Source organism: Luteimonas sp. TWI596 (assembly GCF_039674105.1).
In the GTDB taxonomy this organism is placed as follows: domain Bacteria; phylum Pseudomonadota; class Gammaproteobacteria; order Xanthomonadales; family Xanthomonadaceae; genus Luteimonas.
On sequence record NZ_JBDJMU010000012.1, the window covers coordinates 57,286 to 114,956 of the forward strand.

48 protein-coding genes (1 of these 48 running past the window's edge) are annotated in these 57,671 nt (G+C 69.4%); 28 read left to right on the plus strand and 20 right to left on the minus strand.

From position 1 onward, the window contains the following. The 7 genes from ABE487_RS10865 to ABE487_RS10895 form a co-directional block, all read right to left on the minus strand. Nucleotides 1-727, minus strand: the 5' portion of a protein-coding gene (locus ABE487_RS10865) for an ABC transporter permease (protein WP_346452274.1). The gene continues 458 nt to the left of window position 1, outside the view; 727 of the gene's 1,185 nt are visible here — the first part of the coding sequence; its start codon is at nucleotides 725-727; its stop codon lies off the left edge, out of view. Further along, nucleotides 724-1,470, minus strand: coding sequence for an ATP-binding cassette domain-containing protein (locus tag ABE487_RS10870; RefSeq protein WP_346452275.1), 747 nt, complete (start codon nucleotides 1,468-1,470; stop codon nucleotides 724-726). Before ABE487_RS10870 ends, ABE487_RS10865 begins: the two co-directional genes overlap by 4 nt. Before the next feature lie 46 nt (nucleotides 1,471-1,516). Beyond that, nucleotides 1,517-3,043, minus strand: coding sequence for an alpha/beta fold hydrolase (locus ABE487_RS10875; RefSeq protein ID WP_346452276.1), 1,527 nt, complete (start codon nucleotides 3,041-3,043; stop codon nucleotides 1,517-1,519). After that, a complete protein-coding gene (locus ABE487_RS10880; protein WP_346442041.1) occupies nucleotides 3,040-3,240 on the minus strand; it encodes a helix-turn-helix transcriptional regulator in 201 nt (66 codons plus the stop codon). Before ABE487_RS10880 ends, ABE487_RS10875 begins: the two co-directional genes overlap by 4 nt. A gap of 10 nt (nucleotides 3,241-3,250) precedes the next feature. Next, on the minus strand, nucleotides 3,251-3,826 hold the full coding sequence (locus ABE487_RS10885; protein ID WP_346447645.1) for a hypothetical protein: 576 nt from the start codon (nucleotides 3,824-3,826) through the stop codon (nucleotides 3,251-3,253). Nucleotides 3,827-3,896: 70 nt separating this feature from the next. Beyond that, nucleotides 3,897-5,090 carry a site-2 protease family protein gene (locus tag ABE487_RS10890; RefSeq protein WP_346452277.1) on the minus strand — a complete coding sequence of 398 codons (1,194 nt, stop codon included), beginning with the start codon at nucleotides 5,088-5,090 and terminating at the stop codon, nucleotides 3,897-3,899. 13 nt (nucleotides 5,091-5,103) lie between these two features. Beyond that, nucleotides 5,104-5,865 (minus strand): ferredoxin--NADP reductase, encoded by a 762-nt coding sequence (locus tag ABE487_RS10895; protein ID WP_346452278.1) that lies wholly within the window; start codon nucleotides 5,863-5,865, stop codon nucleotides 5,104-5,106. Between the two features lie 137 nt (nucleotides 5,866-6,002). Here ABE487_RS10895 and ABE487_RS10900 point away from each other — a divergent pair, with 137 nt between their 5' ends. From ABE487_RS10900 to ABE487_RS10935, 8 genes are all read left to right on the plus strand, one after another. Next, nucleotides 6,003-6,971, plus strand: coding sequence for an ABC transporter ATP-binding protein (locus ABE487_RS10900; RefSeq protein WP_346447643.1), 969 nt, complete (start codon nucleotides 6,003-6,005; stop codon nucleotides 6,969-6,971). Nucleotides 6,972-7,027: 56 nt separating this feature from the next. Next, nucleotides 7,028-7,816, plus strand: coding sequence for an ABC transporter permease (locus ABE487_RS10905; RefSeq protein WP_346442036.1), 789 nt, complete (start codon nucleotides 7,028-7,030; stop codon nucleotides 7,814-7,816). A gap of 91 nt (nucleotides 7,817-7,907) precedes the next feature. Next, nucleotides 7,908-8,498 (plus strand): DUF3800 domain-containing protein, encoded by a 591-nt coding sequence (locus tag ABE487_RS10910; protein WP_346452279.1) that lies wholly within the window; start codon nucleotides 7,908-7,910, stop codon nucleotides 8,496-8,498. 722 nt (nucleotides 8,499-9,220) lie between these two features. Next, nucleotides 9,221-9,892: an OmpA family protein gene (locus ABE487_RS10915; protein ID WP_346452280.1), complete on the plus strand. Its 672-nt coding sequence runs from the start codon at nucleotides 9,221-9,223 to the stop codon at nucleotides 9,890-9,892. 189 nt (nucleotides 9,893-10,081) lie between these two features. After that, nucleotides 10,082-12,472, plus strand: a complete 2,391-nt coding sequence (locus ABE487_RS10920; protein ID WP_346452281.1) for a TonB-dependent receptor — start codon at nucleotides 10,082-10,084, stop codon at nucleotides 12,470-12,472. Nucleotide 12,473: 1 nt separating this feature from the next. After that, nucleotides 12,474-13,781, plus strand: a complete 1,308-nt coding sequence (locus tag ABE487_RS10925; protein WP_346452895.1) for an aminotransferase class V-fold PLP-dependent enzyme — start codon at nucleotides 12,474-12,476, stop codon at nucleotides 13,779-13,781. Nucleotides 13,782-13,848: 67 nt separating this feature from the next. Then, on the plus strand, nucleotides 13,849-14,805 hold the full coding sequence (gene panE, locus ABE487_RS10930; protein ID WP_346452396.1) for a 2-dehydropantoate 2-reductase: 957 nt from the start codon (nucleotides 13,849-13,851) through the stop codon (nucleotides 14,803-14,805). Between the two features lie 15 nt (nucleotides 14,806-14,820). Then, nucleotides 14,821-15,378: a hypothetical protein gene (locus ABE487_RS10935; protein ID WP_346442034.1), complete on the plus strand. Its 558-nt coding sequence runs from the start codon at nucleotides 14,821-14,823 to the stop codon at nucleotides 15,376-15,378. Nucleotides 15,379-15,396: 18 nt separating this feature from the next. On the opposite strand, the gene ABE487_RS10940 is transcribed toward ABE487_RS10935, so the two are convergent. Then, the gene (locus ABE487_RS10940; RefSeq protein ID WP_346452395.1) at nucleotides 15,397-18,129 is read right to left on the minus strand and encodes a pitrilysin family protein; all 2,733 of its coding nucleotides are present in this window, start codon (nucleotides 18,127-18,129) and stop codon (nucleotides 15,397-15,399) included. A gap of 87 nt (nucleotides 18,130-18,216) precedes the next feature. Between ABE487_RS10940 and ABE487_RS10945 the strand changes: the two genes are divergently transcribed. Genes ABE487_RS10945 through ABE487_RS10955 form a run of 3 tightly spaced genes read left to right on the plus strand, consistent with a single transcriptional unit; the run spans nucleotide 18,217 to nucleotide 20,018 of the window. Continuing rightward, entirely contained in the window at nucleotides 18,217-18,909 is a 693-nt protein-coding gene (locus ABE487_RS10945; protein ID WP_346452394.1) for a pseudouridine synthase, read from the plus strand. Between the two features lie 55 nt (nucleotides 18,910-18,964). Beyond that, entirely contained in the window at nucleotides 18,965-19,375 is a 411-nt protein-coding gene (gene arfB / locus ABE487_RS10950) for an alternative ribosome rescue aminoacyl-tRNA hydrolase ArfB (RefSeq protein WP_346442031.1), read from the plus strand. A gap of 34 nt (nucleotides 19,376-19,409) precedes the next feature. Further along, a complete protein-coding gene (locus ABE487_RS10955; protein WP_346442030.1) occupies nucleotides 19,410-20,018 on the plus strand; it encodes a lysophospholipid acyltransferase family protein in 609 nt (202 codons plus the stop codon). A 144-nt stretch (nucleotides 20,019-20,162) separates the two neighbouring features. On the opposite strand, the gene ABE487_RS10960 is transcribed toward ABE487_RS10955, so the two are convergent. Further along, nucleotides 20,163-22,901, minus strand: coding sequence for a winged helix-turn-helix domain-containing protein (locus ABE487_RS10960; RefSeq protein WP_346442029.1), 2,739 nt, complete (start codon nucleotides 22,899-22,901; stop codon nucleotides 20,163-20,165). A gap of 298 nt (nucleotides 22,902-23,199) precedes the next feature. Here ABE487_RS10960 and ABE487_RS10965 point away from each other — a divergent pair, with 298 nt between their 5' ends. Beyond that, entirely contained in the window at nucleotides 23,200-27,333 is a 4,134-nt protein-coding gene (locus ABE487_RS10965; RefSeq protein WP_346452896.1) for an autotransporter domain-containing protein, read from the plus strand. A 485-nt stretch (nucleotides 27,334-27,818) separates the two neighbouring features. Here ABE487_RS10965 and ABE487_RS10970 read toward each other — a convergent pair whose 3' ends face one another. Beyond that, nucleotides 27,819-28,130, minus strand: coding sequence for a hypothetical protein (locus ABE487_RS10970; RefSeq protein ID WP_346452392.1), 312 nt, complete (start codon nucleotides 28,128-28,130; stop codon nucleotides 27,819-27,821). A 179-nt stretch (nucleotides 28,131-28,309) separates the two neighbouring features. Here ABE487_RS10970 and dcp point away from each other — a divergent pair, with 179 nt between their 5' ends. The 6 genes from dcp to ABE487_RS11000 all read left to right on the plus strand — a co-directional run bounded on the left by dcp (nucleotide 28,310) and on the right by ABE487_RS11000 (nucleotide 33,879). Then, entirely contained in the window at nucleotides 28,310-30,463 is a 2,154-nt protein-coding gene (gene dcp / locus ABE487_RS10975) for a peptidyl-dipeptidase Dcp (protein WP_346452391.1), read from the plus strand. Between the two features lie 134 nt (nucleotides 30,464-30,597). Beyond that, complete coding sequence (locus ABE487_RS10980) at nucleotides 30,598-30,885, plus strand: putative quinol monooxygenase (RefSeq protein WP_346442024.1); 288 nt, start codon at nucleotides 30,598-30,600, stop codon at nucleotides 30,883-30,885. Between the two features lie 121 nt (nucleotides 30,886-31,006). Beyond that, nucleotides 31,007-31,357: a VOC family protein gene (locus ABE487_RS10985; RefSeq protein ID WP_346442023.1), complete on the plus strand. Its 351-nt coding sequence runs from the start codon at nucleotides 31,007-31,009 to the stop codon at nucleotides 31,355-31,357. Nucleotides 31,358-31,705: 348 nt separating this feature from the next. Beyond that, nucleotides 31,706-32,206 carry a hypothetical protein gene (locus tag ABE487_RS10990; RefSeq protein ID WP_346452390.1) on the plus strand — a complete coding sequence of 167 codons (501 nt, stop codon included), beginning with the start codon at nucleotides 31,706-31,708 and terminating at the stop codon, nucleotides 32,204-32,206. Between the two features lie 351 nt (nucleotides 32,207-32,557). Beyond that, a complete protein-coding gene (locus ABE487_RS10995; RefSeq protein ID WP_346442021.1) occupies nucleotides 32,558-33,322 on the plus strand; it encodes an SDR family oxidoreductase in 765 nt (254 codons plus the stop codon). Nucleotides 33,323-33,492: 170 nt separating this feature from the next. After that, nucleotides 33,493-33,879: an ester cyclase gene (locus tag ABE487_RS11000; RefSeq protein WP_346452389.1), complete on the plus strand. Its 387-nt coding sequence runs from the start codon at nucleotides 33,493-33,495 to the stop codon at nucleotides 33,877-33,879. 58 nt (nucleotides 33,880-33,937) lie between these two features. Here ABE487_RS11000 and ABE487_RS11005 read toward each other — a convergent pair whose 3' ends face one another. Continuing rightward, nucleotides 33,938-34,864 carry a LysR family transcriptional regulator gene (locus tag ABE487_RS11005; RefSeq protein WP_346452388.1) on the minus strand — a complete coding sequence of 309 codons (927 nt, stop codon included), beginning with the start codon at nucleotides 34,862-34,864 and terminating at the stop codon, nucleotides 33,938-33,940. Nucleotides 34,865-34,956: 92 nt separating this feature from the next. Between ABE487_RS11005 and ABE487_RS11010 the strand changes: the two genes are divergently transcribed. The 3 genes from ABE487_RS11010 (at nucleotide 34,957) to ABE487_RS11020 (ending at nucleotide 36,710) form a co-directional block, all read left to right on the plus strand. Then, the gene (locus tag ABE487_RS11010) at nucleotides 34,957-35,433 is read left to right on the plus strand and encodes a DMT family transporter (protein WP_346442018.1); all 477 of its coding nucleotides are present in this window, start codon (nucleotides 34,957-34,959) and stop codon (nucleotides 35,431-35,433) included. A 94-nt stretch (nucleotides 35,434-35,527) separates the two neighbouring features. Then, on the plus strand, nucleotides 35,528-36,262 hold the full coding sequence (locus tag ABE487_RS11015; RefSeq protein ID WP_346442017.1) for a helix-turn-helix domain-containing protein: 735 nt from the start codon (nucleotides 35,528-35,530) through the stop codon (nucleotides 36,260-36,262). A gap of 97 nt (nucleotides 36,263-36,359) precedes the next feature. After that, nucleotides 36,360-36,710 (plus strand): VOC family protein, encoded by a 351-nt coding sequence (locus ABE487_RS11020; protein ID WP_346442016.1) that lies wholly within the window; start codon nucleotides 36,360-36,362, stop codon nucleotides 36,708-36,710. 162 nt (nucleotides 36,711-36,872) lie between these two features. Here ABE487_RS11020 and ABE487_RS11025 read toward each other — a convergent pair whose 3' ends face one another. After that, nucleotides 36,873-37,547: a hypothetical protein gene (locus ABE487_RS11025; protein WP_346442015.1), complete on the minus strand. Its 675-nt coding sequence runs from the start codon at nucleotides 37,545-37,547 to the stop codon at nucleotides 36,873-36,875. 288 nt (nucleotides 37,548-37,835) lie between these two features. On the opposite strand from ABE487_RS11025, the gene ABE487_RS11030 reads away from it, so the two are divergent. Continuing rightward, nucleotides 37,836-38,231: a GFA family protein gene (locus tag ABE487_RS11030; RefSeq protein ID WP_346442014.1), complete on the plus strand. Its 396-nt coding sequence runs from the start codon at nucleotides 37,836-37,838 to the stop codon at nucleotides 38,229-38,231. Beyond that, nucleotides 38,231-39,052, plus strand: a complete 822-nt coding sequence (locus ABE487_RS11035) for a trypsin-like serine protease (protein WP_346452398.1) — start codon at nucleotides 38,231-38,233, stop codon at nucleotides 39,050-39,052. Before ABE487_RS11030 ends, ABE487_RS11035 begins: the two co-directional genes overlap by 1 nt. 33 nt (nucleotides 39,053-39,085) lie before the next feature. On the opposite strand, the gene ABE487_RS11040 is transcribed toward ABE487_RS11035, so the two are convergent. From ABE487_RS11040 to mgtE, 3 genes are all read right to left on the minus strand, one after another. Next, nucleotides 39,086-39,811 (minus strand): ankyrin repeat domain-containing protein, encoded by a 726-nt coding sequence (locus tag ABE487_RS11040; RefSeq protein ID WP_346442012.1) that lies wholly within the window; start codon nucleotides 39,809-39,811, stop codon nucleotides 39,086-39,088. 103 nt (nucleotides 39,812-39,914) lie between these two features. Continuing rightward, nucleotides 39,915-40,259, minus strand: coding sequence for a hypothetical protein (locus ABE487_RS11045; RefSeq protein WP_346442011.1), 345 nt, complete (start codon nucleotides 40,257-40,259; stop codon nucleotides 39,915-39,917). Nucleotides 40,260-40,391: 132 nt separating this feature from the next. Next, on the minus strand, nucleotides 40,392-41,738 hold the full coding sequence (gene mgtE / locus ABE487_RS11050) for a magnesium transporter (RefSeq protein ID WP_346452387.1): 1,347 nt from the start codon (nucleotides 41,736-41,738) through the stop codon (nucleotides 40,392-40,394). Nucleotides 41,739-42,028: 290 nt separating this feature from the next. Here mgtE and ABE487_RS11055 point away from each other — a divergent pair, with 290 nt between their 5' ends. From ABE487_RS11055 to ABE487_RS11070, 4 genes are all read left to right on the plus strand, one after another. Continuing rightward, nucleotides 42,029-43,132: a catalase family peroxidase gene (locus tag ABE487_RS11055; RefSeq protein ID WP_346452897.1), complete on the plus strand. Its 1,104-nt coding sequence runs from the start codon at nucleotides 42,029-42,031 to the stop codon at nucleotides 43,130-43,132. Then, nucleotides 43,129-43,683, plus strand: coding sequence for a cytochrome b/b6 domain-containing protein (locus ABE487_RS11060; RefSeq protein ID WP_346452385.1), 555 nt, complete (start codon nucleotides 43,129-43,131; stop codon nucleotides 43,681-43,683). The genes ABE487_RS11055 and ABE487_RS11060 overlap by 4 nt, the downstream gene beginning before the upstream one ends. An 82-nt stretch (nucleotides 43,684-43,765) precedes the next feature. Continuing rightward, entirely contained in the window at nucleotides 43,766-44,347 is a 582-nt protein-coding gene (locus ABE487_RS11065; protein ID WP_346452384.1) for a hypothetical protein, read from the plus strand. Between the two features lie 61 nt (nucleotides 44,348-44,408). After that, the gene (locus ABE487_RS11070) at nucleotides 44,409-46,316 is read left to right on the plus strand and encodes an SLC13 family permease (protein ID WP_346452383.1); all 1,908 of its coding nucleotides are present in this window, start codon (nucleotides 44,409-44,411) and stop codon (nucleotides 46,314-46,316) included. A 40-nt stretch (nucleotides 46,317-46,356) separates the two neighbouring features. Here the strand turns inward: ABE487_RS11070 and ABE487_RS11075 are convergent, their stop codons facing one another. Together ABE487_RS11075 and ABE487_RS11080 are read right to left on the minus strand one after the other, a co-directional pair. Next, complete coding sequence (locus ABE487_RS11075; protein WP_346452382.1) at nucleotides 46,357-46,515, minus strand: hypothetical protein; 159 nt, start codon at nucleotides 46,513-46,515, stop codon at nucleotides 46,357-46,359. Between the two features lie 212 nt (nucleotides 46,516-46,727). After that, a complete protein-coding gene (locus ABE487_RS11080) occupies nucleotides 46,728-49,505 on the minus strand; it encodes a TonB-dependent receptor (RefSeq protein ID WP_346452381.1) in 2,778 nt (925 codons plus the stop codon). 302 nt (nucleotides 49,506-49,807) lie between these two features. Here ABE487_RS11080 and htpG point away from each other — a divergent pair, with 302 nt between their 5' ends. Further along, nucleotides 49,808-51,715: a molecular chaperone HtpG gene (gene htpG, locus ABE487_RS11085; protein ID WP_346452380.1), complete on the plus strand. Its 1,908-nt coding sequence runs from the start codon at nucleotides 49,808-49,810 to the stop codon at nucleotides 51,713-51,715. A 396-nt stretch (nucleotides 51,716-52,111) separates the two neighbouring features. Here the strand turns inward: htpG and ABE487_RS11090 are convergent, their stop codons facing one another. The 3 genes from ABE487_RS11090 to ABE487_RS11100 are packed head-to-tail and all read right to left on the minus strand — an operon-like array spanning nucleotide 52,112 to nucleotide 57,514. Next, complete coding sequence (locus tag ABE487_RS11090) at nucleotides 52,112-53,578, minus strand: efflux transporter outer membrane subunit (protein WP_346452898.1); 1,467 nt, start codon at nucleotides 53,576-53,578, stop codon at nucleotides 52,112-52,114. Continuing rightward, nucleotides 53,572-54,324, minus strand: coding sequence for an SDR family oxidoreductase (locus ABE487_RS11095; protein WP_346452378.1), 753 nt, complete (start codon nucleotides 54,322-54,324; stop codon nucleotides 53,572-53,574). The genes ABE487_RS11090 and ABE487_RS11095 overlap by 7 nt, the downstream gene beginning before the upstream one ends. A 19-nt stretch (nucleotides 54,325-54,343) precedes the next feature. Continuing rightward, on the minus strand, nucleotides 54,344-57,514 hold the full coding sequence (locus tag ABE487_RS11100; protein ID WP_346452377.1) for a multidrug efflux RND transporter permease subunit: 3,171 nt from the start codon (nucleotides 57,512-57,514) through the stop codon (nucleotides 54,344-54,346). Nucleotides 57,515-57,671 lie beyond the last annotated feature (157 nt).

The window sequence follows — 57,671 nt, forward strand, 5'->3', positions numbered from 1 at the left end:
CGCAGGCGGCCAGCATCTTGCCGCTGACGATCGCACTGCGTGCGGCGGGCGTGGCCAACAGCGGCTCGATCGACTGGCGTTCGCGTTCGCCGGCGGTTGCGTCGATGATCAGATACGAGCCACCGATGAAGCTCGACAGGATCAACAGATACGGCAGCAGCGCCGCGAGCAGGACGCCGCGTTTGGCCTCTTCGCTGGCCATATCGCGCGTGCCAACCGCGATCGGCTGCACCACCGACGGGTCGATGCCGCGCGCGAGCAGGCGCAACGCGCCGACCTGCTGCCCGTAGCTCGCGATCGCCACGCGTACACGCGTGGCCGGCGTCTGCGCATTGCGCTGGGTGCTGTCGCTGATGACCTCGACCGTCGCCGGGCGCCCGGCCTGCCAATCCTCGGCGAACGAGGCCGGGATCTCGATCGCAACGTCGACGTCCTGCCGGGCGATGGCCGCATCGAGATCATCCGGCGCATCGACCGCGACGATGCCCATTGTCGCCAGATGCGCGACCAGGTTCGGCGCATGCGCCGCGCCGAGCACCGGGACCTCCAGGATGCGGTCCTGTTCGGTCTTGGCGCGCTTTTCCATCATCACGTTCATGCCGGTCATCAGCACCGGATACAGCAGAGGGCCGAGCAGCAGCGCCATGAACAGCGTGCGCCGGTCGCGCCCGATGTCGAGCAGCTCCTTGCGCATCACGCACCACACCCATCGCAGTGCGCCGCTCATGCCAGCAGCCCCTCTTCCGAGCCGATCGCACGCACGAACGCGTCCTCGAGGTTCTGCGTGCCGTAGCGCGCGCGCAGTTCATCGGAGGTACCGGCGGCGACCACCCGTCCCTTGGCGATGATGACGATGCGGTCGCACAGCGCGGCGACCTCTTGCATGATGTGGCTGGAGAAGATCACGCAGCGGCCCTCGTCGCGCAGTTTGAACAGGAATTCGCGCATCGCGCGGGTGGTCATCACATCCAGGCCGTTGGTCGGCTCGTCGAGGATGACGTTGCGCGGGTCGTGCACCAGCGCGCGCGCGATCGCGGTCTTGGTGCGCTGGCCCTGGCTGAAGCCGTCGGTCTGGCGGTCGAGGATCTCGCCCATGTCCAGCTGGTCGCTCAGCGCCTGCGTGCGCGCGGCGATCTGGTCGGGCGTCATGCCGTGCAACTGGCCGAAGTAGTGGATGTTCTCGCGTGCGGTCAGCCGCTTGTACACACCGCGCGCGTCGGGCAGCACGCCAAGCACGCGTCGCACCGCCGCCGGGTCGCGGCTCGCATCGAGGCCGTCCACCAACACCTGGCCGCGGTCGGGCTTCATCAGCGTGTAGAGCATGCGCAGCGTCGTGGTCTTGCCGGCGCCGTTGGGCCCGAGCAGGCCGGTGATACGGCCGTCCTCGGCGACGAAGTCCACGCCGTCGACCGCCTGGACCGTGCCGGTCTTGGTCTTGAACGCCTTGTGCAGTTGCTGGGCGGTGATCATCGGCGGAGCTCCGGAAGAAAGAGGGACATCGCAAGGCGCGGCGCGGTCACGGCGACCACCCGTTGAAACTGGTGAATGGCGGCACCGGACGCATCGCGTCCAGGCACTTGGCGTCGAGCGCCTTCGCATCGGTGGATTCGATGAACTGCGCGAGCAGCTTGGGCGCGCAGCCGAGCGCGAACGTGCCGTGGCCCTGGCCCTTGAACACCAGATGGCGTCCGTTCGGCAGGCCGGCCAGCACGCGCTCGGCGTAGGCGGGCGGCGTCACCGGATCGAGTTCGCCCGACATCAGCAGGGCCGGCACATCGGATTGCAGCGCGGCGGTGTGGTTCGCCGGCGGCGCACCCGTCGGCCAGGTGCGGCACGCGCCGAAGAACATGCGCGCGACACCGGGGCCCAGGATCGTGTCGGCGACGCGACCGTCCTCGCGGTAACGGCCTGCGTCTTCGGCGCAGATCACCGACCACTGCATGCCGCGCGTCATCTGACCGTCGACGTTGCTGTACATCAGTTGCGACAGCGACATCAGCGGTCCGTAGCGGCCCTGCGCCGCTTCGTCGAGGATCAACGGCAGCAGCGACGCGGTCTGCGGCGCGTACGAGAACAGGAACGCAAGGTCGGTCACCGTGTCCGGCGTGACCACGCCATCGCGCTGCGCGCCGGTGGTCGGGTCGCGATAGGTCACCGGGGCCGGCGTCGTGCGCAGCGTCGACAGCACCCCACGCAGCTGCGCCTGCAGATCGGTGGGAAAGCGCGTGCGGCACTCGGCGTCCTGCGCGCATTGCTTGGACTGCAGCGCCAGCGCATCCTCGAAGGTATGCGCGAACTCGCCGCCGACGACCAGATCGTTCGGCGCCACGCCGTCGAGCACGATGCTGCGCGTGTGCTGCGGATAGGCCATCGCGTACTGCTGTGCGACGCGGGTCCCGTAGGAGCCGCCGATGAGGTTGACCTGTTCGGCACCGAGCGCGGCGCGCACGGTGTCCAGGTCGACGATCGCATTGGCCGTCGTGTAGAAGCGCGGATCGGCGCGGCCGTCGAGGCCGGCCAGGCATCGGCCGACATAGGCGTCGAGCGCGGCGTCGTCGGGTGCGGCCAGCGCATCGAGTTCCATCGCCTTGCCGTCGGCATCGGTGCAGGTCAGCGGGTTCGACTTGCCGGTACCGCGCTGGTCGACCAGCACGATGTCGCGCTGGCGGCGCACTTCGCGCAGGCCGGCGTTGATCTGCGCGGCGAGTTCGGTCGCGGCCTGGCCCGGGCCGCCGGCGAGGAAGAACACCGGATCGGCGGTGCCGCCGTCCTTCGCATCGGCCGGCAGCCAGGCGATGTTGAGCGCGATGCGCCGGCCGTCGGGCGCGCCGGGATTCTCGGGGACCTCGTAGGTCGCGCACTGCGCCTCGACCCGGGTCGCCGCGTTGCCCGCGTCCAGCGTGCAGGCGTGGAACGGGATCTGCCCGAACATCCGCGTCGGCCGGGCGGCCTCGCCGGTTGCCGGTGCCGGCGCACTCCCACTGCAGCCGGCGAGCCCGATGCCCGCGGCCAGCGCCAGCGCGGAAAGCGTTGATGTCCTCATGGAACGTCCTCGAACAGGAAAATGGATTCGATGGGCTCGGCGAACTCGCGTGCGATCCGGAACGCCAGCGGCAGGCTGGGGTCGTACTTTTCCGTCTCGATCGCGTTGATCGTCTGCCTCGACACCTGCAGACGTTCGCCCAGCTGTGCTTGTGACCAGCCCCTTGCCTCGCGCAGTGCCCGCACCCGGCTCTTCATGGCGGGCCCCTTACCGGTACCGCCGCGCGACGACCGATTTCGCGATGCCGTACAGGCCGCACACCAGGGGGAACACCCACAGCATCGCGGCGCTCGCTGGCACGTCGATGACCTGGGCCGCCTGCAGGAACCCGCCGGTCATGTAGCCGAAGGACACCAGCGCGGCGGCGATGCAGATCGCCTCGAGCTCGATGCGCTGCTGCAGCTCGTCGACGCCGCGGATGAAGCGCACCATCGCGCGCAACAACAACGCGATCGGTGCGGCTGGCAGCAGCGCGATCAGCGCCCGCAGCGCCGGCGCCTCCACGGTGCGCAGCAGCAGCAACGAGGCGAACAGCAACGCCATATAGCTGACCATCCCGATCGTCATGTCGCGGGTGTAGCGGCGCTGCAGGGCGGGCGGCGCGTTCACGCAGTCGCTCGCGCCGTGCCGCACGGCGACTGCACCGATCGCGATCGCCGACAGCAGGATCAGCGCGGGGGCCCAGGCCGGGACGGCGGGCAGCAGCAGGCGCAATGCGATCGCCGCGGTCATCAGCATCGCGGCGACGGTCAGCAGGAACTGGTGGCGGAAGCAACGGGTCATGGCGGCCTGCGTTGTCAAGTGTACTTGACAGTGAGCATGCGGCCGCACCGCGCCGGATGTCAAGCGCGCTTTACACCTCGGACCGAAGCGCCTGGGCGAGGGCCTCAAGCCGGTCGTCGAAAACCTTCCGGCTTGCCGCGTCCGGAATCCGCTCGGCCAGCGCGCGCGCATCTGCCAGGTGCGTCGTCAGCGCGCCCGCATCGCCGTCCAGTCGCGCGAGCTCCGCATCCAGCCAGGCCCGGTAGGGCGAAAGGTCCAGCAGCCCGCCGTCGCAGCGTAGGCGCCACGCCGCTAGCAAGGCCCGGTCGCCGACCAGCAGCGCGGCATGGCTGGCCAGGGTGACGGCGATGGGGCCTCGCGACACCGCGGGCGCAGAGGCGAATGCGGCCGTCAACGCGACGGCATCGGTCTGGGCGGCCCCGGCATCGCGTCGGTCGATCGCATGTGAGAGCCGCAGCATCCGTCCGCTCAGCGCCAGGCCGTCGCTGGCGAGCGACGCCGACAGCACAGGAATTGCGGCCTCGGGCCAGTCGCGCGGCCGCACGCCGGCCAGGCTCAGGGCCATCAGCTGGCTGATCTGCAGGTGCAGCGCGGCATCGGGTGTCCGGCGCAGCAGGTCCAGCAGCACCCGGCCATCCAGGCGCCAGCCCGAGAGCTGCAACGGCAGCAGGTTGCCCAGGCCCAGCAGCGCGGCGGCGATGGCGCTGCCGATGCAGGCGGCCGCCAGGTGCACCGGCAGCGGCAGCCACCGCGCACAGGCCAACAACAGCACAGCGGTGAGGAGATTGGCCATCGGACCGCCGAGCAGGAACACGGCCTGGTCGAGGCGCGACAGCCCGCGCGTGCCCTGGGGCAGGAGCGCCGCGAACCCGCCGATGCCGTGCAAACGTCCGCCCCGCCGCCAACGCCAGCGCGTGCCGCGCCGCTCGCACCGGAACGGCCCGACGCCGAACGCGATCGCGCGCATGCCGCGCGACAGCCCGGCGACGGCATGTCCGGCCTCGTGGAGCACGACGTGCGGCCAGATCGACAGCACGAAGCCCAGCAGCAGCGCGGTCAGTGCACCGGGCGGCAATGCGTCGAGCAGCGGAATGCCGATCATCGCCGCGCCCACGCCGACCACGGCGCCGCCGATCGCCCCGCCCAGCGTCGGCAGCAGGCGGCGCAGCCCGGTGCGCGACGATGCCGGCGCATCGGGCGGCGGCATCAGCGCCGCGACGTCCGCCTCATGCGGCATCGACGATCGGGCGTTGGTTGCAGACACGATGATGTCCGCCCTACTTGCTGCTGACGTACTTCTCGCGCCGGATCCGCGGCACCGGCAAGCCGAAGCCCTTCAGTGCCTCGAATGCCGCGTCGACCATGTCCGGGTTGCCGCACAGGTAGGCGATGTCGTCTGCGTCGGGCGCGAACTCGCCGACGAACTGCTGCACATAGCCATGGCGCACGTCGGCGTGCGCGTGCGCATCCCCGGGCGCCGGCAGCTCGCGCGAGAAACACGGCACGAAGCGGAACTGCGGGTGCGCCTGCGCGAAGGCGCGAAAATCGTCGCCGTACAGCAGCTCGGCCGGCGTGCGTGCGCCCAGCAACAGCACGACCTCCACGCCGCGTTCGGCGATCGCCCGTTCCAGCAGCGGCAGCATCGACCGATACGGGGTCACGCCGGTGCCGGTGCCGATCAACAGGTAGCGGCGGTTGCTGTCGTGCGGCAGCAGGCAGAACCGGCCGAACGGACCGCTGGCCTGGACGTGGTCGCCGAGCGCCAGGCCTTCGAACAGCGCCGTCGCGGCGCCGCCGGGCACGTAGCTGACCGCGATCTCCACCGCCTCGCCCGGTCCCATCGCATGGTCGTGGATCGTTGCCAGCGAGTACGAGCGCTTGGTCGGCGTGCCGTCGGCGTAGGTGAAGTGCACCTGGATGAACTGGCCGGGCACGAAATCCAGCGGCTGGCCGTCGTCGCGCATGAACGACAGATGGGCGACGGTCGGCGCGATCATGCGCCGGCCGGTGAGCTTGAGTGGGAAGTGCTGGATGGCCACGGGTCAACCGGATCGTAAGCGGAACGGACGCGCGTCCGCGCAACGCTGCATCGCGGGGCCGGCTGCGACCGGGCGCCTATACTAGCGTTTTCCGCCCAGGCCTCCCCCCGGCCGCCGGCATCGGACCCCTCGCACCCATGACTCCAAGCCGCCCCCTGCCGGCCGATGCGCCGGCGCTGTCCGTCCGTGAGCTGCGCAAGACCTACGCCGGTGGCGTGGAGGCGCTCAAGGGCATCTCGCTCGACGTCGCGCCCGGCGATTTCCATGCCCTGCTCGGCCCCAACGGCGCGGGCAAGAGCACGCTGATCGGCATCGTCTCCTCGCTGGTCAACATGAGTGCGGGCAGCGTCGAGGTGTTCGGCGTGGACATCGTCCGCCACCGCGACCAGGCCATGCGCCTGATCGGCCTGGTGCCGCAGGAAATCAACTTCAATCTGTTCGAAAAGCCCTTCGACATCCTGGTCAACTACGCCGGCTTCTACGGGGTCTCGCGCCGCGAGGCCGCCGAGCGGGCCGAGGCCGAGCTGCGCGCCGCGCAGTTGTGGGACAAGGCCCACGTCATGAGCCGCACGCTGTCGGGCGGCATGAAGCGGCGGCTGATGATCGCCCGCGCAATGATGACCCGACCCCGACTGCTGATCCTCGACGAACCGACGGCCGGTGTGGACATCGAGATCCGCCGCGGCATGTGGCGCAGCCTGCGCGACATCAACGCGGCAGGGACGACGATCATCCTGACCACGCACTACCTCGAGGAAGCCGAGTCGCTGTGCCGCAACCTGGCGATCATCGACCACGGCCGCATCGTCGAGCAGGGGCCGATCCGCGCCCTGCTCGCCCAGCTCGACGTCGAGGGCTTCATGTTCGATATCGACGGCGCGCTGCCCGACGCATTGCCGGCGATCGACGGCGTGACGATCACGGCGCCCGACGCGCACACGCTCGACATCGACATGCCGCGCGCGATGGATCTCAACCGGGTGTTCGCCGCGCTCGATGCGGCCGGGCTGCGCGTGCGCTCGATGCGGACCAAGTCCAACCGCCTGGAAGAACTGTTCGTGCGGCTGACCGCACGCGATTCCGGATCGGGGCATCAGGCGTCGTAGACGCCGGTCGCGCACAGCGAGCCTCCCGCCCGCCCCTCTTTCCACAGACGCCGAGCATGCACACAGAACCCACCACGACTGCCCGCAACCTGACCGCCCTGGGCACCATCGCCCGGCGCGAGATCGTGCGCATCCTGCGGATCTGGGCCCAGACCCTGGTGCCGCCGGCGATCACGATGACGTTGTACTTCCTGATCTTCGGCGGCCTGATCGGCGCGCGCATCGGCGACATGGGCGGCGTGTCCTACATGGACTTCATCGTGCCCGGCCTGGTGATGATGAGCGTCATCCAGAACAGCTACGGCAACATCTCCTCGAGCTTCTTCGGCGCGAAGTTCGGCCGTCATGTCGAGGAACTGCTGGTCAGCCCGATGCCCGGCTGGGTCGTGCTCGGCGGCTACGTCATGGGCGCGGTCGCGCGTGGGGTGGCGGTCGGCGTGATCGTGCTCGGCATCGCGATGCTGTTCACCACGGTGCGCATCCCGCATCCGCTGGTGACGCTGAGCACGGTGCTGCTGGGCGCCACGATCTTCTCGCTGGCCGGCTTCATCAACGCGGTCTACGCCAAGAAGTTCGACGATGTCGCGATCGTGCCGACCTTCATCCTGACCCCGCTGACGTACCTGGGCGGCGTGTTCTATTCGGTCAAGCTGCTGCCCGGCTGGGCCGAGGCCGCGACCCACGCCAACCCGATCTTCTACATGGTCAACGCGTTCCGCTATGGCCTGCTGGGCACCTCGGACATTCCACTGTCCATCGCCTATGCGCTGATGTTCGGCTTCGTGGTCGTACTGACCGTGATCGCGCTGACCCTGCTCAAGCGCGGGGTCGGCCTGCGCAGCTGATGTCGAGCTTCAGCGATTACCTCGTGTTCGTCGACGAAAGCGACCATGGCATGGCCAACATTGATCCGGCCTATCCGCTGTTCGTGCTCTCGTGTTGTCTGATCAGCAAACACGACGACATGACGAGCGCGAGATCCGGCGCGATATCGGTCCATTCGCGATCCTGCGCGATCCCGATCGAAAGCGCGCGTTTCTGGAGGCGCTGACAGACGCATTGGCGGCGACGCCAATGGCCGTTTTCGCAGCCGTCATCGACAAGCGGCGCCTGCAGAACCGCGAACGCGATGAGAATCCCTACGAAGTGTTCTTGCGGTTCTGCCTGGAGAGGATCTATTACCGACTCCGTCGGCAAGGGCAGACAGGGGATGCGCATCAATGGCTGACCGCGCATGTACTTTGCGAGTCGCGCGGAAACAATGAAGACAGGGATCTGGAGCTGTCCTTCAGGCGCATCTGTTCGGGCGACAACTACGGCGGGCAATCCATTCCGTTCGAACCCGTCATTTGCCACAAGCGAAGCAACTCGATTGGCCTGCAACTGGCTGACCTTGTGGCCAGGCCCATCGGTATGCACCAGCGCAAGCCAGAACAACCTAATCGAGCGTGGAATGTCATCCGTGAAAAGCTCGATCACGATTCGCAAGGACGCTACATGGGATATGGATTGAAATGCTTTCCTTGAAAAACAAAAGGCCCCGGCGTTTCCGCCAGAGCCCAATGCCGACCGAGAATCCCCGATCCGCCGAGAATACTATCTCTTCCGTTTGACCTCGTCCAGTTCCTGGGCTGAATCGGAGAAGACCGGAACGCGCACGCCCTTCCTGGGTACTCGCGGCACCCAAGCGACTTCGGCGGCCGGCTCGTCCGGGTCGTGTCGACATCCGACTTCCTCATAGACGTGGCGTGCGCGGGGCAGCGGACGAGCGAGGGTCTGCGCCTGTTCGGGGGGGGGCGCGTCGCCGATCGATGCTAGGGTTCCGCCCATCGACGGATGGCGGGAGATCAGGGAATGTCCAGACCAAATCGCGCGCTCGCGGCGTGCATCGCCGTATTAATCGCAGGATGTGCGCAGGAACCTGCAGCACCGACGAACGACCCGGGCAGCGCGGCGCCGGTGGATCAACTCGAACCGGCCGCCGTCGGTGTTCCAGCCAGCCGCGACGCCCACGCCGTCGCACCTGCGAACGAGGACGAAGTGCCCGGCGCTGCAGGGTTCGACATCGCGGCGTTGCCGTTGTCGACCCAGCCATTGGGGCAATTTCCGTTCTTCTCGATCCCCGAAGGCTACAGCGCGCCGCCCAGCCACACCCGCAGCGTGGATTTCGGCGAAGCCGCGTTCTGGAACGGTCATGATCTGACACGCGTCGAGGGCCGTGTCTACGCGGCCGGCATCCGGCTGCCGCGATGCGCGGACAGAAGGACTTCTCGGATCTCGAAGTGGTGCGCAACCTGCAGCAGGTGGTCACCGCGGCGGGCGGCGTGGAAATCTCGTCCGGCGAAACGCCCTCGGAACTCGGCGATGCGTTCGCCGCTGCGATGCGTGCCTACCCGCGCGAATCCAAGTGCTACCACAACTCGTCGCAGCAGGTGTTCGTGCTGCGCCGCGAGGACGGCAACGTCTGGGTGCGCACCTGCCGCGGCCATACGCACGCGGGCCTGATCGTCGTGCAGGAGAAAGGGCTGCAGTTGACCTCGACGCTGCTGCCAGCGAGCGAGCTGGAACAGGCGCTGGCCGACGAGGGGCGGGTCGCGTTACAGGTGCACTTCGCGACCGATCGCGCCGAAATCCTGCCCGATTCGGCGCCGCAGATCGACCAGATCATCGCGCTGCTGCAGGCCGACGCGAAGCTCGCTCTATCGGTCGAGGGCCATACGGACGACACCGGCGATCCTGCCCGCAACCGAGCGTTGTCCGAAGCGCGCGCCCGGTCGGTCGTCACGGCAATCGAAGCAGCCGGCATTGCCGCCGATCGTCTCGATGCCGTGGGCCATGGCGACGAACGTCCCGTCGCCGACAACACTACGGAGGACGGCCGCGCGGCCAACCGTCGGGTCGAGCTGGTCAGACGACCGTAGCCACGGGCGGGCGGCGCCGCTGCAGCCGGGCTTGTATGCGGGCGCGTGTCGTGCCCGTACCGCAGACCTGAGAGTCGATGACGGCGCGCGCGAGTGGTGGCTGTCATCGGCGCGTCAACCGCAGCGCCGATCATGCCGCGCTGCGGTGCAGGGATGCGGTCCGCGCTCCCTCTCCCAAGCCGCCGAGCCATGACACCAGCCAACCTTGCACGCGCGATCGCACTGTCGACCGCGTTCGTTTCCCTCTCCGCTTCCGCCGCGCCTGCGACTGACGCCGCATTGTCTGAGCCCATGACGTCGGCGCTCGACGCGGTCATCGTCACCGGCACGCGCGGCTCCGCCCGCACCCAGTTCGACACGATGGCGCCGATCGACGTGTTCAGCGCCGAGGACGTGCGCAGCGTCGAGTCGAGCGACGTCAACGACATCCTCGCCCAGCTGGTGCCCTCGTTCGTGGTCCAGCGCATGCCGATGGCCGACGGCCTGGTGTTCGTGCGCCCGGCCACGCTGCGCGCGCTCTCGCCCGACCACACCCTGGTGCTGGTCAACGGGCGTCGCTTCCACCGCTCCGCGCTGCTCGGCGCCCGCGGCGCGCAGGGTCCGGACCTGTCGCAGATCCCTGCCGCGGCGATCAAGCGCATCGAGGTGCTGCGCGACGGCGCTGCCGCCCAGTACGGCTCGGACGCGATCGCCGGCGTGATCAACATCATCCTCGATGACAGCGTCGGCGGCCATTTCGGGCTCGACGTCTCCGAGTACAGCGCAGGTGACGGCGCCGCGTGGGGCGGCGAGTTCGGCTACGGCTTCGAACTGGCCGACGGCGGCGCGTTCCGGGTGTTCCTCGCGCACAGCGAATCGAAGCCGACCTCGCGCTCGCGCCAGCGCCCCGACGCGATCGCGTTCCAGGACGCCCATCCCGACCTCGACGTGCCGGATCCGGTGCAGCGCTGGGGCCAGCCCGAGCTCGCCAGCACGCGCATGGGTTTCAACCTCGACCGCCCGCTCGGCGAGTACGGCGGCCTCTATGCGTTCGGCCTGTACGGCAATACCGACGGCGTGAGCGACTTCAACTGGCGCAACCCCGACACCAACGGCGAGCTCTACCGGCGTACCGACGTCTTCCCGGGCTTCGACCTGCGCGACCTCTACCCGGTGGGGTTCTCCCCGCAGTACGGCAACGCGTCGGAGGACATGCACCTGCTGGCCGGCGTGCGCGGCGTGCTCGGCGAGGCGCTGGACTGGGACGTCAGCGCCTCGCACGGCGTGAGCAGCATCGACTACACGCTCGACAATTCGTTCAACGGCTCGCTCGGGCCCGACAGCCCCACCCGGTTCTACCTCGGCAATCTCGAGCAGCAGGAGACCAACCTCAACCTCGACCTCGTCTATGCGTGGCAGACGGCCGCGCTGGATGCGCCGATCAACGTCGCGTTCGGCGCCGAGCACCGCAAGGAGACCTACGCGGTCGACCAGGGCGATCCGGCCTCGTGGGCGGTCGGTCCCGGCGCGGTCGCAGGGCTCGCGCCCAACGCCAGCGGCGCGCCCGGCTTCAGCCCGGCGCAGGCCGGCAGCTGGGACCAGACCAGCCAGGCGGCTTATCTCGACATCGAGGTGCCGCTGGGCGCGCGCGTCGCGCTCGGCGGCGCGCTGCGCTACGAGGACTTCTCCGAGTTCGGCGACACACTCGACGGCAAGCTGTCGGCGCGCTGGGAGATCGCGCCGGGCCTGGCGCTGCGCGGCGCCTGGTCGACCGGCTTCCGCGCGCCGACGCCCGGCCAGCTGTTCTCCACGTCCACGACCCAGGGCCTGGATACGACCACGCTGCTGGTGTTCAACACCGGCCGGCTCTCGCCCGACGATCCGGTCGCACGCGCGCTGGGCGCGCAGCCGCTGCGCCCCGAGGAGTCAGAATCGGCAACGCTCGGCCTGGCCTGGCAGGGTCCGGCGGGGTTCTCCGGCTCGCTCGACGTCTACCGCATCGCGGTCGACGACCGCTTCAGCATCTCGGCCAACCGCGCCGTGCCCGCGGACGTGCCCAACCCGATGCGCTACACCTCGATCAACTGGTTCGCCAACGATTTCGACACCGTCACCAAGGGCGTCGACCTGGTCGCGCACCATCGCAGCCAGGCCCGGTTCGGCGATCTGGGCCTCACGCTGGCCTGGAACCACAACCGCACCGAGGTCGCCGACGGCAGCACCGGCGTGGCGACCAACCCCGACCAGAAGCGGATCTTCGAAGAGCGCCTGCCGCGCAACAAGGGCAGCTTCACGGCGACGCTCGGCCAGCAGCGCTGGGACTGGATGGCGCGGGCGCGCTACTACGGCACCTGGACCGATTCGAGCGGCAATGCCGCCGGCGAGGTGTTCCAGACCTTCGGCGACATGCTGATGTTCGACCTGACCGCGACCTGGAAGGCGACCGACGCGCTGTCGCTGCGGATCGGCGCCGACAACCTGTTCGACCGCTACCCGGACGAGGCGACGTTCCAGGCCAGCCGCGGCCTGGTCTACTCGCGCAACGCGCCCTACGACACCGACGGGCGCAACGTCTACGCCCAGCTTCGGCTGCGGTTCTGACATGGCCGACTGCACCCGCCGCGGCCTGCTGCGCGCCGCCACGCTCGCGCCGCTGGCCGCGGCGCTGCCCGCCGTGGCCGCCGCCGCGGCCGCTCCGGACGTGCCGGTCGCGCCCGCGGGCGTGGATCCCGACGCGCTCGCGCGCGACGAGGCGTACTGGGCGCGCGTCGCCGCGCTCCACGACGTCGCCCGCGATCCGGTGCCGCTGGAGAACGGCTACTGGGGAGTGATGGCCGCGCCCGTGCAGGCCGCGTACCTGCGCCATCAGCAGCGCGTGAACCGCGAGGGCCCGGCGTTCGCGCGTCGCGCCTTCCCGGCACTGCACCGCGCCGCGCTCGACAGCGCCGCGGACGCGCTGGGCGTCGGCCGCGACGAGCTGGCGCTGACCCGCAATGCCACCGAGGCGCTGCAGGCGCTGATCGGCGGCTACCGGCGACTGCGCCCCGGGGACGCGGTGCTGTGCGCCGACGTCGACTACGACAGCATGCGCGACGCGATGCGCTGGCTGCGCCAGCGCCGGGGCGTCGACGTGATCGAGATCGCGCTGCCCGCACCGGCGACGCGGCAGGGCATCCTCGATGCCTACGCGCAGGCGATCGCCCGCCATCCGCGGCTGCGCATGATGCTGCTGACCCAGGTCAGCCATCGCCACGGCCTGCGCCTGCCGGTTGCCGAGCTGTGCGCCATGGCCCGCATGCGCGGCATCGACGTGATCCTCGACGCCGCGCACGGCGTCGGCCAGTTGGACGTGCGCATCGCCGACGAGGGCGCGGACTTCGTCGGCGTCAATTTCCACAAGTGGCTGGGCGCGCCGGTCGGCGTCGGCGGCCTGTACATCCGGCGCGGCCGCACCGACGACGTCGATCCGTACATGGGCCAGGCCGATCCGCACGGCGCGACCGCCGCGCGCGTGCATACCGGCACCGTGAACTTCGCCGCGGTGATGGCCCTGCCCGACGCGCTCGCCGTGCACGCGCGCATCGGCGCGGCGCGCAAGCAGGCGCGCCTGCGCCACCTGTCGGCGCGCTGGCTCGCGGTCGCGCGCGACACCGGCGCGTTCGAGGTGCTGGCGTCCGAGGACCCCGCGCTGTGCAGCGCGATCGCCTCGCTGCGCCTGCGCGGCCGTCCCGGTCTCGACGACAACCACGCGCTCGCCGGCCGCCTGCTCGACGACTTCGGCCTGCACACGGTGATGCGCGACGGCCTGGCCTCGGGCGCCTGCGTGCGCATCACGCCCGCGGTGTTCACGCGCCCGGACGAGATCGACCGGCTCGGCGAGGCGCTGCGCGCGATCGCCGCGACGGCCTGAGCGGTCGCGCCGGCACGCACGCGGGCACTAAGCTTGCGGCGGTGCCCGTTTCCTCCTGGAGCCTTCCATGCGCATTCTCGTCCTCGGTGCCGGTGGCACCGGCGGCTACTTCGGCGGCCGGCTGGCCCAGGCCGACGTCGACGTCACGTTCCTGGTGCGCCCTGCGCGCGCGGCGCAGCTCGCGCGCGAGGGCCTGCGCCTGCGCAGCCCGCTCGGCGATGCCGATCTCGCGGTCGCGCACGTCACCGCCGACGCGCTGGCGGCGCTCGCTGCGACGCAGCCGTTCGATCTGATCATCCTCAGCTGCAAGGCCTACGACCTCGATGCCGCGATCGACGCGATCGCACCGGCCGTCGGGGCCGACACGACGGTGATGCCGATCCTCAACGGGCTGCAGCACTACGCCGCGCTCGATGCGCGCTTCGGTGCGGACGCGGTGCTCGGCGGCTTGTGTTTCATCAGCGCGGTGAAGGGCGCCGATGGTGAGGTCGTGCATCTGCCCTCGCCACCGTCGCTGACGTTCGGCGAGCGCGACCCGGCCCGCAACGGCAGCGCGCGCACCCAGGCGTTTGCCGACACGTGCGCGCGCGCCGAAGGCTTCGAGGCCGTGCGCAGCGACGACTTCCTGCAGGCGGCGTGGAACAAGTTCAGCTTCCTCACCGCGATGGCGGCGGCAACGTGCCTGATGCGCGCCAGCATCGGCCGGATCGTGGCCAGCGACGAGGGCGCCGCCTTCATGGCCGCGCTGCACGATGAGTGCCTTGCGGTCGCCGCCGCGCAGGGCCAGGCGATTCCGGGGCAACCCGCCGAGCAGGCCCGGTCGCTGCTGACCCGCGCCGGCTCTGCGGCCACTGCGTCGATGCTGCGCGATCTCGAATCGGGCCAGGACGTCGAAGCGGCGCAGATCGTCGGCGACATGCTGGCGCGGGCGAAGGCGGCGGAGATCGCGGCACCGATGCTGCAGGCCGCCTGGGTGCACCTGCAGTGCTATCGCAGCCGCCGCCAGACCCCGGACACCCCGTGATGTGCGATCGCAGCCGTGCAGTCAGCCTGCCACACCCGCTCTGCTAGGCTCGAGCTCTACCCGATCATGGAGATCACCCGGATGCGGACACTGCGTGTACGACTTCCCCTTGGCCTAGCCATCGCTGGCGCGCTCGCACTCGCTGCCTGCGGCGACCGACAGGCCGACGGCGCGCCCGCGCAGACCGCGCCAGTCGAAGACACCCACACGGTGCCCTCGGAGGCCGCGGCCGCACAGCTCGAAGACGGCAGTGCCCCGGTCGAAGCGCCGCTGACCGGCGATGCCGCGACGACGATGCTGACTCAGCTCGCCGGTCTCGGCGGTGCGATGCACGCGGCGGTCGAACTGTGCGACCCGAGCATCCCGGCGGAGCAACTGGCGCAGGCCAGGGCGCGACAGCAGCAGGAGTTCGTGAAGATGGGCGGCGACGCGGCGATGTTCGACCGCGAGTTCGCATCCGCGCACGACAAGGTGCGCGCGCAGTACGACACGGCGACGCCGGCGCAGCAACAGCAGATGTGCGCCGAGCTCGAGTCGATGGCGTCCTCGGCGCCGGCGCCGGCGACCGAATAGCCGGGACGCTGCGCGGGCTCAAGGTCCCGCGGCAGGCGCGTCCAGATCGCCGGCGACGACGGTTGTGGTCGCGTCGGGATCCAGATGCCGCGCCATTGCCGCGCGTACGGCCTCGGCGTCGAGCGCGCGCAGCGCGTCCTCGAACGCGGCCGAGTAGGCCATGTCGCGTTCCAGGTAGAGATTGTCGTTGAGCGTGCCGGCCAGTTGCGCATCGCTGGCTCGTGCCGTGCGGCGCGACAGCAGCAGGCCGTCACGGGTCTGCGCAAGCTCGGTCTCGTCGATGCCCTCGGCGAGCAGCCGACGCAGTTCTTCGTCGAAAGCCTGCGCGACCTTGGCGATGTTCTCCGGCGCGGCAATCGCCTGCGCCGAGAACGTGCCGACCGTGTCGAACGCACTGGCGCCAAAGCTCGAACTGACCCCGTAGCTCAAGCCGTCGCGCTGGCGGATACGGTCGGCCAGCCGCGACTTCATGCCACCGCTGCCGAACAAGTGATTGCCCAGATACAACGCCGGATAGTCGGGGTGATCCTGGCCCAAGCGCAGCGCCTGCTGCGCCAGGAACACCGCGTTCGGCCGGTCGGGCGTGACCACGCGCAGTTGCGCGGCTGGCTGCGCCGCATACGGTGTGGGAATGCGCACGAACGGGGTGGCCGGGCGCCAGTCGCCGAACAGCGCTTCGAGTTGCGCACGCACCGCCTCGGCATCGACATCGCCGACGATCGCGATCGTCGTGCCCGGCCCCATGCCGTAGAACGCGCGGTGGAACGCGACCGCATCATCGCGCGTCGTCGCCTCGAGTCCGGCAATGCGCTGCTCGAAGGTACGTGCGTGAAACGGATGGCCGGGCGGAAAGATGTCGAAATGCCGCGCCATCGCCTGGTTCGCCACCGCACCCGGTTCGCTCATGCTGCCCTGGATGCCGGTGATCCGCTGGGTGCGCAGTTGCGCGAATTCGTCCTGCGGGAATGTCGGCTGCTTCAGCACGGTCGCGATCAGATCGAGCAGCCCCGCGATATGCGCGCGGTCGCTCGAGGCCGCGACGCTGACCGTGGTCGCGCCGCCGCTCGCACCCAGTGTCGAGCGCAGCGCGGTGAGCCGGCGCGAGATCGCCGCGCGGTCGAGATCGCCCGCGCCGCGCATCAGCATCGCGCCGGCCAGCATCGCTGCGTCGATGCGCCCGTCCAGCGTCTGTTCGCTGCCCAGGCGCAGTGTCATGCGCAACTGCACCGCCTGTCCACGGGTCGCCTTGTCGAGCACCGCCAGCCTGGCCCCGTTGGACAGCGTCCAGGTCCGCGTGCGCGCGTCGATGGTCTCGGGCGTCGGATCGAAGGCCTCTCCGGCCGCGAGCGCGGGCCGGCCGACGAAACCGGCCAACAGCGTCGCCGCGTCCGGGGCCTCGGGCATCTCGATGCGCTCGGGAGCGTCGGTCGGCACGAAGTGCGCCGTCGTGCGGTTGTCGCGGCGCAGGTAGGCGCGCGCGACCCGCTGCACGTCGGCCGCGGTCACCGCCTCCAGCTGATCGCGTGACTGCAGCAACAACCGCCAGTCGCCCTGCGCGATCGCGTCCGACAGCGCAATGCCGACCGCGTTGGGGTCGCGCAATGCGCGTTCAAAGCCGGCCAGCAGACGCGTTCGCGCCTCGTCGACCTCGTCGTCGGTGAACGCCGTCTTCTGTTCGAGCACCGCGAGCGGCCGCGCCTGCAGTGCATCGAGGTCGCTGCCCGCCGGCGCCTCGACGACCACGCTCAGATACCCCGGCTCGTCCAGGCGGTAGCCCGTGGCCGAGACCGAGGTCGCCAGGCCCGGTTCGACCAGGGCGCGGTGCAGCCGGCCGCTGGGCGCATGCCCGAGTATCTGCGCCAGGACCGTCAGTGCGCCGGCATCGGGATGGCGGCCGGCGGGAATGTGATAGCCCGCGGCCAGGTACGGGGTGCGACCGACGCGCCGCACGACGACGTGGCGTTCGCCATCCTGCGCCGGCTCGCGCGTGTAGGTGCGCGGCAGTGCGGTCGCCGGCCGCGGCAGCGCGCCGAAGTGCGCGGCCACCCGCGCCAGCGCGTGCGCCGGATCGAAATCGCCGGCGATCACCACCACCGCGTTGTCGGGCCGGTACCAGGTGCGATAGAACGCCTGCAGCCGTTCGATCGGCATGCCCTCGATGTCGCTGCGCGCGCCGATCGTCGGATTCCCGTAGTTGTGCCAGTCGTAGGCCGCCGACATCAGCCGCTGCACCAGCACCCGGACCGGGTTGTTCTCGCCGGCCTCCAGTTCGTTGCGGACCACGGTCATCTCGCTGTCGAGATCCGCGCGCGCAATGCGCGAGGTCACCATGCGGTCTGCCTCCATGCCCAGCAGCCAGTCGAGCGTGACCGGATCGCTGGAGAAGCTGGCGAAGTAGTTGGTGCGGTCGAACCAGGTCGTGCCGTTGAAGCGGATGCCGCGCTGCTTCATCTCGCCGGGGATGTCGGGATGTGTCGGCGTGCCCTTGAACAGCAGGTGCTCGAGCAGGTGCGCCATGCCCGTCTCGCCGTAGCCCTCGTGGCGCGAGCCCACGCGATAGGTCACGTTGACCGTGGTCACCGGCTTGCCGGGGTCGGGAAACAGCACCAGCCGCAGGCCGTTGTCGAAGCGGTACTCGGTGATGCCTTCGGCGCTGTGCACCGGCGCGTCGAGCTGCGGCGCCGCGATGGCCGGTGCGATGCCTGCGCACAGCAGCAGCGCGAACAGGCAGACACGAAGGCGGCGACGCATGCGGTTTCCCTTCGGACAAGTCGATCGCCGAAAATAGCAGATCGCATCCGCGCGCCTGGATGCCCCACGACGCCCGGAGCGCGAGGAATGACGATCGATGTGCGGTATGCGGACGACTGGCTGGCGGTGGTCGACAAGCCCGCCGGTCTGATGGTCCACGACAGCGCGCTCGCGCGCGGCGAGCACGATTTTCTCGCCGACCGACTGCGTCTGCAGTTTGGCCGGCCGTTGTTCCTGGTCCATCGACTCGACCGCGCCACCAGTGGCTGCCTGTTGCTGGCCTTCGATCGCGAGACCGCCTCGGCGCTGGGCACGCAATGGATGGCGCGCAGCGTCGACAAGCACTACCTGGCCGTGTGCCGCGGCTGGCCCGACGCCGCGCTGGAGGTCGACCACCCGCTCGATGGCGGCCCCGGCAAACCGTTGAAGAAGCCCGCGGTCACGCGCTTCACGCGGCTGGCGACCACCGAACTGGCGCTGCCGTCGGCGGGCTTTGCGACCTCGCGCTACGCCCTGCTGCGCGCCGAGCCGATGACCGGCCGCTTCCGGCAGATCCGCCGCCACCTCAAGCACCTCTCGCATCATCTGATCGGCGACACCAGCCACGGCGACGGGCGCCACAACCGCCATTTCCGCACACTCGGCATCCACCGCATGCTGCTGCACGCCGAGCGTCTGCGCTTCACCCATCCGCACACCGGACAGCGTATGGACATCGCCGCGCCGCCCGGCGATGCATTCGCCAAGGCCTTGCTGCTGTTTCCCGGTCCACCGGCATGACGGGCTGTTGTCCCGCGAGCCCGCGTCGACACCCACCCTCTTACAATCGCTGACGATGTCCACGCCGCCCGCCATTCCCGAGTCCGAACTCGTCGAACGCTTCGTGCGCGCGAGCGGGCCGGGCGGGCAGAACGTCAACAAGGTCGCCACCGCGGTCGAACTGCGCTTCGACATCGCCGGCTCGCCGTCGCTGCCCGACGCCGTGCGCGCCCGCCTGCTGGCGCGCCGCGACCGCCGCGTCACGGACGCCGGCGTGCTGGTCATCAGCGCCCAGCGCTTCCGCACCCAGGACCGCAACCGTGAAGACGCGCGCGCGCGGCTGGCCGCCTTCGTCGCCGCGGGTTACGAGGTGCCCAAGCCGCGCGTCGCCACCCGCCCCACGCGCGGTGCCAAGGAACGACGACTGGGCGCGAAACGCGAACGCAGTACCATCAAGCGCGGTCGCGCCGGGCGTGACTGGGATTGACGCCCGCCGGAGCGGGCCTTCGCGCCGAGGACGCATGAGCACATCGAAGTACCCGTTTCTGATCCCCGTCCCACCGCTCGCGCCGCGGGTCAAACCCAGCCGGCTCGCGCGCTGGATCGGGCGCAGCATCCTGCGCCTGGGCGGCTGGCGCATGGTCGGCGAGCTGCCCAACCTGCCGCGGCTGGTGCTCATCGGTGCCCCGCACTCGTCGAACTGGGACGGCGTCTGGGGCTTCGCGGCCAAGGCCGCGCTGGGCCTGGATATCCGCGTGCTCGGCAAGGACTCGCTGTTCCGTGTGCCTGTGCTGGGTTGGGCGATGCGCGGCCTGGGCGTGATCCCGGTCGATCGCAGCCGCGCCTCGCGCGTGGTCGAACAGGCCGCCGCGGCGATCCACGGCGGCGCCCCGTTCTGGTATGGCTTGGCGCCCGAAGGCACGCGCAAGCGCGTGGAGCGCTGGAAGACCGGCTTCTGGAAGATCGCCAAGGCCGCCAATGTGCCGATCCAGACCCTGTACTTCCACTATCCCGACAAGGTCATCGGCTTCGGCCCGCTGATCGAGCCCGGCGACGACCTCGACGCCGACATGGCCAGGATCCGTGCCTGGTACGCCCCGTGGATGGGCAAGAACCGCGGCACGGTGTGACCCGGTCGGCCGTCGGCGGCCATGCTGTCTGCAAGGATGCGCGGATCGACGCGCTGTTGGAGGCATCCCGACAGCGCGTCCTGGGGCGTGGCGCAGAGCTTTGGCATCACCCCGCCGCCAAGGGTCCCGCCGGCCGGGTGTGGTTCAGCGCGCGTGCAATGCGGTCTCGACCAGCGCGACCAGCGCCGGCTCGACGTCCGGCTGCTGGCGCAGGCTCGCCAGCGTGGCCTCAAGGGCCGGGCGCGCTTGGGCATCGTGGTGATGCTGGTGGCGCAGTACGCCGCGCAGGGCGTCCAGCCGGAGCGGCCACGCGGGACTGGCGGCGGCAGCGTTGAGCTGGGCCGCGTCCAGGGTCGCCAGGGTGGCCTCGTTCTGTTCCCAGTGTCCGAGCGCGCCGGTCGTGGCCGCGTACCAGAAGCCGACCAGCTGGGTCTGCGGATTGGCCGAGGACTGCAGCTGGACCAACTGCCGGTAGGCCGCTTCGAGCTTGGGAGCGGCCTCGTCCGGCTGGCCGGCCAGAAACAGGACCTGTCCCCAGACGCCCAGCGTGGTGGCGGCAAAGATGCTGTCCTCGCCGAGCTTGGCGCGAATCCCTTCGTAGAGCGTGCGGGCGTGGGCCAGCGCCTGCGGCCAGCGCTGCCTGTGCTGGTCGATTTCCAGCAGGCTGTTGACCAGCATCATGTTGCGCATGCTGCCGGCGCCGGTCATCGCGACCACGGTCTGCTGCGCGTCGAGCAGCATGCGTTCGGCCTCCTCGTAGCGGCCGAGCTTGATCTCGGCGCCGGCCATGACCTGGCGGGTGACGGCAATGGCCAGTGCATTGGGTGCATCACGTGCTTGCAGGTCCTCGAGCATGGTCTGGGCCAGTTGGCGCCCGTCCTCGGCGCGGCCGACCTGGGTATAGACCTGCACCAGGTCCAAGCGCAGCGAGTCGTGCATCGGCAGGTCGTCGGCGTGCAACTGCGCGAGCAGGCGCAACGCGGTCTCGTACTCGGGCACGGCGCGGGTGAACTCGCCGGCGTTGGTGAAGTAGGTGCTCCGGGCCAGCGCGAGCTGGTACGCGCGCTCGGGATCGGGCGCGGCGGCGTATTGCTGCTCGAGCAGGTCGAGCGCGCGCCGCGCGGCCTCGAACTCCGAGGTCCGGGTCATGACCCGGATCAGCGTGGAGCGCGCCTTGAACGTCTCCAGGCTGTCGGCGCCGGTCTGGGCCTCGAACAACTCGAGCGCGCGGGCGAACTCCTGGCGGGCCTCGGGCAGCAGCTCCACGCTGTTGAACAGCGTCGCCAGCGAGGCGTGCACGGTCGCGGCGATCAAGGGGCGCGCGCCGAACCGCGGGTCCACCCGGTCACGGGCGGCCAGCAGGACGTCGCGGATGTTGGCGTTGTGGCCGTTGGCGGTGATCAGCGGATTGGCGCGTCCGATCACGTCCTCGGTCACGAAGGTATTGAGCGCGTTGGCGCGCGCCAGTTCGGTCTCGGCGATCTGTTGCGCGTGGCGGGCCTCGCGGTGAAACCAGAGCGAGGCCGACAGACCGGTGACCAGCAGGACGAAGGCGGCGATCAGATAGGGACGCTGCGCGCGGGTGCGGGCGAGCACGGCGGCGGTCTGCAGCGCGTGCTCGCGGTCCTGCCGGGCCCGCTCGGCCTCCTCGCGCCGCTGCCCGAGCCGACGCAGGCGCCGTGCCAACTCCGGGGCCGAGGCCAGCCGGCGTTCGGGGTTGCCGTGGGTGGCCAGGGTGATGTCCTCGCGCAGCAGGGCATCGTCGATGTCGTGCTCCCAGCCCGAGGCCATCGGCCGGCTCAGATCGCCCTGCAGCAGTTGGTAGAGGATCAGCCCCAGTGCGTAGACGTCGCTGCGCACGGTCTGCGGCTGCCCGGCGACCACTTCAGGCGCCAGGTACAGCGGCGTGCCCGAATCGGGGCCGTTCTTGAGCAGGCCGGTCGCGGTGAGGTCGTGGCGGGTGATGCCCATCGCATCGAGCCGGCCCGGTTCCAGCAGGCTACCGCTGCCGAAATCGGTCAGGCAGACGCGCCAGCCGTCGCCGGCCGCAGCGACGAGCACATTGGCTGGCTTGATGTCCTTGTGCAGCACGCCGATCTGGTGCGCCGCGGCGACTGCGTCGGCGATTTGCAGGAACAGCGCCAGCCGCGCCGGCGTCGGCAGTTCGGCCAGATGGGTCGTGGACCACTCGGACAGGTTGGTGCCGCAGTAGGCGTATTCGAGGAAGAACGGCGGCGCCTCGAAATGCCAGTCGATCAGTCGCGCGAACGGCGCCTCCGACGGTCCCTGGTGGCCGCGGGCCAGCAACCGCGCGAGCGTGGCCTCGCGCTTGAGGCTGCGCAGGCGCCCGCCGCTGCTGGCGTACTTGTAGACCCGGTGCTCGCCGGTCCGGGCGTGCTCGCCCAGCCACACTTCGCTATGCGACGAACTGCCGAGCAGCCGCCGCAGCACGAAACGCGGCCGCAGCGGCACCGGATCGGACTCGCGTAGCGCCAGGTGCGCCGGCGCGCGCGCACGCACGACGACGCGCTCGGTCAGGCCGGTCAGGCGATAGCCGAGCCGAGGCTGGGTGGTCAGCACCCCCGCGTTGGCCGGCCCCAGCGCCTTGCGCAGCTTGGTGATGGCGTTGGGCAGGACCTTGTCGACGGTGATCCGTCCCGCCCAGACCTCCTTGAACAGTTCTTCCTTGGTGACGACCTCCCCGGCATGCCGCAGCAGGTAGGCCAGCACCTCCAACGCGCGCCGCTCGACCGCGACCGGGGCGTCGTCGACGCAGAGTTCGAACGTGGATTCGTCGAACGTCGCCGTGCCGAACCGGTAACGGAAGTCGAGGCCTTCGTCGTCGTTGGCGAGCGGTTCGTCGGTCTGGTCGATGGTGGTCAAGGTGGAGTCCGATGGCGGTGCGACGCGCTTTTGGCGCCGGTTCGCGGCCGATCACGATACCAGTCCGCCGCCTCGAAACGGGCCGTTACCTATCCGTTACCGGAAAGTACCCCCGATGCCGGACCGGCCTGCCTATGGTGGCGCCCGGCGCGCAAGTCCCTGTGGACGGCGCCGCTCCCCCGCATCCCGTCGGCGGTCGGACCGGCCGCCGCGGCGCCCTTGCAGGCATGCGCGACGGCCCCCGCCGTCGTCGACGCCTTCTCCCCTTTTCGCTTCAAATCCGAAGGATCTCAACGCCGTGAACAGAGTTTTCCGCTTGGTCTTCAATCGCCGCCTCGGCCTGGTGCAGGTCGCCTCCGAACTGGCCGCCGGCAGCGCCGCGGGCGCCTGTGCCAGCGCGCTGCCGGCGGTCGGCCGGCACCCGCTGGCGGCTGCCGTTCTGGCCGTGCTGGGTATGGCCGCCGCCAGCGGGGCAGCGGCGCAGGCGGTCAACGTCGACGAGCAGCTGACGATCGACGAGGCGCGGCGCTATACCACCGGACTGAATGTCGGCAACGCGGGCACCGGCACGCTGCGCATCGTCGGTAACGGCGCGGTCGTGGTGGATGGCAGCCACCTGCAACTGGGCGTGGGCGCCGGTGCCGACGGCACGATCGTCGTCGAGGGTGCGCAGGCGAGCCTGACCGTCGGCGACGACGACCGGGTGCGGATCGGCGTCGCCGGCAAGGGCCGTCTCGACGTCCTGTCGGGGGCCACGTTCACCGCGCGTGACCGGGTTTCGCTGGGCGTGGATGCCGGTTCGGAAGGACGCATGGACGTCCTGGGCGCCGGCTCCAGCGCGACCGCCCAACTGTTGCAGATCGGATTCGCGGGCACCGGCACACTGAATGTCGCCGATGGCGCGCAGGTCACCGCGACCCGCGGCGGCAATGGGGCTGGCATTTCGCTGGGCACCTCCGCGGGCGGCGTGGGCAGTGCCACGGTCACCGGTGCCGGCTCGGCGCTGCGCGCCACCGGCGGCGACCTGTACGTCGGCGGCGAGGGCCAGGGCACGCTGCGCCTTGCCGACGGCGGCCAGGCCTGGGCCAACAACATCGCCATCGGCCTGCGCCAGGGCGTCGCTGGTCGCGTCGAGCTGGAAGGCCCGGACACGCGCCTGGCCACCAATGGCGCAAACGGCAACATCACCATTGGCTACGAAGGCAGCGGCATTGTCAGCGCCCGTGAGGGCGCGCGCATCGCCGCCAATTCGGTCGTGATCGGGTCGCGCCGCGACAGCAGCGGCACGCTGCTGCTGAGCGGCGCCGGTACCGCACTCGAGGCCGGCAGCGTGGTCGTCGCGCAGAATGCCGACGGCACGCTGACCGTCGAAGACGGGGCGCGGGTGGTTGCCGATTCGCTGCGCGCCGAGGCCCAGGATTCGCTCGGCATCGGCGACTTCGACCAGACCGGCCGGGTGATCGTCCGCGGCGCGGGCTCGACGCTCCAAGCGGGCGAGCTGGTCGTGTCCAACCACCTGCGGGTCGAGGACGGGGCCAGCATCGCGTCGACGACCGCCAAGGTCCGCGACAGCTTCGCCAAGCAGGAAGAGACCGCGACGCTGACCGGCGCCGGGACCAAGTGGACCAACACCGGCGAACTGGACGTCACCACCAACCTGCAGATCGTCGACGGGGCGGTGCTGGAGACCGGCACCATGCTGATCTCCGGTGGTGGCGACGGCGTCTCGTTCGTCCCGGCCCTCAAGCACGAACAGGTGCGCGTGGACGGCGCCGGCTCGCGCCTGCAGGCCACCGACGGCATCGCCATCGGCAACTCGGTGTTCGACGCCTACGGCGTGCTGACCGTCTCGCGCGGCGGCCAGGTCGGCGGCGGCACCGGCGGCATCACGCTCAAGTCGCTTGGCTATCTGGTGTTCGGCGGCGGCATGGCCTCGTGGGCCACGCAACCCGCCGGTCCGGCGCTGGAGGCCGCCATGGCGGCCGGCGGGATCGACACCGACGACGTGATCACCATGCAGTCGGGTGCTGGCGGCCTGCTGTTCAACCACACCGGCGAGCTGGCACTGTCCAATGCCGTCGTGAGCGCGCCCAACAGCGGCGCGAATGGCCATGCGCATACCGCCGGCGCGATCACCCAGGCGGCCGGCACCACGCGCCTGACCGGCGATCTGAGCCGGTTTGGTGGTGACGTGGTCGTGACCGGCGGCAAGCTGATCCTCGATGCCGACCTCTACGCCAAGCCGGCTGAGCCGGCCTTCAGCGGGCGCCTGGCCGACCAGCAGTACCGGGTCACCGGCGGCACGCTGGTCCTCAACGGCACCGCCGGCTTCCTGCAGGAGTTCAACACCGGTGTCTCGGCGCCCGTGATGAAGCGCACGGCCACCGCGAGCGTCACCTCCGGTGGCGTGCTGGCCGGGACCGGCACGATCGGCGACGTGAGCCTGAGCCGGGGCGGGCGGATCGCCCCCGGCGACGGCACCGTGGGCACGCTGACCATCGACGGCGACCTGCGGCTGGGCGCTGGCTCGGCCGGCGACGAGAAGGTGTTCTACGACGTGGACATCCTGGGCAACGGCAGCAGCGACCTGCTGGTGGTCAGCGGCGAGGCCAGCATCGGCGCCCACGACGGCTTCGACGGCGGCCCTGCGGGCGTCGTGGTCACCGCGCTCGACCCGGCGACCAGCTACCAGAATGGGCAGAGCTACACCATCCTGACGGCGGCCAAGGGCGTGAAGGGCACGTTCGCCGACGCCGTCAGCGCGTCCGCGTTCCTCGACGTGGCCCTGTCCTACACCGGCACCTCGGTCGACCTGAAGATCGGTCTGCTGGGCGGCGGTGGCAACGATGACGTGACCGTCGGCAACGGCGAAACCTACACCGGCACCGGCACGATCGGGGCCCTCGAGGTCCTCGGCGGCGGCACCCTGTCGATCGGTGGCGCCGGCGCGCTGGGCGGCCTGACGTCCAGCGGCGATGTGCGGTTCGCAGCCGATTCGATCTTCGCAGTGGACATCGCCGGCAACGGCGGCAGCGACACGCTGACCGCCACCGGCAAGGCCACCCTCGGCGGCGGTCGCGTGCAGGTCACCGCACTGGACCCGCAGACCAGCTACACGACCGGCCAGACCTACGCCATCGTGCAGGCCCAGGGCGGCGTCGCCGGCACCTTCGCCAGCGTGGCCAGCCAGTCCGCGTTCCTGGACACCCATTTGACCTACGAACCCGACCGGGTCGTGCTGGGCATCGCGCTGAAGGATGTGGGACCGCCCACGACGCCCGAGCCGCCCACAACGCCGGAGCCGCCCACGACCCCAGAGCCGCCGACAACGCCGAAGCCGCCGGCGGTCTTCCAGACCGTCGCGCAGACAGGCAACCAGTACCGCACCGCGCTGGCGCTCAACACCCTTCCGCAGTCCGGTGACGCGCTGGCGTTGTACAACACCCTGCTGCTGTTCGATGCGAACACCGCGCGCACTGCATTCGACCACCTGGCCGGCGAACTGCATGCCGATGTTCGCGGCACGCTGCTCGAAGACCGCTTCCTGCGTGATGGCATCGGCCAGCGCTTCCATGGCCAGGCCGCCGCCACCCGGACCGATGCCACCGTGGCCTGGGTCGCCGGCAGCGGCATGCAGGGGCGGATGGACACCGACGGCAACGCGGCCGGCACTCGGACCAGCCGCCAGGGCCTGATGGCCGGTGCCGATCGGCGCCTGGGCGAGCACTGGGTGGTCGGGCTGGCACTGGGCAACGAGGACATCACCACCCGCGTCCGTGCGCGCGGATCGCAGGCGGACACCGACGCCACCCAGTACGGCCTCTATGCCGGCGCGCGCTGGGATGCGTTGTGGCTGCACGGCGGCGCGACCCGCGCCGACTATCGCGTGGAGACATCGCGTCGCGTCGTCGCTGGCAACACGCTGGCGCAGGAGGTGGGGTCGCGCTACGACGCCAAGGCGACCACCGCCTTCCTGCAGGCCGGATGGGAGTTCCCGTTCGACCGGTTCACGCTGACGCCGACGTTGGCGGTCGCGCACACGCGGCTGGAGACCGATGCCGCGTCCGAACGTGGCGGCAGCGCGGCGCTGCACGTCGATGCCAGCAAGGATCGCTACACCGTCGCCACCGCCGGCGTCCGCGCGACGTGGGACATCAGCGGCGGGCAGCGCGACCAAGCCACCCTGTTCGGTGGCCTGGCCTGGGAGCACGCGAGCGGCGACCTGACGCGCGACAGCCGTCATCGGTTCGTTGCTGGCGGCGATGCCTTCATGGTGCAGGGCGCGCCGATGGCGGCCAACGCCGCGGTCGCCGACCTCGGCATCGCCTTGAGCACGTCTGAGCGCAGTCGCTTGTCGATCGCCGCGCAAGGCCGCAGGGGCGACGGCGCCCGCGACTTCGGCGCCCAGCTCAACTGGCGCTGGCACTTCTGACCGCAACCCGGCACGCGACCCGCTCGACGGGCGCGTGCCGGACGCGGTGACCCCAAGCCAGGTGCGTCGGACCGACGGCGTACCGTGGCAGATCGACCGCCGCACGCGCATGTGCGGCCATGCGCCCGCTCCCCACGGGAGCGGGGCCAGGGCGAACGCCGTCGCGTGGCGGCCATCCGGTGGCGGCCTTCGTCCGCCTTGCGGGCCCCCTCCCCCGACAGACTGTTCGCGCCGTATCTGAGCTGGCGTCCGTGGTCGCTGCGCGGGTGGCGTCCCTCTGGCGGCCAAGGCACGGGCCAAGCGCGGCAACATGCCGGTCAGATCGAAGCGTCGTTTGAATGAATCGGCACGCCTGCGCATGCAGGTCGCGTGCGCTTTGGTTGGGGCACGTGGACATGCACCGCCATGGCCTGCAATCGCAGACGCCCCAGAGCCGGGGCGGCAGCAGGTGACGCCATGCTTGGCCTGGCCCGCCAGATCGCCGGTCACTCCCCTTCCGGCCAGGGCGGCACCGCCTTGCGCTCTCCCGGCGCCAGACCACCGATATGCGCCAGTACCGCCGCGTGTTCGGGCGTGCCCGACCGGTAGCGGATTTCGGCCTCGCCGTGCGCCGCGCCGCCATCGAGCGCCGCGCGCAGTTGCAACACCAGCGTGCCGTCGGCGAGCATGACCGCCGTCCCGATCGGCGCAGCCTCCGCAACCGGCGCCGGATCCGGCGCCACCGGCGTCGCCGGCCCGCCCGGTTCGGCAGCGGCCCACACAGCCAGCGCCGCCGCGAACGCGAAAATGCACGACATCGTGGGCACTCCGAGCGACAAGGACGCGTGCAGGGTGCCCCACCCGGCGACCGCCCGCCTGAATCGGCAAACCAACGGCACATTTCCAAGCTCTACCATTGAGCGCACCCTGCGCAGTTGGCGGGCCGCGTGCCGCGACCGACGCCGTTACCGCGCTGTCCCCTAACGGAGTTCCCTCCATGTTGCATAAGCTGCTCCTGTCTTCCGCGATCGCGCTGGTGCTTACCGCCTGCGGCGACCGCCCTGCTGCCGAGTCCACGATGCCCGCTACCGATGCCTCCGCCGCGGCCGCGCCGGCCGACAACCCGCTGTTCGTCGCCAGCACGCTGCCGTTCCAGGCCCCGCCCTTCGACAAGCTCAAGGACGCCGATTACCAGCCGGCAATCGAAGAGGGCATGAAGCAGCACCTGGCCGAGATCCGCAAGATCGCCGACAACACCGAGGCGCCCACCTTCGAGAACACCATCGAAGCGATGGAGCGCAGCGGCGAACTGCTGACCCGCGCCGCCAACGTGTTCTTCATGCTTACCGGCGCCAACACCAACGACACCCTGCAGGCGGCCGAAGAGGCGCTGGCGCCCAAGCTCGCCGAGCACAGCGATGCGATCTACCTCGACCCTGCGCTGTTCGCCCGGGTCAAGACCCTGTACGACCAGCGCGACACGCTGGGCCTCACGCCCGAACAGGCGACCGTGCTCGCGCACACGCACGACAACTTCGTGCGCGCCGGTGCGTTGCTCAATGACGCCGACAAGGCCGAGCTGCGCAAGCTCAACGCCGAGTCGTCCACCCTGTCGACCGCGTTCGGCAACAAGCTGCTGGCCGCCAGCAACGCCGGTGGCGTGTTCGTCACCGACGTGGCCGAACTCGACGGCCTCGACGCCGGCGCGATCGCCGCGGCGGCCGACGCCGCCAAGGCCGCCGGCAAGGAGGGCCAGTGGCTGCTGAGCCTGCAGAACACCACCCAGCAACCGGTGCTGGCCTCGCTGAAGAACCGGAGCTTGCGCGAGCGCGTGCTCGCCGCCTCCACCGGCCGCGCCGAGAAGGGCGACGCCAACGACACCCGCGCCACCATCCAGCGTCTGGCCGAACTGCGTGCGCGCCAGGCCCAGCTGCTCGGCTACCCGAACTACGCGGCCTACAGCATTGCCGATCAGATGGCGAAGACCCCGGAAGCGGCGCTCAAGCTGCTGACCGACACCGTGCCGGCCGCCACCGCACGTGCGCGCGCCGAGCTGGCGAAGATCCAGGGCGTGGTCGACGCACAGAACGGTGGCTTCACCGCCGGCGCGGCCGACTGGGACTTCTATGCCGAGCAGGTCCGCAAGGCTGAGTTCGACCTCGACGAAGCGCAGATCAAGCCCTACTTCGAGCTCGACCGCGTGCTCAACGACGGTGTGTTCTTCGCTGCCAACCAGCTCTACGGCATCACCGCCAAGGAGCGCAAGGACATCCCGGTCTACCACCCCGACGTGCGCGTGTTCGACATCATGGACGCCGACGGCAAGCAGCTCGCGCTGTTCTACCTCGACCCGTTCAAGCGCGACAGCAAGCAGGGCGGCGCGTGGATGGGCAACTTCGTCGAGCAGAACGGCCTGACCGGCGCCATCCCGGTGGTCTACAACGTCGAGAACTTCACCAAGCCCGCCGCCGGCCAGCCCGCGCTGCTGAGCTTCGACGACGTGACCACGCTGTTCCACGAATTCGGCCACGCGCTGCACGGCTTCTTCTCCAACACCAAGTACCCGTCGGTCGCCGGCACCAACACCCCGCGCGACTTCGTCGAGTTCCCCTCGCAGTTCAACGAGCACTGGGCGCTCGACCCGAAGGTGTTCGCCAACTACGCCAAGCACCACGAGACCGGCGAGGCGATGCCGCAGGACTTGGTCGACCGGATCGTCAAGGCGCGTACGTTCAACCAGGGCTACGCGACCACCGAGTACCTCTCGGCCGCGCTGCTCGACCTCGCCTGGCACACGCTGCCGGCCGGCGAGGCCAAGCAGGACGTCGACGCGTTCGAAAAGCAGGCGCTCGAAAAGTACAAGGTCGATCTGGCCGCCGTGCCGCCGCGCTACCGCACCAGCTACTTCAGCCACATCTGGGGCGGCGGCTACGCGGCGGGTTACTACGCCTACTTCGGTGCCGAAGTCCTCGACCACGACGCCTTCCAGTGGTTCGGCGAGAACGGCGGCCTGACCCGCGAGAACGGCCAGACCTTCCGCGACAAGATCCTGTCGATCGGCCACTCGCGAGACCTCGCCACCGCCTATCGCGAGTTCCGCGGCAAGGACCCCAGCGTCGAGCCGCTGCTGGAGCATCGTGGGCTGAAGTGAGCCATGTCGCGCGCTGCGGCGCATGACATGCAGCACCGAGCGGGGCGGCCTTCGGGCCGCCCCGTTGTCGTTTGCTCATGTGCTCTCTCGCGCAGTGGCGCGAGCAAGCACAAGCCAGTACCAGGAGGAACCGCGTGCTGAAAGTGATCGCGCAAGACTTCATCGAGATCGAACATCTCGATGCCGTGGCCCCGCTCTATCGAGAGCTTGTGGAGAAAACCAGGCAAGAGCCGCTGTGCATCTCGTACGATCTATACGTGGATCAAAAGGACCCGGGGCACTTCGTTTTCATCGAGCAATGGCCGGACCGCGCCGCCCTGGACGCGCACTGCAACACTGAGCATTTCCGGCGGCTGGTGCCGTTGATCGACAAGCACCAGCGCGCGCCGGGGACCTATCTGCTCATGGACGCGTTCGGGTAACGCTGCGCAGTGCGGAATAAGGCAGTTGGCGGTCTGCAGCGGGCGCAGCCATACTCCCGTGCACCCTATTTGTGGGGTTGAATCGTGGTTTGGGTAAACAGTCAACTGCGGAGGCAAGCGGATGAAAGTAAAACGCATAGTCGCGGACATCCAGGCCGCCAACCCCTCACAGGCAGCGGCCTTTTACAGCGACGTATTAGGTCTGGAGCTGGCCATGGACCATGGCTGGATCCGAACGTACACCAGCGATGCGAAAATGACGGTCCAAGTCAGCATCGCATCTGAGGGCGGTTCCGGAACCGAGGTGCCCCATCTTTCCGTGGAGGTCGATGACTTGGCAGAGGCGCTGCGCCGAGTCGAAGAAGCGGGAATCTCGGTCGAGTACGGGCCAGCCATCGAGCCGTGGGGCGTGAAGCGGTTCTACGTACGCGACCCAACGGGCAGGCTCATCAACATCCTTCAGCATGTGTAGGCCGGGTGCGACCTAGCAAGTCCTCCTGGCCGATGCCGTTCCGCGGAGCGGCTCATCTCAGGCGTGAGGTGTGATCAGTCGATTGTTCATCCGGGGCATCAGTGGACGATGGGGATGAGGACGCCAACCCAGTCCCAGGAACCCGGATGCATCTCCATCAACATGCCGATTGACGCCGCATGGTCGAGCGCTGCTGGGGCGCCGGGTCCTGCAAGAAGGATTGCGGGCGGCAGAGGCCGCGCAGACCTCCGATGTCAGAGCGTTCGATCGTCGCCTGACACGTGTTCAAGCGTTGTCGCTTCGCGGCGACCCCAGATCACACTGCAACGGCGCATGGAGAGTGCGGTCATGTCCTGGAAGCACCTCGGTTTTGGTGCGGCGGTCTGTTTGTCGATGGCGTTGTCGGCAGTGGGGTGTAGCCCGGCCGCGCCCGAGGCGCAGTCCACGATCCCAGCGGCCGGGGGCGATCCCGCGGTTGCGCTTGTTCAGCGCTTCAAGATGGGCGCGGGACTTGAGTCCATCGCGAACCAAGCGGCGGGGGCCACGACGGCGTTTGCCACACTGGCGCAGCAGCATGGCGCCGCGCAGGCCAAACGATTGGTGGCCGGCGAGATGTCGAAGCTGGTCCCTGCCTATCAAGCGCGGTGGGATCGGAATCTGGCGACGATCTACGCCAAGCACTTCACCGCAGACGAACTTCGTTCCCTCGCGACGCAGGGGACGCGTTCGCCCCACGCCGCCAAGTTTCGCTCCACCCAGGCGACTATCGCGGGCGAAATGCGACAGGTTTCAAGCCCGCTTCTGCAGCAGTTGGTGGCGGAAGCATTGCGCAATGCGCTCGCGCGATAGGCGTTGGGTGCTGATTGCACGGTCCACTCAATTCCAACAACGGATCAGGGCGCAACTTCGTGTGCTGCGCTCGTAGGTATGGTTCCGGCCGGGATGCAGGAGCCACCGCATCGCTCGGCGCGTACGCGGTGTTCGATGTTGTATGGGGACCACTCGCCACCGAAATCGATGCCAACGCAAGTCTCGATCGAACTCTGAAACCGGGGTCAGTGAAACCGGGGTCAGAGTGCAATTTCGTGTGCCGCATCGCCAAGCGCGTGCGCGGTCTTCCAATGTCGTGTCCGAACATGGCGAGCGCAGCTTCCATTCGGCGCCCATGCTCCGCGCTCCTTCGAGACAGTGGAGAGACGTATGCAACGTTTGCACGGCAAGGTCGCGCTCATCACGGGCGCCAGTTCCGGCATCGGCCAGTCCGCGGCGCATCTATTCGCGCGCGAGGGCGCCTGTGTGGTGCTGGGCGCACGCCGCGAAGCGCGGCTAGGGGCTATTGCGACGCAGATTATCGACGCCGGCGGTCAGGCTGCGTGGCTGGCCGGCGACGTGCGTGAGGAAGCCTACGCACAGGCGCTGGTCGCACTGGCGACCTCACGCTTCGGCGGACTGGACATCGCGTTCAACAATGCCGGCACGCTCGGAGCGCTGGTCCCGACCACGACGCTTGAGGCACAGGCCTGGCGCGAGGCGCTTGACATCAATCTCAGCGGCGCGTTCTTCGGCGCCAAGCACCAGATTCCGGCGATGCTGGCACGCGGGGGTGGGTCGCTGATCTTCACTTCCACCTTCGTCGGCCACACCGTTGGCTTCCCCTGTACCGCCGCGTATGCCGCCAGCAAGGCCGGCCTGATCGGTCTGACCCGGGCGCTGGCCGCCGAGTTCGGTCCGCAGGCGATCCGGGTCAATGCGTTGCTGCCCGGCGGCACGCACACGCCGATGGCGGAAGAGATGAACGGCACACCGGAGGCATTGGCGCAGGTCGCGCAACTGCATGCACTCAAACGGTTGGCGCAGCCCGAGGAGCTTGCACGCTCTGCGCTGTTCCTGGCTTCGGAAGAGGCGACGTTCCTGACGGGCAGCGCGATGCTGGTCGATGGCGGCGTGTCGATCAATCGCACTTGAACCGAGGACATGGGGGCACACATCGGACACGGCAATGCCAATGCGTTTCCGGGGCCGGGCTCGACATCGTGCTGTGTCGCGAGTGCGCGCCCGGCGGTCGTCGAGCCAGGCGCTCTTGGTCAGGCCTCAGTTGGGCACATCTGTCTGCATAACGGAGGGTGACACCACGCATGCGAAAGCTTGAGAGTGAAGCGATCTACCGCGACTACATCGCCTGCCTCAATGCGCGGGACTGGGTTCGCCTTGGACAGTTTGCCCATGACGATGGCCGTCATGACGACGGGCCGCTCGGCCTCGATGGCGATCGCGCGATGCTCGAAAATGATCTCGCGCAGATTCCGGATCTGCACTTCGAGATCGAGAGGCTGATCGCCGATCCGCGGCAGGTGGCATGCAGGCATCGCTTCGATGTCACTTCGCGTGGCGAGTTCCTGGGTCTGCCTGTGAATGGCCGCCGTATCACGTTCTGCGAACACGCCCTGTGTGCGTTTCGGGACCAGAAGATCCACGAGGTCTGGTCGATCATCGACAAGGCCGCGGTCGAGGCCCAGCTCTAAACCGGGGTCAGAGTGCATTTTTCGGCGGCGCCCGCGTTCGTGGGCGCGGGCGGCAGCCTCAATCCGTCGCGGCAGGGTGTCCCACCTGGGCCACGCGCATGACCGTGTCGCGCAACCAGGTGTGCGATGGGTCGCGCTCCCGACGTTGATGCCAGATCAGGTCGAAGTCGAACGGGGGGATCGCCAGCGGCGGCGCGAAGATGCGCAGGCGCGGGTCCGCGGCGACGGAGTCGAGATTGCGCCGGGCGACGGTCAGGATCAGATCGGTGCCGGCGATCAGGTCGTTGGCGACGCCCCAGTGCGGCAGGGTCATGGCGACCCGCCTGTGCAGGCCGTCGCGTGCGAGCGCACGGTCGATCTCGTTGTCGCTCTCCGCGCGCAGGGCGACCAGCACGTGCGGCCGCGCCAGCCAGGCCTGGCGATCGAGCGTGCCGCTTGGCGGCACTGTCGACGCATCGGCCAGACTGGCGAAGTCCTCGACGAAGAGCGTGTGCCTGCGCACCGGTTCCGGGTGTCGCCCGGGAAAGACGCCCAACGCCATCTCGATCTCGCCGTCGATGATGTCGGCCAGCATCGATTCGCGGCTGGCCTGGCTGACGACGAGGTCGATTCCCGGCGCCTGGCTGCGCAGCGTGCGTGCCAGCCCCGGCAGGAGCACGCGCGCGCCGTAGTCCGACATGGCCAGGCGGACTGTCCGCCGTGCGGACGCCCGGTCGAACGCCGGCGGGTCGAGCAGCGCGCCGAGTTGTTCGAGCGCTTCGGTCAGCGGCTGCACCAAGGCGCTCGCCCGCTCGGTGAGGTCGAGCTTGCCCGCGCGTCGGACCAGCAGCGGATCGTCGAACAGCCGGCGCAGGTGGGCCAGTGCGTGGCTCACTGCCGGCTGGCTCCTGTGCAGACGCAACGCCGCGCGGGAGATATGCCGCTCCGACAGCAAGGCATGCAGGGTGACCAGCAGGTTGAGATCCATCCGCCTCAAATTATTCATGCGAAGAATAATGGATCATCGAAGTTCGAATTTCCATTCGTAGATCTGATCCGTAGAGTGAGGCGCAGACCCCGACGACTTGGAGCGAACGCATGTCTTCTCCGCTTTCCTATGCCGGCGCAGGCTTGGCGCTGGCCGCCGTCATCGCCGGCGCGCTGGTGCCGTTCCAGGCCGGCAGCAATGCCGCACTGGGGCGCGCACTTGGCCATCCGCTGTGGGCGACCGTCACCTCGCTGCTGGTCAGCCTGCTGGTGGTGCTGCCGGTCATCGTGGCGATGCGGGCGCCATCACCCGCCCTCGGCCAGGTGGGCGCGTTGCCGATCTGGGCCTGGTTCGGCGGCGTCGCCGGCGTGATCTACATCACCTCGGCGCTGATGCTGACCCCGCGCCTGGGCGCGACCAGCTTCATCGTCTGCGTCGTCGCCGGCCAGATGCTCACGTCCCTGCTGATCGACCACTTCGGGCTGATGGGCTTGCCGGTCAAGGAGGCGAACCTGGGCCGCATCGGCGGCGTGCTGACGATCCTCGCCGGCATGGCGATGGTGCAGTGGTCGTCGACGGTGCGTTAGGGCGGCCACGCAAGGCACGGCATCGTGGGATGCCATCTTGCTCGACAGCCCACTGAGATGGCCGGCGTCGCGCCCCCAATGCCATCATCGCGGCATGTCCCGTGACCCCGAGCCGCCCGTGTCGGCCTATGCAGAAGGGCTGCCGCCGGCGGCCTTGCGCGACCGCGTCAGGCGCGTCTGGTGCTTCCAGTCCGGCGGTTCGCCGGTGGCGCCGCTGATCCTGCCGGACGGATGCGTCGACCTGATCTGGGATGGCGCCCGGCTGTTCATCGCCGGTCCCGACCAGCAAGCCATGCCCGCCCAACTCGCGCCGGGGGCCACGCTCACCGGCCTGCGCCTGGCGCCGGGTGTGGCACACCGCCTGCTCGGCATGCCGATGCAGGCGCTCGCCGATCAGCGCATCGCCGCCGAGGCCGTGATCGGCCCGCGCGCAGGCGCGCTGGAGCGTCGCCTGGCCGACGGCGACGATCCGGCCCGGACCTTGCTCGCGGCAGTGGGTGCGCGCTCGGTGCAGCCCGACCCGCGCATGGCCTGGGTGTTCGCGCAGCTGAGCGGGTTGGCGGCGCCGCGCCTCCCCGAGCTGGCGCGGCAGCTGGGTCTCAGTGAGCGGAGCCTGCACCGCCACTGCCTGCAGGCCTTCGGTTATGGGCCCAAGGTGCTGGATCGCGTGCTGCGCCTGCAGCGGTGGCTGCGCCTGGCGTCGGGTGCGGTCACGCTGACGCGGGCCGCGCTCGATGCCGGCTACGCCGATGCGACCCATCTGGCGCACGACGTGCGGCGCTTGACCGGGCTGACCCCGACGTCGTTGCTGCGCGATCACGGCCATTGAGCCTGCGCAGCCATCGCACGGCCGGCTGTCCGATTCTTGCAAGCCGCCGGGGTCGCGACACCCGACAATGCCCGCTCCCCGACTGCCAGGATTCGTCATGACCCGCTCCGACGCGCATCACCGCATCGACTATCTCGAGTACGCCGTGGCCTCCATCGAGGCGTCGCGGCGCTTCTATGGCGAGGCCTTCGGCTGGACGTTCCAGGATTACGGCCCCGACTACTGCGAGTTCCGCGATGGCCGCCTGACCGGCGGTTTCTTCCACGGCACGCCGACGCCCGGCGGGGCGCTTGTGGTGCTGGGCTCGGATGATCTCGTCGCCAGCGAGGCCGCGGTGCTGCGGGCGGGCGGTCGCCTCGTCCGCCCGGCGTTCGACTTCCCGGGTGGGCGACGCTTCCATTTCGCCGATCCCGATGGCTACGAGCTCGCGGTCTGGTCCCAGGCCTGAGGCCACCGCCGCCGCATTGCACGACGCGGCGCGGTGACTTCCTTCCGGGGAGGATGCTCGAAGGCGCAGGCCGACGGGCCGATCCGGCCATCGGCGTGCCGGCGACGTGCAGCGGGCCCGCCGATGGCTTGCCGCGCCGGCCGGCGACCGCGTGCGGGTCGCTCAGAGGTAGGCGAGGAGCATGTGGCCGGCCAAGAACGCCAGAAAGCCGATGAGCACGTAGGCGGCCATGAACGAGAACACCCAGTCCTGGCGCAGTTGCAGGCGTAGCGTTTCGTCCGGCGGCAGTGTGCCCGCCTCCAGGCGCTTGCGGTCGCCGCTCAGCAACAGCATCGCCAGCCCCAGGCTGATCGCCATCGGCACGTACACCACCATCAGCGTGGCGAGGCTGGAGAACGAACTGCGCCCGGCGCTGAAGCGAGCGAGGAAGGCGTTCAGGGCTTCGTGGTGCCTCAAGGGCGCATACGCGGCCAACAACGAGGCGATGCCGACGACGTAGAGCGCGGTGTACAGCGCCCGCTGTTGCCAGGTCGTGCGGACGCGCGGCACAGGCGGGCTGGCGACGCCGATCACCGGCACCGCCGCACCGGGCCGCAACTCGCCTGCTGCCGTCTTGCGGCTGACGTCCCAGAACCGCCGGTACAGCGCGCGGTGCACGATCGGCAGGCCGACGACACTCAGCAGGCCGGTCAGCATCATGTTGAGGATGGCGTCGGCCGAGACCTCGACCGTGGTGTACACGTTGATCGCGTAGACCAGCCCGATCCACGCGAGCAGCAGCCCGGCCACCAGTGTCCCGCACAACAGGTAGAGGCCGAGCTGGCGGACGAACGTCATGACGAGGGCGGGCAATGGCGAAAGGCGCCCGGTGTGGGCATCGGCATCGTAGCGGGCCAGGAAGGCCTGCCGGAAGCGGCGATGCGGGTCCGTTGGAAGGTGGCACCGGCAAATGCCGGTACCTGCGATGAGGCGCACAATGCGCCTCTCTTCCTATGAGGGATGTGCGATGGCGCTTTCGGCCCTGTCTGCCTCGATCCGGCGCGATGTCGGTGCTGCCGTCGTGTCCGCCGTCTTGCCTGGGCTGGGTCGCCACGCCGCAGTCGGCTCCCTCGCGGGGCCGCAGCCATGACCGGCTTGCCTGGCGGCAAACGCACGGTCGTGGGCACCTGCCACTGCAAGGCCGTCGCGTTCGAGGTCGACCTGACCGACGGCTTCGAGAACATCCGCCGCTGCAACTGCTCGCTGTGCAGCCGCAAGGGCGCGATCATGGCCGGCGCGACGCTGGACCGGCTACGCGTGATCCGTGGCGCGGATGTGCTGACGCTGTACCAGTGGAACACGAAGATCGCCAAGCACTGGTTCTGCAGCGTATGCGGTATCTACACCCATCATCAGCGCCGCAGCGTGCCGACCGAGTACGGCTTCAACCTGGCGTGCATCGAGGGCATCGATCTCGACGCGATCGACGAGATCGGCCGCAGCAATGGCGCAGCGCAAAGCCTCGTGGGTGACACCGCGTGATCCGGGCCCTTGGCGCTGTGATCCTGCTCGCGGCGTGCTCGACCGCCGGCGCGGTCGTCGTGCGTGACGATGTCGACGATGGCCAGTATCGGGTGCCGGCCTCCGAGCTTCCCGCGCTGGTCGACATGCCGGGCGAAGGGCATGGCGTGCTGATCGCGCCGAGCTGGATCGTGACCGCCGCACACACGCTGCCCATGCATGGCAGGCTCGAATCGGTCGTTTTGGACGGGCGATCGCGTGAGGTCGCCGACGTCGTGGTCCATCCCGGCTACAGGACGCTGCCGCAATCGTTGATCGACCAGGCGATGGCCAGTGGCGAGGCGATGCTGATCGTGGTGTTCCTGGCCGGGTCGGACGACATCGCGCTGGTCCGATTGAAGCAGCCGGTCGAGGACGTCTTGCCGGTCGGGCTCTATCGCGGCACCGACGAGGCCGGGCACGTGGTCAAGCTTCTTGGTAAAGGTGCGACCGGGACAGGGGCGACGGGGCACGACCCGGGCGGCCCGAATCGCACCGTGCTTCGTCGCGCATACAACCGGGTCAGCAGCGCGCACGAGCGTTGGCTGTGCTACGTCTTCGACGCACCGCCAGCGGCGATCCCACTGGAAGGGGCGCTCGGCAATGGCGACAGTGGCGGTCCATTGCTCATCGAAACCGACGGGCAATGGCGGCTGGCCGGACTGGGGGCCTGGAAGGTCGTGGCAGGCGACGTGAGGACGGCGCGGCCCGGGCGCTACGGCCAGACGACCTGCAACGTGCGCCTGGGTCACTACGCCGATTGGATCGAGGACGTGATGTCCGGGCAGGCGTCGGCTTCCTGATCGATCACGACGCCGCGATGGGCGTCCGGCTCCTCAGCGCGTCGGCGCGGACTCGAGGTGCGCCCGGATCCACAGATAGTCGCGGCGCACCGGCGCGTCCAGCACCGAGGGATCGCCGTCGTAGAGATAGGTACCGACCGTGGCGCCGGTGTCGTCGGTGGCCTGCGGGTCGGCACCGGCCTCCATGAACCGCTTTACCGACGGGATGTCGTTGACCAACGCGGCCTGATGGAGCGGGGTGAGGCCCGCGCGGTCGCGGACATCGAGTCTGGCGCCGGCAGCGAGCAAGCGTTCGATATTGTCGGGTTCGCGGGCGCGCAGCGCCTCGAATAGTGCCGTCTGGCCGTTGCGCGGGTTGGGCACGTCCACGGCGACGCCGTGTTCGAGCAGCAGTCCGATCCAGTCGTCGTCCTTGGACAGCGCGGCTTCGTGCAGTGCGGTGCGGCCCTTGGCATCGCCACGGGTGGGGTCGGCGCCGAGCGTGAGCAGCAAGCGCACGGCCTCACGGTCGCCCTGGCGGATCAGCCAGTTGAGCGCGGGGGTGCCGTCCTCGTCGGTGGCGTTGGGGTTGGCGCCTGCCGTGAGCAGCTGGCGCGCGAGCGCGGTATCGCCGCTGCGGACAGCCGCAAGCAACTGGGCCTGGTCGGGATTGGCGAACGTGGGCGCGTCCGGGGTCATCGGCGAGTGTCCTTGGGTGCAACCGGAGGTCGCCAGCAGCAGGGCAGCGAGCAGCAGGTGCGGAAGCGGGCGACGGTTCATGGTGCGCAGCATGCCGCAAGAGGCGTCAAGCCGCGTGTGATCTCCACCCACAGACCGCGCCGCGCAGCGCTGTGCGGAGGTCGCGCACGCACCGCGTCGCGGCTCACTTGAACGGATTGAGGAAGTCGACCACCTTGCCGGCGCCCTCGGTCACGCCGCGACCGAAGTCGCGCGCGCCATCGGCCACGGTCTGCGCCACATCACCGGCGGTGTCGCTGACGGTCTGGCCCAGGTCGCCAGCGACGGCGCCTGCGCCGTTGAGCAGACTGCCCACGACCCAGCTCTCCGGGGTCGCGCCGGGGCCGTTGCGCAGCACCTCGCCGACCGCGCCCAGGCCGGTCGCGAGACCGGCGCCGAGTGCGTCGATACCGGCATCGAGCCGCCCACCGAGCTTGTCGCCGACGCTGGGACCGAGCGCGGGATCGGTGGGTGTGCCGTGTTCATCCATTCGCAGGGAGTGAGGCACGACAGTCGTCGCCGCGCAGGCGGCGAACTACTCGGGCAGACCCGAGTGGAACGGCCGGGACGGGGCTCAACCCGACGCCTGGGGCGCGGCCGCATATGCCGTCCTGCTGCGGCGCTACAGCAGCGTGCCGCCGAGGATCGCGGCGGCGATGCTGAAGTAGATGACCAGGCCGCTGACGTCGACCAGCGTGGCGACGAACGGCGCCGAGGCGCTGGCCGGATCGAAGCCGAGCCGTTGCAGGATGAACGGCAGCATCGAGCCGGCCAACGACCCGAACGTGACGATGCCCAGCAGTGCCGCGCCGATGGTCAGGGCGATGAGCATCCAGTGCGGGCCGTAGTCGTAGAAGCCGGCCAGCTGCCAGGTGGCGATGCGCGCGATGCCGAGCAGGCCGAGAATCGCGCCGAGGGTCATGCCGGTCGGCAATTCGCGCAGGACGACGCGCCACCAGTCGCGCAGGCGGATCTCCTGCAGGGCGAGACTGCGGATCAGCAGCGAGGTGGCCTGGCCGCCGGAGTTGCCGCCCGAGCTCATGATCAGCGGGATGAACAGCGTCAGCACCAGCGCCTTGGACAGTGCGTCCTCGTAGTGCTGCATCGCGCTGGCGGTGAGCATTTCGCCGAGGAACAGCACGCTCAGCCAGCCGGCGCGTTTGCGGATCATGGCCAGAAAGCCGATCTGCATGTACGGCCGGTCCAGCGCCTCGACACCGCCGAAGCGGTGGACGTCCTCGTTGGACTCGGCGATCAGCGCATCGAGCACGTCGTCGACGGTGACGATCCCCACGACCTGCCGCTGCGGGTCGAGCACCGGGATCGCCAGCAGGTCGTGGCGGCGGATCAGGCGGGCGACTTCTTCCTGGTCGGTGGTCGGGGTCACGAACACCGGTGGATTGGTCTGCGCGGCGTCGAGGATCGGCGCGTCGGGATCGGCGGTGATCAGCCGGCGCAACGTCACCACCTGCTGCAGCGCGCGGGTCTTCGGGTCGAGCACGTAGATCGCGTAGATCGTCTCGCGGTCGCGTTCGACCTCGCGCACGTGCTGCAGCACCTCGCCGGCGCGCTGGTCGGCGGCGACGCTGACGAACTCGGTCGTCATCAGGCTGCCGGCGCTGCCGGCTGGGTAATGCATCAGTCCGCGCAATGCCTGCTGCGTCGTGGCGGGCAGCGTGCCGATCAAGCGCTCGCGCTCGTCGGTCTCCAGGGCCAACAGCAGGTCGGCGGCGCGGTCGTCGGCCATGGCGTCGAGCAGCGCGCTGGCCTGCGCGGGCGGCAACCGCTGCAGGATCTGCGCGGCGTGGGTCAGCTCGGGCTGTTCGAGCAGGCGCACCCCGCGCGCAGGAGGAACCTGCGCGACCAGGTGCGCGGCCTCCGCGAGGTCCAGTCGATTGAGATGCTCGACGGCATCGGCGGTGTTGAAGGCCGCCAACGGGCCGGTGGCGGTGGGGTGCTGCTTGAACATGGGCTGCCTCGCAGTGCCGCAACAGCGGCACGGGCAGCCTGTCCTAGCGGACTCAGGCCGTCGTTGCCGTGGGCGGCGTCAAAGATCGACTGGGACTGTCGCTGGACATCGGAAGGTGTTCCGCGAAAAAAGGACGCGGGTGCGTCGCGGTGCGCGAAGTCTGGTCGCGTGACCCGTCGGGGTCAACCCGTATGGCGTGCGCCGGTCGGTCGCGGTTGTGCGGATTGCCCTGCACGGCGCGTTCTGCGTCTGGGCGTATGCTCGGCCGCAGCCACCTGTCGGACGCCATGATGCCTGCCGCCGAGCCGTCGTCTCCTGGTCCTGCACGCCGCCGCGCGCTGTGGGCGTACGCCGCCATTGCCGCGATCGTCGGCGCCCTGGTCCTGCTGTTCGCCTGGACCGCCGGCGGGTTGAGCCCCGGGCGGTTGACCCCCGCGCGCATGACCGATGCCATCGAGGCGACCTCGACCACGCCGTTTCCCGGATTCCGACGTGCGCATGCGAAAGGCATCTGCGTGGCCGGCCATTTCGAGGGGCACCCGGCGGGGCGCGCGCTGAGCCGGGCCGCGGTGTTCGACAACGCACGCACCCCGGTGCTCGGCCGGCTGTCGATCGGGGGCGGCTCGCCGTACGGCCTGGACGCGCAAGCGCGGGTGCGCAGCATGGCGCTGGTGCTCGACGGCGCGGACGGCAGTCAATGGCGCATGGCGATGAACAGTTTTCCGTTCTTCGGCGCGGCGTCGATCGAGACGTTCCTCGAACAGACCCGCGCGTCCGCGCCGGATCCGGCGACCGGCAAGCCCGATCCCGAACGCATGGCGGTGTTCGCCGCGCGTCATCCCGAGGCGCAGCGCTTCGCCGCCTGGGCCAAGGCCGCGCCGTGGTCGGACAGCTTCGCCAACACCCAATACAACGGCATCCATGCCTACCGCTTTGTCGATGCCGCAGGCGTATCGCGGTGGGTGCGCTGGTCGATGCGGCCGCAGGCGCCGTTCGTGGAGATGGACGCCGCGCAGCGCGAGGTCGCCGAGCGCGACTACCTGCAGGACGAGCTGCGCGCGCGGCTGGCCCGCGGCCCGCTGCGCTGGGACATGGTCGTCACCCTCGCAGGCCCCGAAGACGACACCCGCGACCCGAGCACGCCTTGGCCGGCGGCACGCGAGCAGGTGAGCGTGGGTACCTTGGTGCTGACCCAGGCGCAGGATCAGGCGACGGGTGCGTGCCGTGACCTCAATTTCGATCCCACGATCGTGCCGCCCGGCGTGGCCCTGTCCGACGATCCGATCCTCGCCGCCCGCGCGGCGGTCTATGCGCAGTCCTTCGACCGCCGCGAGCGCGAGATCGCGCGCGGCGCCGACGTCACTGGCGTGGCGCCGCCGGAGGCCGCGCGATGAGCCCGCGGCCCGACCACCACGATGCGTTCGCCCGGCTGCTGCACTGGAGCATGGCGATGCTGATCCTGGCGATGCTGTTCATCGGCGTGACGATGGTCGTCTCGATGACGCTGCGCCCCGCGTTGCTTGCGCTGCACCGGCCGATCGGGGCGTTGTTGCTGGTGTTGGTGGTCGTGCGCCTGGCGCATCGCCTGATGCGCCGCACGCCGGCGCTGCCGCTTGATCTGCCGCGTTGGCAGCGCGCCGCCGCACACGCTTCGCACGTCGCCCTGTATGTGCTGATGCTGGCCATGCCGCTGATCGGCTGGGCGATGGTATCGGCCGCCGGCAATCCGGTGCTGCTGTGGGGCGAGGTGCGGCTGCCGGCGATCGCCCCCCACGACCCGGCGCTCTACAGCGTGCTGCGCGCCGCGCACGCCTGGCTCGCCCGTGCGCTGCTAGCGGTGATCGCGCTGCACTTGGCCGCAGCCCTCCATCATGTCTGGGTACGCCAGGATGGGGTGTTCCGGACGATGGCACCCTGGCCGCTCGGGCGGCGCGCGCGGCCTTGATCACGCGTGCCGGTCGTCGCGGTATCGGTATTTGGCTTCGCTTCATCGACAATACGGCGATCGCCCCTCACCGAGTCCCGCTATGTTCGGACGTTTGAAGCGCAAGCCGCAGCCGGCGGTGGTCACTGTCAGCCTCAATGCGCGGTTGGCGCCCTTCGATCGCGCGGCGCTCGAGGATGCGTTCTGCGATCTGTGCCGGCATCGCGAGATCGATGCGGAGGTCGTGGGCGGCGGCACGCTGCTGGCGGAGACCGGCGAGGTCAAGAATTGCGACATCGAGATCCAGCTGACCGATGCCTCGCAGGCCCAGATCGACTTCGTCCGCGATGCCTTCACCGCGATGCTCGCGCCGATCGGCTCGCGCCTGCATGTGCCCGATCGCGACGCGCCGATCGTGTTCGGCGCCCATCAGGGCCTGGCGCTCTACCTCAATGGCGCCGATCTGCCGCAGTCGGTGTATGACACGTGCGACATCCATCGCGTCGTCGAAGAATGCGAGCGCCTGCTGGGCGAGCGCGGCATGGTCAACAGCCATTGGCAGGGGCCGAGCGAGACTGCGCTCTACATGTACGGCGCCGATTTCGAGCAAATGCACGCGGCGATTCGCCCGTTCCTCGACGATTACCCGCTGTGTCGGCAATGCAGGGTGGAGCGGATCGCGTGACCGACTGGGCAAGCAATGACCCCGTCCTGACGATGGCGGTGATACTGGCGCCGGACGACGTGTGTCCTCGCCGCTGCGTGCACTGCTGCGGATGCTCTGCTTTTCATGGATGCGCATGCAGACCGACCAGATCCTGATCCTTTGCATCCTCACTTGCACAGTGGCCCTGTTCCTGTGGGGGCGCTGGCGCCACGACATGGTGGCGGGTGCGTCGTTGCTGGCCTGCGTGTCGATCGGCTTGGTCGAACCTGAGCAGGCCTTTTCCGGCTTCGCACATCCGGCGGTGATCACTGTCGCCTGCGTGCTCGTGCTCAGTCGCGGGTTGCAGCTCTCCGGCGCCGTGGACGCTCTGATGCGCGTTGCGCTGCCACGCAGCGCCGGGCCGACGCTGTCGATCGCGGCGCTGACCATGTTGGCGGCGTTGCTGTCAGCCTTCATGAACAACGTCGGCGCGCTGGCCTTACTGATGCCGATCGCGGTGCAGGTTGCGCGCAAGCAGGGCCTGGCCGCTGGCCAGATTCTCATGCCGCTGGCGTTCGGCTCGATTCTTGGCGGCATGACCACCTTGATCGGCACGCCGCCCAATCTGATCGTTTCCGGCTTCCGGGCAGAAGCCGGAGACGGCGGTTTCACGATGTTCGATTTCTCGCCTGTGGGCGTCTCGGTCGCTGCGGCCGGGGTGTTGCTGATCGCAGTCGGCGGCTGGCGGCTGGTGCCGGCGCGCCGCAACGCAGGTGCGGAGAGCTTCGATACCGGCGCCTACCTGACCGAGGCCAAGGTGCCCGAAGGCGCCAAGGCCGTCGGCCGGAGCGTACGCGAGATCGAGACCATGCTCGACGAGCACGAGGCGCAGGTGGTCGGCATCGTGCAGAACGCATTCCGCGTGCACGCTCCAAGCCCCGACCGCATTGTGCGTGCCGGCGACATCCTGGTGCTGGAAGCCGATGTCGGCGCGCTGCCCGGCGCGTTGGCGCACTTGGGGCTGATGCTCGAAGAGGATGTCCGCGATGACGATGCGGACCACGCGCACCCGAAAGAAGAAGAGACAGACATCGCGCGCGACAATGCCGACGAAGACGATGACGACGCCGAGGAGCGACGGACCCCGCACAGCGATATCGTGCTGCAGGAGATCACAGTGCTGCCCGGGTCCGCGCTGGTCGGACGCAGCGCCACCGATCTGTCGCTGCGCACGCAGTACAGCATCAACCTGCTGGCGCTCGCGCGCGAGGGCAAGCGCTCGATGAAGCGCCTGCGTTCGCGTGTGCTCCGTGCCGGCGACCTGTTGCTGCTGCAAGGGACGACGGCGTCGATCTCCGCATTCGCCTCGCAATTTGGCGGGGTGCCGCTGGCGGCGCGCGAACTGCGCATGCCCGATCGGCGCAAAGCGATCACCGCCACCGCGATCCTGGCAGGGGCCATCGCGATTGCCGCTTTCGGCCTGGCGCCTGCACCGGTCGCCTTCGCGCTCGGCGTGCTGGCGTCAATGGCATTGGGCACAGTGCCGCCGCGCGAGGTCTACACGGCGATCGACTGGCCGGTGATCGTATTGCTGGCGGCGCTGATTCCCGTAGCCGGTGCGATGGAGTCGACTGGAACCGCCGAGCGGATTGCACGCGTGATGTTCGAAACGGTGGCCCAGGGCAATCCGGTGATCGGGCTCGCGCTCGTGCTGGTGGTCACGATGACACTGTCGGACCTGATGAACAATGCTGCGACGGCAGCGGTGATGTGCCCGATCGCGATCGGAGCGGCGGCGACGCTCGGCGTGAGTGCCGACCCGTATCTGATGGCGGTGGCGATCGGTGCCTCGTGCGCGTTTCTCACGCCGATCGGACACCAGAACAACACGCTGATTCTCGGGCCGGGCGGCTTCCGCTTCGGCGACTACTGGCGGCTCGGATTGCCCGTCCAACTGGTCGTGTTCGCGGTGTCGATGCCGATGCTGCTGTCCGTCTGGCCCCTGTAGCCACCTCTGGTGGGCTGCCGGGGCAAGCGCGGCACAACGCTCAGGCGGCCTGGCGCACGTCGAGGTAAGTCGGCTGGGCAGGCGCAGGTGCGGGCGCGTCGGTGACAGGTGGCGCGGCGGGCATGGCCGGCGGCGGGACATGCTTGCCCTCCATGACCATGGCCAGTACCTCGAACGCGGAATAGGGCAGGACGTTCATAGCGGCTCCGGGTGACGGCGAGTGGCGGTGCATCGCCGGTGGGTGTGGCCCCAAGGTAGGGCCGCCCTGGACGCCCGGCATTGATGCAGATCAACCGTCGGTGCGCAGATGGCCGCACGGATTCACGTGTCGATCCGCATCGTGCTTTCTGGCTGCAGACATGCGGACGCCCCGACAAGCGGGGCGTCCGAGTCCTGCCGATTGCGGGAAGGTCAGTCGAACTTGAACTTCGCGCCGACGGTGAAGTAGCGGCCGATCGCGCCGCTGAAGTCCATCGGGTTGTAGTTGATGGCGCCGTAGGTCAACGGGTCGAGCGGTGCGACACGATCGGTGAGGTTGGCAACCGAGCCGAACAGCTCCCAGTGCTCGGCCGGCATCCAGCGCGCCGACAGGTCGATCGTGTAGAACGAGGGCAGCTTGCAGCCACGCGGGGCGTCGTCGCCGTTGGCGAAGCCGTTCGCGCAGTCGGTGTCGCTCGCCTCGGTGACGTTGCGCAGGCTGTCGCGCCAGTTGACGACGCTGCTGATGGTGAACTGATCCATCTCCCACGTGGCGCCGAAGTTCGCCTTGTTCTTCGGTGTGCCGATGCAGTTGGTCACATCGCAGTTGCCGTGGGTGCCGGCGAACTCGTACACCGTGCCATCGACATCCTCGCGCGCGAACTTGCTGATGTGGGTGAACTGCAGGTCCAGCCGCAGGCGGCCCGCATTGCCCAGTTCGAATCGCTGCTCGAGGTCGACGTCGAAGCCCTCGACAGTGGTCGAGGAGGCGTTCTCATAGCCCACCAGCACCGCGAGGATCGAGCCACTGCCCGGCGTGCCCGGAATCTCGTTGGTGCCGCGGATCACGTTGGCACCGCCGGCGGCGATCGCCGCGTCGGCGCTGCCGCCGAAGATCTCGTCGGTGCGCTTGATGCGGAACGCGTCGAGTGCGAGCGAGCCGCCGGTCCAGGGCGAGAGCACCAGGCCGAGGGTCGTGCTCTTGGATTCCTCGGGGCGCAGATCCGGATTGGGCGAGGTGATCAGCGCGATCGAGCCGGCATCGCAGTCCTGCGGTTCGTGGCCGGGCGCGGCGCAGCGCACCGGGTCGACCGCGGTGCTGAAGGCGGCCAGGCCGCCGGTGCCGGCCTCGGCCGGGTTCGGGGCACGGAAGCCCTCGGCATAGGTGCCGCGCAGCGCGATCCAGTCGCTGGGCGACCACTTCACGCCGACTTTGGGCGTGGTCGAGGTCTCGCCGCCGTCGTACTTGTCCACGCGCAGCGCGCCGGTCAGTTCCAGAGTCTCGTGCACCGGCGCCTGCAACTCGACGTAGGCGCTGGAGACCTTCTCCACGCCGCCGTAGGCCGAGTAGCCCAGGCCGATGATGTCGCCGATGTCGGTGTAGGTCTGCGGCGTCAGCAGCACCGACTGGCGGCGGTACTCGGCACCGACTGCCAGGCCCAGCGGACCGCCGGCCAGGTCGGCCAGCGAACGCGTGGCCTTGGCGTCGATGATGTCCAGGCGAGTGCGCCCGGTGGCGCGGATGCGTGGCGAGATGTAGTCGTAAAGCGCTTGGCTATTGCGGCCGGCGTCGTCGCCGATGCGCCACCAGCCGACCGGGCTGTTGGGGTCTTCGAGCGCGGTCTTGACGTGGCTGTAGCGCAAAAAGCCGGTGCGCTCGTTGGTCAGGTCGGTGCCCGAGTGCAGGTAGCCGACGTCGTAGTCCCACGCCCCGGCGGTGCCCTTGAAGCCGAGCAGCAGGCGCATGAAGCGACTGTCGTTGTAGGTCGTGCGTGGGCCGACGTCGAACGCGGCGTAGCGCAGGCGGTTGGCCGTGCCCGGATACGGGTTGTCCGGATGGTCCGGGCCAAGCACGACCGCGCCGGGGCCCGGATCGGACGCATTGACCGGGCCGCCCGGATAGCCCCAGGCGCCCGACGCACTCGAGGGCGTGTTCTGGAACACGGTCTGCTTGTTGGCGATGCCCAGTTCCATGTACAGCTCGCTGCTGTCGCCGACCGCGAATGCGGCGCGCGAGAAGAAGTTCACGTACTTCTCTTCGGGCGACAGGTCGCGGAATCGGGCCACATCCCACAGACAGCCGCCGGCTGGATCCTGCGGGGTCACATCCGACAGACCCGCGCAGCCGGGCAGCGACTCGAAGCGGCCGGTGACCGGGTTCTGGACCGCGCCGTTTGGACTGGCGCCGGCGCCGGTGCCGCCGCCGGTGATCCGGCCGGGCAGGTTGCCGCCGATGCCGTAGCCCCAGCGGCGGGTGTCGCCGGTGCCGATCCAGTCGCGGTTGCGGCGGTCGTAGAGCCGGATGGCGTCGGTCTTGGCCGCTTCGATACTGAAGAAGGCGTTGTAGCCGTCCTCGGTCAGACTGCCGGTGCCCGCGGTCAGCGACGCCTTGGGCTGGTCGCCGCCGCCATCGTCCGACCAGCCGTACGACACGGTCGCCACTGCGCCGGTGAAGTCGGTGCGCAGGATCACGTTGACCACGCCGGCGATCGCGTCCGAGCCATAGACCGACGATGCGCCGTCCTTGAGCACCTCGATGCGCTCGACCGCATCGAGCGGGATCGTGCTCAGGTCGGTGAACACCTTCTGGCCGTCGTCGGCCAGGCCGAACGGTGCCATGCGGCGGCCGTTGAGCAGCACCAGCGTCGAGCCGGCGCCCAGGCCGCGCAGCGAGATGGCCGCACCGCCGCCGGCGAAGCCGTTGCCGAAGCTCTTGGGCACCGAGCCCGCGCCATCGACCGCCAGGCTTTGCAGGTACTCGCCGACCGTGGTCTTGCCAGTGCGGTCGATCTGCTCGCGCGAGATCACCTGCACCGGCGACGCGGTCTCGGTGTCGGTGCGCGGGATGTTGGAGCCGGTCACGGTGATGCGGTCCAGCGTGGTGATGGTCTGCTGCGCGGTGGCCTGCATCGGCGCGATGGCGGCGAGCGCGAGGGGGATCGACAGGGCGAGCGCACGGCGGCGCAAGGGACGGCGGACGGGCGATGTCATGGAAAGGGTCCTGAGCTGGAAAGCGACGACGGAACGGGGGATCCCGGTCGCCCACACACGCGTGCGGGGCGGCTGCCGCAGTTAAGATCTCGTTAATGTGACAAGCGCGTGAGGTCGCGCAATTCATCCAATGACGAGCCTGGTGTGTTCAACGGCGGTTAATTCCGCTGAATGGGCTGCGATCTTGCACCCAGCGCTCGACCGGACCTGGCGGGGTATGTGTCGGTGCCAGGTGCCCCCGGCTTGATTCCGCGGCAGCCAGACCAATATCGGCGCTCTCGCAACACGCCACACGGACCGCCATGACCGCCACCACCGAGACCCACAAGTTCGAAGCCGAAGTCGCCCAGGTGCTGCACCTGGTGACGCACTCGCTGTACTCGCACAAGGAGATCTTCCTGCGCGAGCTGATCTCCAACGCCTCCGATGCCTGCGACAAGCTGCGCTTCGAGTCGATCGCCAATCCCGAGCTGCTGGCCGGCAGCAGCGAACTGCATATCGACGTGAGCTGGGACAAGGCTGCACGCACGGTGACGATCCGCGACAACGGCATCGGCATGACCCGCGATGACGTGGTCGCCAACATCGGCACCATCGCCAGCTCCGGCACACGGCGGTTCCTGGAAGCGATGAGCGGCGAGCAGAAGGCCGACGCGCGACTGATCGGCCAGTTCGGTGTGGGCTTCTATTCGGCCTTCGTCGTCGCCGACCGGGTGACCGTGCGCACCCGCCACGCCGGCGCCGCCCCCGAAGCCGGCGTGAAGTGGGAGAGCGACGGCCGCGGCGAGTACGCGCTCGAGGACGTCACGCTGCCCGAGCGCGGCACCACGGTGGTCCTGCACCTGAAGGCCGACGAGGACGAGTTCCTCGACGGCTGGAAGCTGCGCGCGCTGGTGCGCAAGTACTCCGATCATGTTGCGTTCCCGATCCGCATGCCCAAGGACGCGCCGTCGCCGGCCGACGACGCATCGGACGAGGACGCGACCAAGGCCGACGCCGCGCCGGAGTGGGAAACCGCCAACGACGCCTCGGCGCTGTGGACCAAGCCCAAGTCCGAGATCTCAGACGAGGAATACCAGAACTTCTACAAGGCGCTCGGCCACGACTTCAACGACGCGGCTGCGTGGACCCACAACCGCGTCGAGGGCAGCCAGAGCTTCACCACGCTGCTGTACCTGCCGTCGCAGCCGCCGTTCGACCTGATGATGGGTGGCCGCGACGAGCGCAAGGGCCTGAAGCTCTACATCAAGCGCGTGTTCGTCATGGACGCGGCCGAGGAACTGCTGCCCAACTACCTGCGCTTCGTGCGCGGCGTCGTCGACGCCGACGACCTGCCGCTCAACGTCAGCCGCGAACTGCTGCAGCACAACCGTCAGCTCGAGCGCATCAAGGGCGCGTGCGTCAAGCGCGTGCTCGACTTGATCGAGAAGCTCGCACGCGACGACGCCGACAAGTTCGCCGCGTTCTACAAGGCCTTCGGCAACACGCTCAAGGAAGGCATCGTCGAGGATCCCGGCAACCGCGAGCGCATCGCCAAGCTGCTGCGCTTCGCCTCGACCCAGGGCGAGGGCGCGGCGCAGACCGTGTCGCTGGACGACTACGTCGGGCGCATGGCCGTGGGCCAGGACACGATCTGGTACATCACCGCCGACGGCTACGCCGCCGCGGCCGGCAGCCCGCAGCTCGAGGCCTTCCGCGCGAAGGATATCGAGGTGCTGCTGATGTTCGACCGCATTGACGAGTGGATGCTCGGTCACCTGCACGAGTACGCCGGCAAGTCGCTGAAGAACGTCGCCAAGGGCGAGCTGCCACTCGATGCCGCCGACAAGGCCAAGCAGGAAGAGGCCGCGAAGGCCGCCGCGCCGCTGATCGAGCGGCTCAAGGGCCTGCTCGGCGAGCGCGTGGGCGAGGTGCGCGTGTCCGCCCGCCTGACCGATTCGCCCTCGTGCCTGGCGCTGGCCGATTACGAGATGGCCCCGCACCTGGCGCGGCTGCTGCGTGAGGCCGGCCAGGCGATCCCCGACAGCAAGCCGACGCTGGAGATCAATCCGCAGCACGCGTTGCTGCAGCGGATCGAAGCCGAGGCCGATGACGCCAAGGCGACCGACCTGGCCACGCTGTTGCTCGAGCAGGCCGAGATCGCCGCCGGTGCCCCGCTGCCCGACCCGGCAGCCTTCGTGCAGCGCCTCAACCGCGTCTTGCTGGGCTGAGCTTGACGTGCCCTCCCCCGCAATGCGGGGGAGGGTTGGGTGGGGGCCGAGCAGGTCGCGGAGTGGATGCGCAAAGCGACTGCATGAAAGCCTTGCCCCCACCCGGCGCCGATAGCGCCGACCTCCCCCGCGAGCGGGGGAGGTGTGCTTTGCTCGCGCATGCCGCAACAGCGATGCGTGCGCGCGGTGCCGACTCCACGCCAATGGCGCGGCACCCTGAGCCCTCCCCCGCAATGCGGGGGAGGGTTGGGTGAGGGCCGAGCAGGTCGCGGGGTGGATGCGAAAAGCGACTGCATGAAAGCCTTCCCACACCCAACCCGGCGCCGACCTCCCCGCGAGCGGGGGAGATGTGCTGAGCGTTACGTGCCTGTGCTCGGGAAGGGGCGCGGGTGTCGATCAGCGTCGCGAGACCTGCGTGTCGAGGGCTTCGCGTTGGGGGAGCGATTGCGGCCAGCCGCCGGCGAGCGCCCGATACAGCGAGACGGCGCCGGTGGCGGTCCGGGTGCGGCCCGCGGCGAACGCGTCTTCTGCCTGCAGTTGCGTGCGCTCGGCGTCGAGGACGTCGAGCAGCCCGGTCGCGCCGGCTTCGAAGCGCATGCGGGCCAGCCGTGCAGCGCGCGCGCTGTCGCGGGCGGCGCGGGCGAGCTCGACATCTTCGTCGTGGGCGCGATCGAAGCGTGCCAGCGCGTTGCCCGTGTCCTCGAGCGCGCGCAGCACCGTCTGCTGGTAGCGCGCCAGTTCCAGTTCGGCGTCGGCATCGGCCGCAGCGATGCGGGCACGCACCCGCCCGATGTCGAGGAACGACCAGTCGATGCCCAGGGCCACGAGCCGGGTCTCGCTGTCGCGCTTGAACAGCGCGTCGACGTCGCCAGCCTGGCTGCCGATCAGGCCACCCAGGGTGAGCCTCGGAAACAGGTCGGCGGTCGCGACGCCCACGCGCGCGGTCGCGGCGTGCAGCCGGTGTTCGGCGGCCGAGACATCCGGGCGCAGCCGCAGCACGTCGGCCGGCGTGCCGGGGTCGATCGCGCGCGGCACGGCAGGCAGATCGCGCGCGGCGCTGAGGGCATCGCGCAGCGCGTCGGGCGTGCGGCCGGTCAGGACCGCGATGCGATGGATCGCGACCGCGATTTCGGCCTCCAGCGCCGGAATCCGCGATGCGGTCGAGGCCGCCTGCGCGGAGGCGCGCGCGCTGTCGAAGTCGCTGTCCTGGCCGGCGTTGCGGCGGGCCTCGACCAGCGCCAGCGTGTGCTGCTGGTTGCCGGCGTTCTCGGTCGCCACGCGCAACCGCTCTTGCAGCCCGCGCAGGTGCAGGTAGGCGGTCGCGACCTCGCCGACGATCGCGACCTGCAAGGCGCGCAGGTCGTCGGCGCTCGCGGCGGCTTCGGCGCGGCCGGCCTCGACGCCGCGCCGCACGCGGCCAAACAGGTCGAGCTCCCAGCTCGCGCCGATACCGGCCTCGAAGGCGTCGCTGTCGCGTGCGTCACGCGGCACGCCCGGTGCCTGGTCGGCGCTGGCGCGGCTGCTGGTTGCGCGGCCACTGGCGTCGATCGTCGGCAACTGGTCGAAACGCGCGCCGCGCAACAAGGCGTTGGCGCGATCGAAGCGGGCGAGCGCGATGCGCAGGTCGTGGTTGGCGGTCAACGCCTCGTCGACCAGCGCGGTGAGCTGCGGGTCGCCGAAGGCCTGCCAGAAAGCGCCATCGGCCGGTGCGGAGACGGGCAACGCCGCCGCCGCATCAGTCGCGGAGGCCTGCACGCCGAATGTCTCGGGCACCGCCATCGTCGGACGCACGTGGTCCGGGCCGACGGCGCAGGCGGCGAGCAGCGCCGTGGCCAAGGTGGCGATGAGCGGACGCGTCACCATGGCAGTGCCTGATCGAAGTAGAAGTAGCCGCCGGTCGGGCCGTCGTCGTCGATCAGCGCGAGCCGCACACTGGTGCGCGCGCCGTCGACGACCTCGAGCTCGCCGTTCTGTTCATCGCCGGCCTTGTTCATGTCGGTGCGCACGTAGCCGGGATGGATCGTGTTGACCTTGATGCCGGCGTCCTTGAGCACGTGCGCCAGGTGCACCGTCCACGCGTTCACCGCACTCTTGGATACGTTGTAGGCGGGCAGGCCCTTCATGTCGTAGATGAAGGAGGCCGGGTCCTGGTGCTGGCTGATCGAGCCGAGCAGGCTCGACACGTTGACGATCCGGCCCGCGTTGGACCTGTGCAGCAGCGGCAGCAGCGCCTGCGTGGTCGCGATCAGGCCGAACACGTTGGTCTCGAACGTCGTGCGCCAGGTGTCGAGCGATTGGCCGGTCGTGCCTTTCGTCGGGTCGTCGGCAACGATGCCGGCGTTGTTGACCAGGATGTCGAGACGGCCGTGGCGGGCCTCGATGGTCTTCGCGGCCTCGGCGATGCTGGCCGCGTCGGTGACGTCGAGTGCGATCGCCTCGACCGGCAGCCCTTCGGCCTGCAGCTTGAGCGCGGCCTCGACCGCGCGGTCGCGGTTGCGGCCGGCCAGCAGCGTGTGCACGCCGGTGGCGCTGAGCTGGCGCACGGTTTCCAGGCCGATGCCACGGGCGGCGCCGGTGACCAGAGCGATGCGGGAATCGGAAACGGACATGAGCAACTCCTAGTGGGGGTCAGGAATGGGCCGGTGCCACGGGGGCGACCGGGGCATGCGACACGAGTGGCCGGTTGGCGAGCTTGCGCATCGCGACGTAGAACACCGGCGTGAGGAACAGGCCGAAGAGCGTGACGCCCAACATGCCGGCGAACACCGTGATCCCGGTGATCGACCGGACCTCCGCGCCCGCACCGGTGGACAGCACCAGCGGCACGGTGCCGGCGATGAACGCGACCGAGGTCATGACGATCGGCCGCAGGCGCAGGCGGCTGGCTTCCAGCGCCGACGTGATGATGTCCTTGCCTTGCATCTCCAGTTCGCGGGCGAACTCCACGATCAGGATCGCGTTCTTGCAGGCCAGGCCCATCAGCACCACCAGACCCACCTGCACGAACACGTTGTTGTCGCCGCCGGCCAGCCACACGCCGAACAGAGCGGACAGCAACGTCATCGGCACGATCAGAATCACCGCCAGCGGCAGCGACCAGCTTTCGTACAGCGCGGCCAGCACCAGGAAGGCAAGCATCACCGCCAGCGGGAACACCACCAGCGCGGCGCCGCTCTGGTTGGACTGCTGGTAGCTCAGGTCGCTCCAGCCGATGCCCATGCCGTTCGGAAGCACCTGGCCGGCCAGCTCGGTGACCTTGGCCATCGCCTCGCCCGACGACAGCACGCGCGGGTCGGCATCGCCCAGCAGATCGGCGGCCGGATACCCGTTGAAGCGGATCACCGGGTCCGGGCCATACGTCTGGCGGACATGCACCATCGAGCCCACCGGCACCATTTCACCGGCCGCATTGCGCGTGCGCAGCGCGGCGATGTCCGACACGTCCTCGCGGAACGGACCGTCGGCCTGGGCGATGACCTGCCAGGTGCGGCCGAACATGTTGAAGTCGTTGACGTAGGCCGAGCCCAGATAGGTCTGCAGCGTGTCGAACAGCTCGGTCAGCGGCACACCCTGTGCCTTGGCCTTGACGCGATCGACCTCGGCATCGAGTTGCGGCACGTTGGCCTGGTAGCTGCTGATCGGATAGCCCAGTCCCGGCGTCTGCATCGCGGCCGCCTGGAAGGCCTGCACCGCGGCCTGCAGCTCGCCGTAGCCCAGACGCGTGCGGTCCTCGACGAACAGCGACCATCCCGAGCCGTTGCCCAGCCCCTGGATCGGCGGCGGCATGAAGGCAAAGGTGAAGCCTTCCTGGATGGTCGAGAACTTCTGGTTGAGTTCGGCGGTGATCGCCTCGGCGCTGCGGCTGCGTTCGGAGAACGGATCGAGCGTGAAGAACACCACGCCGTTGTTGGGCGTGTTGGTGAACTGCAGCGGGTTCAGGCCCGGGAACGCGATCTCGCTGGCGACGCCGTCGACCTCGCTGGCAAGGGCCGCCATCCGCTTGAGCACCGCGTCGGTGCGTTCGATCGATGCGCCTTCGGGCATTTTGACGCCTGCGATCACATACATCTTGTCCTGCACCGGGATGAAGCCCGCCGGCACGATCTTGAACATCAGGGCGGCGCCCGCCAGCAGCACGGCATAGACCACGAACACCGCGCCCCGACGGCCCAACGAACGCGAGACCGCACTTTCGTAGCGCTCGGAGCTGCGATGGAAGAAGCGGTTGAACGGACGGAACACCCAGCCGAACGCCCGATCGATGAGCTGGGTCAGCCGGTCCTTCGGCGCGCCGCGCGGTTGCAGCAGCTTGGCCGCCAGGGCCGGCGACAGCGTCAACGAGTTGATCGCCGAGATCACGGTGGAGATGGCAATGGTCACCGCGAACTGCTTGTAGAACTGACCGGTGACGCCGGTCAGGAAGGCCATCGGCACGAACACCGCGCACAGCACCAGCGCGATCGCGATGATCGGCCCGGACACCTCGCGCATCGCCAAGTGGGCCGCTTCCAGTGGGGAGGCGCCCAGCTCGATGTGGCGCTCAACGTTCTCCACCACCACGATGGCGTCGTCGACGACGATGCCGATCGCCAGCACCAGTCCGAACAGTGTGAGGGTGTTGATCGAGTAGCCGAGCAGGTACAGCACCGCGAACGTGCCGACGATCGACACCGGGACCGCGAGCAGCGGAATGATCGATGCGCGCCAGGTCTGCAGGAACAGGATCACCACCAGCACCACCAGCAGCGTGGCTTCGATCAGCGTCGTCACCACCGACTTGATGGAATCGCGCACGAAGATCGTGGTGTCGTAGATCGACTGGATCTCCACGCCGGGCGGGAGCGAAGGCCGCAGCCGTTCCATCGTCTCGACCACGCCGTCGCGGATCTCGAGCGCGTTCGCGCCCGGCGCCTGGAAGACACCGATGGCCGCGGCGTTCTTGCCGTCCAGGCGCGCGCGCAGCGTGTAGTCGCCGGCGGCCAGTTCGATCCGGGCCACATCCGCCAGACGCACCAGCTCGCCGTCGCTGCCGGCCTTGAGCACGATGTCGCCGAATTCCTCGACGGTCTCCAGGCGGCCCTTGGCATTGATCGGCAGCAGGAAGTCGCTGCCGTTGGGCATCGGTTCGGCACCGAGCTGGCCTGCGGACACCTGCACGTTCTGTTCGCGCACCGAACGCACCACGTCACCGGCGGTCAGGCCGCGCGCGGCGATCTTGTCGGGGTCCAGCCACAAGCGCATGGCGTAGTCGCCACCGCCGAAGACCTGGGCATCGCCCACGCCTGCGATCTTGGCGATCTCGTCCTTGACGTGCAGACGCATGTAGTTGCGCAGGTACAGCGAATCGTAGCGGCCGTCCTGGGAGGTCAGGTGTACGACCATCAGGAACACCGGCGACTGCTTCTGCGTGGTCACGCCCTGCCGCCGGACGTCCTCGGGCAGTCGCGCCTGCGCCTGCGCCACGCGGTTTTGGACGCGCACCGCCGCGTCATCGGCGTCGGTGCCGGGCTTGAAGGTCACGGTGAGCTGCAGCACGCCGTCGGAGCCGGCCACGGACTTGATGTACATCATGTCCTCGACCCCGTTGATGGCTTCTTCGAGCGGGGTCGCCACCGTTTCGGCGATCACCTTCGGGTTGGCGCCGGGGTACACGGTGCGCACGACCACCGAGGGCGGCACGACTTCCGGGTACTCGCCAATCGGCAGCAAGGGAAGCGCGATCAGGCCGCCGGCGAAGATCAGGATCGACAGCACCGCGGCGAAGATCGGCCGGTCGATGAAGAAGCGGGAAAAGTCCACGGGAGCATCCTTGTGGGCGGCGCGAAGGCCGCAGCGAAAGAAAACGCGGGTACAGCGAGGCCTTCTCCGCGACGGCGAAGATGCCCCGAGGGTGCCGATGCGCACCGGGCTTGCTCGGCAAGACCCGGCTCGTGCCCGATGCGCTGCACGCGTCGGC

Coding starts and splice junctions, on each gene's coding strand:
- ABE487_RS10900 (WP_346447643.1), top strand. CDS start 6,003: ATGACTCCAAGCCGCCCCCTGCCGGCCGATGCGCCGGCGCTGTCCGTC.
- ABE487_RS11055 (WP_346452897.1), top strand. CDS start 42,029: ATGCCTGCCGCCGAGCCGTCGTCTCCTGGTCCTGCACGCCGCCGCGCG.
- panE (WP_346452396.1), top strand. CDS start 13,849: ATGCGCATTCTCGTCCTCGGTGCCGGTGGCACCGGCGGCTACTTCGGC.
- ABE487_RS11095 (WP_346452378.1), bottom strand. CDS start 54,324: ATGTCCGTTTCCGATTCCCGCATCGCTCTGGTCACCGGCGCCGCCCGT.
- ABE487_RS10920 (WP_346452281.1), top strand. CDS start 10,082: ATGACACCAGCCAACCTTGCACGCGCGATCGCACTGTCGACCGCGTTC.
- ABE487_RS10995 (WP_346442021.1), top strand. CDS start 32,558: ATGCAACGTTTGCACGGCAAGGTCGCGCTCATCACGGGCGCCAGTTCC.
- ABE487_RS11090 (WP_346452898.1), bottom strand. CDS start 53,578: ATGGTGACGCGTCCGCTCATCGCCACCTTGGCCACGGCGCTGCTCGCC.
- ABE487_RS11060 (WP_346452385.1), top strand. CDS start 43,129: ATGAGCCCGCGGCCCGACCACCACGATGCGTTCGCCCGGCTGCTGCAC.
- ABE487_RS11025 (WP_346442015.1), bottom strand. CDS start 37,547: ATGACGTTCGTCCGCCAGCTCGGCCTCTACCTGTTGTGCGGGACACTG.
- ABE487_RS10885 (WP_346447645.1), bottom strand. CDS start 3,826: ATGACCCGTTGCTTCCGCCACCAGTTCCTGCTGACCGTCGCCGCGATG.
- ABE487_RS10985 (WP_346442023.1), top strand. CDS start 31,007: ATGAAAGTAAAACGCATAGTCGCGGACATCCAGGCCGCCAACCCCTCA.
- ABE487_RS10940 (WP_346452395.1), bottom strand. CDS start 18,129: ATGCGTCGCCGCCTTCGTGTCTGCCTGTTCGCGCTGCTGCTGTGCGCA.
- ABE487_RS11075 (WP_346452382.1), bottom strand. CDS start 46,515: ATGAACGTCCTGCCCTATTCCGCGTTCGAGGTACTGGCCATGGTCATG.
- ABE487_RS10875 (WP_346452276.1), bottom strand. CDS start 3,043: ATGAGGACATCAACGCTTTCCGCGCTGGCGCTGGCCGCGGGCATCGGG.
- ABE487_RS11030 (WP_346442014.1), top strand. CDS start 37,836: ATGACCGGCTTGCCTGGCGGCAAACGCACGGTCGTGGGCACCTGCCAC.
- ABE487_RS11005 (WP_346452388.1), bottom strand. CDS start 34,864: ATGAATAATTTGAGGCGGATGGATCTCAACCTGCTGGTCACCCTGCAT.
- ABE487_RS10945 (WP_346452394.1), top strand. CDS start 18,217: ATGACGATCGATGTGCGGTATGCGGACGACTGGCTGGCGGTGGTCGAC.
- ABE487_RS10880 (WP_346442041.1), bottom strand. CDS start 3,240: ATGAAGAGCCGGGTGCGGGCACTGCGCGAGGCAAGGGGCTGGTCACAA.
- ABE487_RS10970 (WP_346452392.1), bottom strand. CDS start 28,130: ATGTCGTGCATTTTCGCGTTCGCGGCGGCGCTGGCTGTGTGGGCCGCT.
- dcp (WP_346452391.1), top strand. CDS start 28,310: ATGTTGCATAAGCTGCTCCTGTCTTCCGCGATCGCGCTGGTGCTTACC.
- ABE487_RS10905 (WP_346442036.1), top strand. CDS start 7,028: ATGCACACAGAACCCACCACGACTGCCCGCAACCTGACCGCCCTGGGC.
- ABE487_RS10955 (WP_346442030.1), top strand. CDS start 19,410: ATGAGCACATCGAAGTACCCGTTTCTGATCCCCGTCCCACCGCTCGCG.
- ABE487_RS10870 (WP_346452275.1), bottom strand. CDS start 1,470: ATGATCACCGCCCAGCAACTGCACAAGGCGTTCAAGACCAAGACCGGC.
- mgtE (WP_346452387.1), bottom strand. CDS start 41,738: ATGTTCAAGCAGCACCCCACCGCCACCGGCCCGTTGGCGGCCTTCAAC.
- ABE487_RS10915 (WP_346452280.1), top strand. CDS start 9,221: ATGCGCGGACAGAAGGACTTCTCGGATCTCGAAGTGGTGCGCAACCTG.
- ABE487_RS11045 (WP_346442011.1), bottom strand. CDS start 40,259: ATGGATGAACACGGCACACCCACCGATCCCGCGCTCGGTCCCAGCGTC.
- ABE487_RS10990 (WP_346452390.1), top strand. CDS start 31,706: ATGTCCTGGAAGCACCTCGGTTTTGGTGCGGCGGTCTGTTTGTCGATG.
- htpG (WP_346452380.1), top strand. CDS start 49,808: ATGACCGCCACCACCGAGACCCACAAGTTCGAAGCCGAAGTCGCCCAG.
- ABE487_RS11065 (WP_346452384.1), top strand. CDS start 43,766: ATGTTCGGACGTTTGAAGCGCAAGCCGCAGCCGGCGGTGGTCACTGTC.
- ABE487_RS11040 (WP_346442012.1), bottom strand. CDS start 39,811: ATGAACCGTCGCCCGCTTCCGCACCTGCTGCTCGCTGCCCTGCTGCTG.
- ABE487_RS11080 (WP_346452381.1), bottom strand. CDS start 49,505: ATGACATCGCCCGTCCGCCGTCCCTTGCGCCGCCGTGCGCTCGCCCTG.
- ABE487_RS11000 (WP_346452389.1), top strand. CDS start 33,493: ATGCGAAAGCTTGAGAGTGAAGCGATCTACCGCGACTACATCGCCTGC.
- ABE487_RS10925 (WP_346452895.1), top strand. CDS start 12,474: ATGGCCGACTGCACCCGCCGCGGCCTGCTGCGCGCCGCCACGCTCGCG.
- ABE487_RS11010 (WP_346442018.1), top strand. CDS start 34,957: ATGTCTTCTCCGCTTTCCTATGCCGGCGCAGGCTTGGCGCTGGCCGCC.
- arfB (WP_346442031.1), top strand. CDS start 18,965: ATGTCCACGCCGCCCGCCATTCCCGAGTCCGAACTCGTCGAACGCTTC.
- ABE487_RS11015 (WP_346442017.1), top strand. CDS start 35,528: ATGTCCCGTGACCCCGAGCCGCCCGTGTCGGCCTATGCAGAAGGGCTG.
- ABE487_RS11020 (WP_346442016.1), top strand. CDS start 36,360: ATGACCCGCTCCGACGCGCATCACCGCATCGACTATCTCGAGTACGCC.